The 57,671-nt window shown below is 49.3% G+C and carries 56 protein-coding genes (2 of these 56 cut by a window edge); 50 read left to right on the forward strand and 6 right to left on the reverse strand.

Features of this window, described 5'->3' with window-relative positions:
- A protein-coding gene (locus FZ040_RS05715) for an ISLre2 family transposase (RefSeq protein ID WP_149171127.1) crosses the window boundary here: on the reverse strand, window positions 1–54 show its start. The gene continues 1,008 nt to the left of window position 1, outside the view; the window shows 54 of its 1,062 coding nt (coding positions 1–54); it begins with the start codon at window positions 52–54; the stop codon falls past the left edge of the window.
- A gap of 15 nt (window positions 55–69) precedes the next feature.
- Between FZ040_RS05715 and FZ040_RS05720 the strand changes: the two genes are divergently transcribed.
- From FZ040_RS05720 to FZ040_RS05760, 9 genes are all read left to right on the forward strand, one after another.
- On the forward strand, window positions 70–558 hold the full coding sequence (locus FZ040_RS05720) for a transposase (RefSeq protein WP_149171128.1): 489 nt from the start codon (window positions 70–72) through the stop codon (window positions 556–558).
- A 13-nt stretch (window positions 559–571) separates the two neighbouring features.
- Window positions 572–820, forward strand: coding sequence for a transposase (locus FZ040_RS05725; protein WP_149171129.1), 249 nt, complete (start codon window positions 572–574; stop codon window positions 818–820).
- 313 nt (window positions 821–1,133) lie between these two features.
- Complete coding sequence (locus tag FZ040_RS05730; RefSeq protein WP_149171130.1) at window positions 1,134–1,991, forward strand: hypothetical protein; 858 nt, start codon at window positions 1,134–1,136, stop codon at window positions 1,989–1,991.
- A 44-nt stretch (window positions 1,992–2,035) separates the two neighbouring features.
- Window positions 2,036–2,812 carry a hypothetical protein gene (locus FZ040_RS05735; RefSeq protein WP_149171131.1) on the forward strand — a complete coding sequence of 259 codons (777 nt, stop codon included), beginning with the start codon at window positions 2,036–2,038 and terminating at the stop codon, window positions 2,810–2,812.
- A 19-nt stretch (window positions 2,813–2,831) separates the two neighbouring features.
- Window positions 2,832–3,536, forward strand: a complete 705-nt coding sequence (locus FZ040_RS05740; protein WP_149171132.1) for a hypothetical protein — start codon at window positions 2,832–2,834, stop codon at window positions 3,534–3,536.
- A gap of 58 nt (window positions 3,537–3,594) precedes the next feature.
- A complete protein-coding gene (locus FZ040_RS05745) occupies window positions 3,595–3,933 on the forward strand; it encodes a hypothetical protein (protein WP_149171133.1) in 339 nt (112 codons plus the stop codon).
- Window positions 3,934–3,979: 46 nt separating this feature from the next.
- Window positions 3,980–4,363: a hypothetical protein gene (locus FZ040_RS05750; RefSeq protein WP_149171134.1), complete on the forward strand. Its 384-nt coding sequence runs from the start codon at window positions 3,980–3,982 to the stop codon at window positions 4,361–4,363.
- Between the two features lie 141 nt (window positions 4,364–4,504).
- On the forward strand, window positions 4,505–5,053 hold the full coding sequence (locus tag FZ040_RS05755) for a hypothetical protein (RefSeq protein WP_149171135.1): 549 nt from the start codon (window positions 4,505–4,507) through the stop codon (window positions 5,051–5,053).
- An 87-nt stretch (window positions 5,054–5,140) separates the two neighbouring features.
- Complete coding sequence (locus tag FZ040_RS05760) at window positions 5,141–6,064, forward strand: clostripain-related cysteine peptidase (RefSeq protein WP_149171136.1); 924 nt, start codon at window positions 5,141–5,143, stop codon at window positions 6,062–6,064.
- 46 nt (window positions 6,065–6,110) lie between these two features.
- On the opposite strand, the gene FZ040_RS05765 is transcribed toward FZ040_RS05760, so the two are convergent.
- A protein-coding gene (locus tag FZ040_RS05765) for an IS3 family transposase (RefSeq protein ID WP_149171137.1) occupies window positions 6,111–7,510 on the reverse strand; the annotation gives its coding sequence in 2 pieces (ribosomal slippage) (window positions 6,111–7,042 and window positions 7,042–7,510; 1,401 coding nt in all).
- Between the two features lie 134 nt (window positions 7,511–7,644).
- Window positions 7,645–8,289, reverse strand: coding sequence for a YigZ family protein (locus FZ040_RS05770; protein WP_149171138.1), 645 nt, complete (start codon window positions 8,287–8,289; stop codon window positions 7,645–7,647).
- 204 nt (window positions 8,290–8,493) lie between these two features.
- On the opposite strand from FZ040_RS05770, the gene FZ040_RS05775 reads away from it, so the two are divergent.
- Complete coding sequence (locus FZ040_RS05775; RefSeq protein WP_149171139.1) at window positions 8,494–9,873, forward strand: amino acid permease; 1,380 nt, start codon at window positions 8,494–8,496, stop codon at window positions 9,871–9,873.
- Between the two features lie 76 nt (window positions 9,874–9,949).
- Here FZ040_RS05775 and FZ040_RS05780 read toward each other — a convergent pair whose 3' ends face one another.
- Window positions 9,950–10,624, reverse strand: coding sequence for a hypothetical protein (locus FZ040_RS05780; protein ID WP_033170120.1), 675 nt, complete (start codon window positions 10,622–10,624; stop codon window positions 9,950–9,952).
- 130 nt (window positions 10,625–10,754) lie between these two features.
- Here FZ040_RS05780 and FZ040_RS05785 point away from each other — a divergent pair, with 130 nt between their 5' ends.
- From FZ040_RS05785 to malQ, 9 genes are all read left to right on the forward strand, one after another.
- A complete protein-coding gene (locus FZ040_RS05785) occupies window positions 10,755–12,470 on the forward strand; it encodes an ABC transporter ATP-binding protein/permease (protein WP_149171140.1) in 1,716 nt (571 codons plus the stop codon).
- Window positions 12,471–12,672: 202 nt separating this feature from the next.
- Entirely contained in the window at window positions 12,673–13,209 is a 537-nt protein-coding gene (locus FZ040_RS05790; RefSeq protein ID WP_255448772.1) for a peptidoglycan recognition protein family protein, read from the forward strand.
- Between the two features lie 21 nt (window positions 13,210–13,230).
- Window positions 13,231–13,563 (forward strand): hypothetical protein, encoded by a 333-nt coding sequence (locus tag FZ040_RS05795; RefSeq protein ID WP_149171142.1) that lies wholly within the window; start codon window positions 13,231–13,233, stop codon window positions 13,561–13,563.
- Between the two features lie 359 nt (window positions 13,564–13,922).
- Entirely contained in the window at window positions 13,923–15,077 is a 1,155-nt protein-coding gene (locus FZ040_RS05800; protein ID WP_149171143.1) for a glucose-1-phosphate adenylyltransferase, read from the forward strand.
- A 52-nt stretch (window positions 15,078–15,129) separates the two neighbouring features.
- Window positions 15,130–16,236 carry a glucose-1-phosphate adenylyltransferase subunit GlgD gene (gene glgD / locus FZ040_RS05805; RefSeq protein ID WP_149171144.1) on the forward strand — a complete coding sequence of 369 codons (1,107 nt, stop codon included), beginning with the start codon at window positions 15,130–15,132 and terminating at the stop codon, window positions 16,234–16,236.
- Window positions 16,237–16,361: 125 nt separating this feature from the next.
- Window positions 16,362–18,839, forward strand: a complete 2,478-nt coding sequence (locus tag FZ040_RS05810; protein WP_255448773.1) for a glycogen/starch/alpha-glucan phosphorylase — start codon at window positions 16,362–16,364, stop codon at window positions 18,837–18,839.
- A 72-nt stretch (window positions 18,840–18,911) separates the two neighbouring features.
- A complete protein-coding gene (glgB, locus tag FZ040_RS05815; protein WP_149171146.1) occupies window positions 18,912–21,371 on the forward strand; it encodes a 1,4-alpha-glucan branching protein GlgB in 2,460 nt (819 codons plus the stop codon).
- A 13-nt stretch (window positions 21,372–21,384) separates the two neighbouring features.
- Window positions 21,385–22,821: a glycogen synthase GlgA gene (gene glgA, locus FZ040_RS05820; protein ID WP_149171147.1), complete on the forward strand. Its 1,437-nt coding sequence runs from the start codon at window positions 21,385–21,387 to the stop codon at window positions 22,819–22,821.
- A gap of 69 nt (window positions 22,822–22,890) precedes the next feature.
- Complete coding sequence (malQ, locus tag FZ040_RS05825) at window positions 22,891–26,349, forward strand: 4-alpha-glucanotransferase (protein ID WP_149171148.1); 3,459 nt, start codon at window positions 22,891–22,893, stop codon at window positions 26,347–26,349.
- Between the two features lie 75 nt (window positions 26,350–26,424).
- Here the strand turns inward: malQ and FZ040_RS05830 are convergent, their stop codons facing one another.
- Window positions 26,425–27,489: an HD-GYP domain-containing protein gene (locus tag FZ040_RS05830; protein ID WP_255448776.1), complete on the reverse strand. Its 1,065-nt coding sequence runs from the start codon at window positions 27,487–27,489 to the stop codon at window positions 26,425–26,427.
- Between the two features lie 197 nt (window positions 27,490–27,686).
- Here FZ040_RS05830 and FZ040_RS05835 point away from each other — a divergent pair, with 197 nt between their 5' ends.
- The 8 genes from FZ040_RS05835 to FZ040_RS05870 all read left to right on the forward strand — a co-directional run bounded on the left by FZ040_RS05835 (window position 27,687) and on the right by FZ040_RS05870 (window position 36,360).
- Window positions 27,687–28,490 (forward strand): amino acid ABC transporter substrate-binding protein, encoded by an 804-nt coding sequence (locus FZ040_RS05835; protein WP_149171149.1) that lies wholly within the window; start codon window positions 27,687–27,689, stop codon window positions 28,488–28,490.
- Between the two features lie 113 nt (window positions 28,491–28,603).
- Window positions 28,604–29,248 carry an amino acid ABC transporter permease gene (locus tag FZ040_RS05840; protein ID WP_149171150.1) on the forward strand — a complete coding sequence of 215 codons (645 nt, stop codon included), beginning with the start codon at window positions 28,604–28,606 and terminating at the stop codon, window positions 29,246–29,248.
- Window positions 29,229–30,011 carry an amino acid ABC transporter ATP-binding protein gene (locus FZ040_RS05845; protein ID WP_149171151.1) on the forward strand — a complete coding sequence of 261 codons (783 nt, stop codon included), beginning with the start codon at window positions 29,229–29,231 and terminating at the stop codon, window positions 30,009–30,011. The genes FZ040_RS05840 and FZ040_RS05845 overlap by 20 nt, the downstream gene beginning before the upstream one ends.
- Before the next feature lie 126 nt (window positions 30,012–30,137).
- The gene (locus FZ040_RS05850) at window positions 30,138–31,328 is read left to right on the forward strand and encodes an N-acetylmuramoyl-L-alanine amidase (RefSeq protein ID WP_149171152.1); all 1,191 of its coding nucleotides are present in this window, start codon (window positions 30,138–30,140) and stop codon (window positions 31,326–31,328) included.
- A gap of 34 nt (window positions 31,329–31,362) precedes the next feature.
- Window positions 31,363–32,565 carry a YecA family protein gene (locus FZ040_RS05855; RefSeq protein WP_149171153.1) on the forward strand — a complete coding sequence of 401 codons (1,203 nt, stop codon included), beginning with the start codon at window positions 31,363–31,365 and terminating at the stop codon, window positions 32,563–32,565.
- Window positions 32,565–33,920, forward strand: coding sequence for an MATE family efflux transporter (locus FZ040_RS05860; RefSeq protein ID WP_149171154.1), 1,356 nt, complete (start codon window positions 32,565–32,567; stop codon window positions 33,918–33,920). The genes FZ040_RS05855 and FZ040_RS05860 overlap by 1 nt, the downstream gene beginning before the upstream one ends.
- A gap of 6 nt (window positions 33,921–33,926) precedes the next feature.
- Complete coding sequence (locus FZ040_RS05865; protein WP_149171155.1) at window positions 33,927–34,853, forward strand: tetratricopeptide repeat protein; 927 nt, start codon at window positions 33,927–33,929, stop codon at window positions 34,851–34,853.
- 1 nt (window position 34,854) lies between these two features.
- Window positions 34,855–36,360, forward strand: a complete 1,506-nt coding sequence (locus tag FZ040_RS05870) for a C1 family peptidase (RefSeq protein ID WP_187620262.1) — start codon at window positions 34,855–34,857, stop codon at window positions 36,358–36,360.
- A gap of 56 nt (window positions 36,361–36,416) precedes the next feature.
- On the opposite strand, the gene rpsT is transcribed toward FZ040_RS05870, so the two are convergent.
- A complete protein-coding gene (rpsT, locus tag FZ040_RS05875) occupies window positions 36,417–36,683 on the reverse strand; it encodes a 30S ribosomal protein S20 (RefSeq protein WP_033170139.1) in 267 nt (88 codons plus the stop codon).
- A gap of 163 nt (window positions 36,684–36,846) precedes the next feature.
- On the opposite strand from rpsT, the gene lepA reads away from it, so the two are divergent.
- The 23 genes from lepA to FZ040_RS05990 all read left to right on the forward strand — a co-directional run.
- Window positions 36,847–38,643, forward strand: coding sequence for a translation elongation factor 4 (gene lepA, locus FZ040_RS05880; protein WP_074514277.1), 1,797 nt, complete (start codon window positions 36,847–36,849; stop codon window positions 38,641–38,643).
- Window positions 38,644–38,655: 12 nt separating this feature from the next.
- Window positions 38,656–39,822, forward strand: coding sequence for a radical SAM family heme chaperone HemW (gene hemW / locus FZ040_RS05885; protein ID WP_149171157.1), 1,167 nt, complete (start codon window positions 38,656–38,658; stop codon window positions 39,820–39,822).
- 77 nt (window positions 39,823–39,899) lie between these two features.
- Window positions 39,900–40,817 carry a polysaccharide deacetylase family protein gene (locus FZ040_RS05890; RefSeq protein ID WP_255448777.1) on the forward strand — a complete coding sequence of 306 codons (918 nt, stop codon included), beginning with the start codon at window positions 39,900–39,902 and terminating at the stop codon, window positions 40,815–40,817.
- Window positions 40,818–40,838: 21 nt separating this feature from the next.
- Complete coding sequence (locus FZ040_RS05895) at window positions 40,839–41,792, forward strand: serine hydrolase (RefSeq protein WP_149171158.1); 954 nt, start codon at window positions 40,839–40,841, stop codon at window positions 41,790–41,792.
- Between the two features lie 204 nt (window positions 41,793–41,996).
- Window positions 41,997–43,031 carry a heat-inducible transcriptional repressor HrcA gene (gene hrcA / locus FZ040_RS05900; RefSeq protein WP_149171159.1) on the forward strand — a complete coding sequence of 345 codons (1,035 nt, stop codon included), beginning with the start codon at window positions 41,997–41,999 and terminating at the stop codon, window positions 43,029–43,031.
- A gap of 63 nt (window positions 43,032–43,094) precedes the next feature.
- The gene (gene grpE / locus FZ040_RS05905) at window positions 43,095–43,694 is read left to right on the forward strand and encodes a nucleotide exchange factor GrpE (RefSeq protein ID WP_149171160.1); all 600 of its coding nucleotides are present in this window, start codon (window positions 43,095–43,097) and stop codon (window positions 43,692–43,694) included.
- 61 nt (window positions 43,695–43,755) lie between these two features.
- A complete protein-coding gene (gene dnaK, locus FZ040_RS05910; RefSeq protein ID WP_149171161.1) occupies window positions 43,756–45,603 on the forward strand; it encodes a molecular chaperone DnaK in 1,848 nt (615 codons plus the stop codon).
- Between the two features lie 71 nt (window positions 45,604–45,674).
- Window positions 45,675–46,829, forward strand: coding sequence for a molecular chaperone DnaJ (gene dnaJ, locus FZ040_RS05915; RefSeq protein ID WP_149171162.1), 1,155 nt, complete (start codon window positions 45,675–45,677; stop codon window positions 46,827–46,829).
- Window positions 46,830–46,941: 112 nt separating this feature from the next.
- On the forward strand, window positions 46,942–47,892 hold the full coding sequence (prmA, locus tag FZ040_RS05920) for a 50S ribosomal protein L11 methyltransferase (RefSeq protein ID WP_074514288.1): 951 nt from the start codon (window positions 46,942–46,944) through the stop codon (window positions 47,890–47,892).
- Window positions 47,889–48,626, forward strand: coding sequence for a 16S rRNA (uracil(1498)-N(3))-methyltransferase (locus FZ040_RS05925; RefSeq protein ID WP_149171163.1), 738 nt, complete (start codon window positions 47,889–47,891; stop codon window positions 48,624–48,626). Before prmA ends, FZ040_RS05925 begins: the two co-directional genes overlap by 4 nt.
- 14 nt (window positions 48,627–48,640) lie before the next feature.
- Complete coding sequence (gene mtaB, locus FZ040_RS05930) at window positions 48,641–49,942, forward strand: tRNA (N(6)-L-threonylcarbamoyladenosine(37)-C(2))-methylthiotransferase MtaB (RefSeq protein ID WP_149171164.1); 1,302 nt, start codon at window positions 48,641–48,643, stop codon at window positions 49,940–49,942.
- Between the two features lie 118 nt (window positions 49,943–50,060).
- Window positions 50,061–50,408: a histidine triad nucleotide-binding protein gene (locus FZ040_RS05935; protein ID WP_149171165.1), complete on the forward strand. Its 348-nt coding sequence runs from the start codon at window positions 50,061–50,063 to the stop codon at window positions 50,406–50,408.
- Window positions 50,409–50,507: 99 nt separating this feature from the next.
- Window positions 50,508–50,690 carry a 30S ribosomal protein S21 gene (rpsU, locus tag FZ040_RS05940; RefSeq protein ID WP_033170151.1) on the forward strand — a complete coding sequence of 61 codons (183 nt, stop codon included), beginning with the start codon at window positions 50,508–50,510 and terminating at the stop codon, window positions 50,688–50,690.
- A gap of 75 nt (window positions 50,691–50,765) precedes the next feature.
- Complete coding sequence (locus FZ040_RS05945) at window positions 50,766–51,212, forward strand: GatB/YqeY domain-containing protein (protein WP_149171166.1); 447 nt, start codon at window positions 50,766–50,768, stop codon at window positions 51,210–51,212.
- A 155-nt stretch (window positions 51,213–51,367) separates the two neighbouring features.
- Complete coding sequence (locus FZ040_RS05950; RefSeq protein ID WP_149171167.1) at window positions 51,368–51,964, forward strand: porin family protein; 597 nt, start codon at window positions 51,368–51,370, stop codon at window positions 51,962–51,964.
- 111 nt (window positions 51,965–52,075) lie between these two features.
- Window positions 52,076–52,705: an NfeD family protein gene (locus tag FZ040_RS05955; RefSeq protein ID WP_149171168.1), complete on the forward strand. Its 630-nt coding sequence runs from the start codon at window positions 52,076–52,078 to the stop codon at window positions 52,703–52,705.
- Window positions 52,706–52,723: 18 nt separating this feature from the next.
- Entirely contained in the window at window positions 52,724–53,728 is a 1,005-nt protein-coding gene (gene floA, locus FZ040_RS05960) for a flotillin-like protein FloA (RefSeq protein WP_149171169.1), read from the forward strand.
- Window positions 53,729–53,738: 10 nt separating this feature from the next.
- Window positions 53,739–54,185, forward strand: a complete 447-nt coding sequence (locus FZ040_RS05965; RefSeq protein ID WP_149171170.1) for a hypothetical protein — start codon at window positions 53,739–53,741, stop codon at window positions 54,183–54,185.
- Window positions 54,186–54,300: 115 nt separating this feature from the next.
- Entirely contained in the window at window positions 54,301–55,260 is a 960-nt protein-coding gene (locus FZ040_RS05970; protein WP_187620263.1) for a polyprenyl synthetase family protein, read from the forward strand.
- A gap of 30 nt (window positions 55,261–55,290) precedes the next feature.
- The gene (locus tag FZ040_RS05975; protein WP_439653909.1) at window positions 55,291–55,653 is read left to right on the forward strand and encodes a Sec-independent protein translocase subunit TatA/TatB; all 363 of its coding nucleotides are present in this window, start codon (window positions 55,291–55,293) and stop codon (window positions 55,651–55,653) included.
- A gap of 177 nt (window positions 55,654–55,830) precedes the next feature.
- Window positions 55,831–56,049, forward strand: coding sequence for a Sec-independent protein translocase subunit TatA/TatB (locus tag FZ040_RS05980; protein ID WP_149171173.1), 219 nt, complete (start codon window positions 55,831–55,833; stop codon window positions 56,047–56,049).
- 15 nt (window positions 56,050–56,064) lie between these two features.
- Window positions 56,065–56,847, forward strand: a complete 783-nt coding sequence (tatC, locus tag FZ040_RS05985; RefSeq protein ID WP_149171174.1) for a twin-arginine translocase subunit TatC — start codon at window positions 56,065–56,067, stop codon at window positions 56,845–56,847.
- A gap of 23 nt (window positions 56,848–56,870) precedes the next feature.
- Window positions 56,871–57,671, forward strand: the 5' portion of a protein-coding gene (locus tag FZ040_RS05990) for a menaquinone biosynthesis decarboxylase (protein ID WP_149171175.1). It continues 660 nt past the right edge of the window; only the first 801 of its 1,461 coding nucleotides appear in the window; it begins with the start codon at window positions 56,871–56,873; its stop codon lies off the right edge, out of view.

Here is a 57,671-nt window from a genome sequence, read left to right on the forward strand (position 1 = left end):
ATTATTGGTTGTGGTCTTTACTATATTAATTATTTCTGCTAAAGTATTGTTCATGGGAATCCTGTTTCTTTGGTTATTTTTTGTGCATACACCATGATACAGGGTTCTCTTTTTTATTGCAAACAATCGACCGAGAAATATTTTACACTAAGTTTAACTGATGAGGCATACGAGAAAATACGGGAATATTTGCCAAAGGAAAAAACAACTGGCAGACCAGGCATGGATGAACGCCTTTTTCTGGATGCATTGATTTTTATCGTGCGTGAGGGATGCAGCTGGCGAAGTATCCCCGCAGCATATGGAAAATGGAATTCCATTTACAAGAAATTCAGGTCGTGGGAATCTCAAAATATTTTCCCACGAATTTATTTTTGTTTAATGGGATTATGTGACCCAAACGCAGATGGTCTTGTCCTTGTCGAGCAGATTTACTATGCCATTTCCATAGACAGTACCTCGAACAAAGTCCATCAACATGCCGCTGGAGCTAGGAAAGACGCACCTGAATCAGAAGTAAAGCAACATATAGGTATATCTCGTGGCGGCCCCAATTAATGATAAATTGGAAATGGTAGCATTTGAGATTACGGGTGGACAGGTTCATGATTCAAAAATGGCAATTTCTTTGTTAGAAGCAGCGAATATAGCATTTGTATACTTCAATGCAGATATGGCATATGGAACCAAGAATATACGTGAATACATCCAATCGCTCGATGCAGATATGGCCTGTCCAAACAAGTCAAATGCCAAAATCATTTACAAATTTGATAAAGGACAATATAAAGGGCGAAATGTTGTGGAAAGATACTTCTAAAAGTTAAAATGCTATCGCCGAATCGCAACACGTTACGATAAATTGGCTTGCGTTTACCGAGCGTTTATATACATTGCATCGATTTTGATAAAAATAGGCAATAAGGCAAGAGAAAACACTTTAAAGAGGATGTGCTGTGTAAACGCACAAATATCTGCGCAATCAGGCTTTTTCAACACGCCCTAAATATTTGTCTTGCGGGGGGGGACATTCATAGTATAATTCTTTATAGAATTGTAGTGTGTTTAGCGTGGAAAAAATAAATTCTAAATTATTAATATAATCAAAAGACATACACAAAGGGGGCATAGAAGTGCGAATCAAAAAATTAGGGATTATTGTGTTGGTCGTTGCAGTTTCTTTTTCGATGACAGGATGTTCCAGTAGTGAGCAGGAAGATAGTCCTAAAGTACAGGTGTCAAGTTCCCAGGTAGTAAAAAACGAGAAACTTGATGAAGCTAATATAAGGAAACTTTGTGAAGCGATGTCTCCGGAAAGTGATATAGATACAAGGAGAAGAGCATATCCTGTGAAAAATCTGCCAGGGGGAGCTCTCCTTACTACAGCTTTGTATGACGGTGCTGCGGAATTCCAAAATAACGTGGACCGTGGCATAAAAGCCGAGAATATAAAAATTAGCAACATACAGCAGGACGGTAATCATGCTACCGCAGATATTAGCTATACAGTTAATGGGCAACAGGTTAATGAACATACTTACTTCCTGAAAATTAACGGAGAATGGCATTTTGACCTTGATGATGTAAAAGCTGCATATCGTACAAAGATATCAGGATATGATGGTGCTATGGTTAAAATGGAGGCAAATCTTGGATATACCTATAATAATGATCCAATAGTTGTCCTTGATATGCAGAGTAAAGCGAGCAAGAATTACATGGCGGGCTGGGTTGAGCCTATGAAAGTCATGCTGGTTACGGATAAAGGCGAATTCCCTGTAAAAAATACTGCCAAATGTTATGCAACGACCAGTCCTGTAAAGGTCACCTCAGTGCAGCCCACAAGAGTTTTTCTTCCTTTTGCCGGAGCATCAGGAACGCCTAAAGCACTTCGAGTGATTGGCTTTAATGAGTTAAACAACAGAGGTCTGCCACTTAATGGTGATAACGCACAGACGATTACACTTAATATCGATTCCATAGGCAATTAAGTATTTTTTTATCTGTCCCTATTTACGTGGAATGGAGTGAAAACATGGACAAGGAACAAATCATCATGAAGATGAAGGAAAACAAGGGAAAGACAACGTTTATCGTTATCCTGTTGCTGTTATTGCTCTATAGTATGACATCAGATAGCAGCAAAAGTGCTTCAGCAGATGAAAAGGATATGCCCTATGGCTATCGGACTATGAATGATTTGGGGAGTGAGCCCCGTGGCAAAGAAGACAACGCAGCGATAAAGCCACCCGCTTACTCTGCGCTGGAGAGAAAGGTGAAAGCCTGTATCGGATTTGATATGTCAAATCCGTCGGGGAAGCTTTATGCAACGGCGGATGTCAAAGATAAGCTAGAACTGAGCATCAGGAAACCTGCAACTTATGCTTCCAAAGTGGTAATCAGAAACATACGCCCCAACAGTGCTATTCTGGGAAGTGCAGAAGGATATATATGGATTGAGGTCCTAAGACCCTTTGGCGAGGGGAGAGGTGATTCGTTCAGTGTAGGGGCAAGTAGTACCACTAATGGCACAAATAATTTTTGGACGACAATTTTTTATGATAGGCTGACAGCCAAATATGATGGAGAAAAACAGCTTGAAATACCAATGAAGGAACGTCACCAATGGGCAAGCATTCCCTATGATGGGCAGGTGATAGGTGAAATCACGCCTGATTCCTTTATCAAGATAAGCTATGTAAACGCGGATGGAAAGGTCGAAAAAAATGTTACCACTAAGCAGAAAGCAATTGCCTTTAGGGTTGAGACGGGGGATGGCCTGATGAGTGGGTTGGTTGATTTTTACCGTTGAGAAAGTGAAGGGATGCATAATGAAAAATTGGCTGTTGGTGCCACTGTTTGTACTGCTGGCCTTCAGTGTGATAGGTTGTGGCTCTGAAAAAAGCATTCTTGATGGCTTTGAAAAGCCGGACAAAATCATAGAGGCCATAAATAAAAACTTCGATAGTGAAGACCAGAAGTTAAGCAAATTTAGCACGGAATATAATCCTGTATGGCGTATGTCAAACGGTTTTCAGCTTAGCATGGAAGAAAACTCTTATAGACAGGGCATAGCCTTGGTCCTCTGCTATGACGCTGAAATCCTGGATGGAGAGACTGCGGGCAGCATACTGAACAAGATCATGAAAAGCATAATGAAAGATGATGCGTCCAAAGCAATTCAGCAGTTGCAGCTGGGTAATGATGAGAGCCAGGAGGTTGAGGCTGGGGAGTACATTCTGCAAAAAGTTTCCATTAAAAATCTCCGCATCGATCCTGATGAACCATCAACCTTTGATTTGCCAGTGACGTTCGTGCGTATCCAGAGAAAGTTTGACGCAGCAGCTTATAAAAAAATGACGGGCTATGATGGCAAGCCTGATGCGTATGCCACGGAAGCTGCTTCCTTGAAGGGCTTGGAAGAAATCATCCGCCAGGATTCCGTATTGAAAGAGGCTGCCGATTATTTCCGAAAGGAAGTAAAACAGGAAGGTGTGGAACCATCACATTTGGATCTGCTAAAAATTGCACAGTAAACTTGATGGCTGATTGATAAGGGGAAAATGTTCGCAATTCATACGAGGAGGTATGAAAATGAGTTTACTCAAAAAGTTTGTTGTTACCACGATGGCAATAGTAACATTATCATTCGTTTGTATCCCTTCAACATCATTTGCATATGAAGTTGAAATTAATGTTCCTAATGAAGGTCAATTTTGGATAGAAAGCAATAGCATAAGATGTGACGATGGCATATATTCTGCAGCAGTTTTCTATTTTGGTCATGATTTGGTAGGTACATGGAAATATTACCAAGAAGGAGAAAAATGGTATGTTCAACATCCAGGTACGGGACCTAATTGGTATTTAATTCCATCAAATGATACTACATCAAATAAGTATATTTTGAATGTAATTTTGAGCTTTATCTAAAAATGTATGTTTGACCGTGCTGTAACCTATAGAGGAGGTTAATAAAATGAAGAAAATCGTTTTTTTTATGATGATGGTGTTAGCTTGCTTTGTGGGATTTAGCGGAGATACAAAATGCGATGCAAGTGCAAATATTAAATTCCAGGCTACGAATGTTTATTTATATAATGGGCAGTCTGTTATTGAAGGAAACTTTTACAATGAAGGGGATAGCGGAGCTACTGTTACAACTGTAAAGCTAAGTTTTACAGCCTCTGATAAGGCCGGAAATTATGTTTTTTCTGATTCAGGTTTGTTCTCTGGTGTAAATGCCTGGGTTCCTGCTTATGGCACAACAGCCTGGAGTTTTACTATTAATAATTCAAACACCCCTGGTTATGCTGGCACAATAAAATGGCATATTGATGCTGATGTACGTTTTAGTTACTAAATTTTGGTTGAGAGCCCTCAAAAAAAGAATCAATTTTGCAACGTCTATCTATAGTGGAGTATATATGAAAGTGACTTCATTCATAATGGTGCCGTTAGGGTATGTGCATCATTCAATATAATGTTATACGGGGGAAATGTTATGTGGTGTAAAAAAAGTTTTTTTGTGGTGTCTTTTATTATTTCAATGTTAGTGATGTCTGTATGTTCAGCTCAGACGTTTTATAGTGCTGACAAAAGGGCTTCTTTAGTTGCTCCAGATGAGTATGTACTTGCTACAGAAAACGATGGCATGACCATTATAAAAATACAAAATAATCAAAAAGATATAGTCATTACGTTTTATGTGAATACTACAAGGTTTGATTATAGTACATTAAAAGATGTTCCCACTGAGGGGCGAAAAGAAATATCAGAAGCTTTGTTGGATAATATAGTTTATAATTTCACACAAAAAGGTTATATCGTGTCTTTGCATAAACCTGAAATTGATGACCATTTTATTATGATAGCCCTAGACTGTGCTAAGAATAATAAAGATTATATTTTATCTGCAAATAGTTTTATAAAGGACAATTATTTATTCGGTTTATCCATCTGGGCTCCAGCAAGAGAAAATCTTGACGAGGCTTTTGCTATCATGGGAACATTAACGATTGATGGAGTACCACTTGAAAATTGGATTCCTTGAGTTGAATGACCAGACAAAATGGTGCAGCATTCATTCAAACTCTGATAACATCAACAACTGTCTCAGTTTGAATAGGTGAGAGGAAAGATGTACTGGTGGACAAGAAATATATTGAGGAAATATTGTCTGACAATAACGATTATTGTTGCTGCTTTTGTATGGAGTGGTAAGCTTAGTGTTTATTCTTATGCAGAGGCATTTGGTCAGGTGGAGGATAACTGGCTGATTTATTGGTATATTTGTGGCTCTGACCTGGAAACGGAAAATGGATGGGCTACTGATGATTTGATTGAGCTTACGAAAGTAAAGCTTCCACCTAATGTCAGGGTGGTTATACTTACTGGTGGAGCCAGAAATTGGCAGAATGACATGGTGAAGCCGGGGGAGCTTGGCGTATATCTATATGATAGTAATGGAATTAAAGAATTAAGTCGATGTGCAGAAGAAGATATGGGGGCCGCCGAAACATTGGAGAGCTTTTTATCTTTAGGTAAAGCGGCTTTTCCTGAGGAGAATTTACGTCGGGTCTTTGTTTTTTGGAATCATGGCGGCGGCAGTGCTGGAGGAGTTTGTCTGGATGAGCGTACCGGCAACGTCCTCAGCCTTAATGAAATCACTGACACATTTGCTAAGGTCTATGGCACTTCGGAGGCTAAACCGCCATTTGAAATGGTTGGTTTTGATGCATGTCTTATGGCTACTTATGATACGGCAAATGCCTTAAAAGGAATCTCCCGCTATATGACGGCCTCCGAAGAAACAGAACCGGGCAATGGCTGGGATTATACCAAATGGGTTGGTACTTTAGCCAATAATCCTTCCATGGATGGTGCTGAATTAGGAAGGGTTATCTGCGATAGCTATATGAAGGGGTGTAGAGAATATGGGACGGCTGATAAGGCCACTTTGTCGGTAATTGACATAAGTAAGATTCCTGCCTTGGGAAAGGCTTATGAAAACTATGGAATAGAAGCCTTAAAGCTAGCTTCGAATAATGTAGTGACCCCATAAAGTTAGACCTTACCGGTAGTAGCAATTATTTGCTGCTACCGTTTTTTTATGCTGCGGCATGACGTAAACGGTAATCTACTGGGCTGAGCCACCCCAGCTTAGCTTTGATTCTGTGCTTATTGTAGTATGTGATGTAATGCCGTATAGCTCGTTCAAGTTCTTCGAAGCTGTGATAGGTATGCCCATAATAGATTTCCTGTTTTAGCAGGCCAAAGAAATTTTCCATCACGCTATTATCTAGACAGGTGCCTTTGCGAGACATACTTTGAAAAAGTCGTTCTTCCTTTAATCGGCCTACATAGCTGCCCATTTGGTAAGCCCATCCCTGGTCGGAATGGAACGTTCGACGATAAGGGCAGTCGCTGGTAATGGCAATTGCCTTATCCAAAGCAGACATAATGCCTTGTGACGATGGCCGTTTGGTGATACTAAAGCTAATGATTTCACGATTATAAAGGTCAAGGAACGGGTCTAGATATGCCTTGCGTGTAAGAATATTCCCGTTGGTGTCCATTTCATAATACTTAAATTCAGTGGTATCTGTGGTGATTTTTTGATGTGGAATACATGTATCGAAGCGGCGACGTAGCCGATTGGAGGCAATACGCCCAACAGTACCTTTGTAGGAACTGTACTTGCGACTCTTGTGGGAGAAAGCTTTTACCTGTAGCCTTAATTTCTGGACAAGGCGCTGAACCTTCTTGCGATTGACTAAAAGGCCCTCTTTGCGGAGCTTACCCCAGATTCGACGATAACCAAAGTCCTTGTCACTCTGCCGAATGGCTTTGATTTTTGCTTCTAACTCAGCATCCGGATTTTTGCGGTCGAATCGCTGTTGCCAATACATGTAAGTGGCTTTAGGGAGTTTTATAACTGCAAGGATGTCTTTTAATTTGAATGATCCTCGGAGACTGTGGGCGATCCTTGCTTTCGCTTCTGTGCCGCTTGCTCCAGGCGCAATCTCCTCAGTCCTTTTAAATAAGCCACCTCAATACGTAGCTTGAGATTCTCTTCTTCTAACTGCTTAAGTTTCTCATCTTGATTTATATTGCATTCTGATGTAATACTGGCTTTATCTGGCACCTTTGGCCGCCTGCCTTTCCGTTGCGGTTTGAGACCTTCTATACCAACAGCACGATAGCGTTGAACCCAGTTAGCTAAAAGGCCCGCAGATTTCAAATTAAGTCGAAGTGCCAATTCTTGGTAAGAAATCTCTGTACTTAAATATAACTCTACAGCATTTACCTTGAATTGGAAAGAATAGGTTTCATTTTTTCTTGACCGTTGAAGCCCATCTTTCCCCATTCTACGATATTTTCCGACCCACTCTTGAATGCATTTTGGGGAAGGGATGTCATATTTTTTTGTTAAGGCAGTATATCCTATATGTCCATTCAAATACTCTTGGACTACCTTACATTTAAATTCTGCACTATATTTTGCCATAAAAAGCCCCCATAAGTTAGATTCCTTGGTCTAACTTATGGGGGCTCTACATTTTTAGAAATACATGTATATTGGATTATTGAGTTTTTCAACACGCCCCAGTCAAATCTTTGGCGATTTGACTGGTCATTTTTTTACGAATCGGCAGGGATGGCGATAAGGCTTTCGTCTCCGGTGGTAAGAGCAGCGCGGCCCGCTGTAAGGTCGGTTAGGGCTGCTTTTACGGCTTCGAGGTTGGCCGGTTCAATTAAAAGGTGCAGGATGACGTTTTCGGCATAGTCTGCTTCAAGACTGCGAATTTCCTTTTGGCGCATCCAGTGCTCAACGGTGGCCAGCAGGTCGTAGCTGACCACTTCGTTAAGCTGGATGAATGGGGTCATGGCGAGGACTGTGGCCGCTTCGATGCCGAGAACGGCTGCATGGCTGTAAGCGCGGATGAGTCCGCCGGCGCCGAGCTTGATGCCGCCAAAGTATCGGGTAACCACTACGACGACATTGGTCAGGTCGTTTTTCCGGATGACCTCGAGGATGGGATTGCCAGCAGTGCCGCCCGGTTCGCCGTCATCGTTGGATTTCTGCTTATCGGCACTTTCGCCGAGGACGTAGGCGGAACAGTTGTGGCGGGCGTCAAAGTATTTTTTTTTCATGGATTGAATGAAAGCGCGGGCATCCTCTTCGCTGTCAACATGGCGAAGATGGGTGATGAATTTTGATTTTTGTATTTCGTAAAGCGTTTCGATGGAATCATCGGTTTCTTCAATCGTGCGGTATGGGATCATGAAAACACCTCTCTTGCTGGATTTATCTCTACTATTATACCGTATTGGTGCCGCGGGCGGTATGAGAAATTTATTTTATAAAACTATAGTATTATGCTGCGATTTGTAGTATTCTTAGGGATATAAAATGAAGTGCCGCGGATGGCAGACGCTATACAAATCACAAACAGGCAGCGGCACTGGGAAGGTTGTGTTAGTAAGGTCATGAACGAATCGAAAATGAACAGAGGGTTGAAGAATAGGCATTTGCAGCTGATTTCTCTTGGCGGAGTAATTGGCAGTGGCTATTTCCTCGGTACGGGGTATGTCCTCGAAAAAGCGGGCCCAGCAGCGATACTGGCCTATTTACTGGGTGGTCTTATCGTGCTGTGTGTCATGCTGTGTCTAGCAGAGCTGGCGGTAGATAAACCAGTCTCGGGTTCTTTTGTCACGTATGCACAAGAACATATTTCTTCAACTTGGGCGTGTGGTGTAGGTTGGGCCTATTGGATTACCTGGGTCGCCTATGTTCCCTCGGAAATGATAGCCGCGGGAATCATTATGAATAATTTTTTGCCGATGGTCAGTCAGCTTTGGTGGGCGGTGTTCTTCAGTCTGATTGTGACCTGTATTAATCTGTTTCATGTCGATAAGTTCGGCGAGAGTGAATCCTGGCTTTCCCTTATCAAGATTCTCGCTCTCGTGGCCTTCACGGTGGTGGCAGGGCTCATCTGCCTCGGTTTGATTGGTGACCAGGGCTTTATTGGTACCAGCGTGCTTTTGGGCAGCGGTGGTTTTGCCCCCAATGGCTATTGGTCGATTGTGCTCACGATGGTCATCATTCTGGTTAACTTTCAGGGGACGGAGATTATCGGGCTGGCAGCTGGGGAATGCAAGGAGCCGGCCAAGAGTATTCCCATCGCCGTTCGCAATGTTACTTGGCGTATCATCGCGCTCTACATCATTCCGATTTCGCTGTTGATTTCCATTCTTCCTTGGGATAAAGCGTCCTTGGAGGAAAGTGTTTTTGCAGCAGCCGTCAATCAGTATGGATTTACGGAATTCGGTGCGTTCTTTGCTTTTGTCATCTTGACGGCAGCAATTTCCTGTTCCAACTCGGGACTTTACGGTGCGGCGCGGGCAATGCACGCACTGGCTAAGATGGATATGGCACCGAAGTCGTTGGGGAAACTCAACAACAATGGTATGCCGTCCCGGTCGGTTATGGTTTCGCTTTGGGCTTGTTGGGCAGTAATCCTGATTTATGCCTTTAATCCGGATTCGGTAATCTATACGTATCTGTTGGCGGTGTCTGGTTTTACTGGTGCTATTGCCTGGATTTCCATCTGCTGGAGCCAGTATCGCTTCCGTAAGCAGAAGATAGCAGAAGGAACGGTGGAGGAGCTTCGTTACAAGACGCCGCTTTTCCCGTACGTCACGTTGTTTGGCATTTGGTCGCAGGTATTCTGCCTGGTGGTCATGGTCTTTACACCGGACTTGCAGGAGGCATTGTTTGCCGGAATCCCTATGCTGATTCTGCCAATGGTATGGTATCATTTTCGGGAAAAACATCGGGCACAAGTAGCAGCAAGAGCTATGCGTTGATAGAAATAAAGCAAGAGAAACACTAAGTTTCGAATAAATAAAAGGCCTGCTGGCAGTAAATATGCCAGCGGGCCTCTTATTTTGTTTCTTTATTTTCGGCTGGTGTATCCTGCTGAATGTCGAGGTAATCTCGGATGGCTGCGATTTCCTTGGCGGTATAAAGGCCGACAGGTTGTTCACGAATCATGATGGCCTGGAGCATGCGGCTCTGTTCGGCTTGGTCGGTGGTGCGCAGATTCGCTGGGTCAGCAGCCGCTTTGGTCAGCGCGATAGTACGGTACTGTGCCTCAGCGTAGGCGTTGGTTTTCTTCATGACTTCAATCAATAAATCGTAGCAGCCATCGTTGAGTGCCAGCGGTGGTGCGTGATGATTGATGCGGTCACGCAGAAGTTGGCTGTCCTGCTCGAGCTGCTTAAGGCGTACATAAGTGGTTTGAATGCTGATGTTATCCTCTTTGAAATTTTCCAGGATATTGTGATACCATTGCCAGTTCCGATCGAGCTCGCTAAGGTCTTTTTGGTAACTGGCGTACCAGGTGGCAAAGATTTGCTGCTGCTCGGTTTGATAGTTGAGTTCTTCTTCGGTCATGGCGGCTGGTTCTGGTGCTTTGACGGGCCAGAAGAAAAAGGCGATGCTGCCGGCGGCCAAAAGCGTCAGGCAGAAAAAGAAAAAGATTCGTTTGCTGGGCAGATAGTGATAGAGCAGTCCCAGCAGGATAAGCCCGATTATCAGTAAAAGATATAAAAACATTGCGGTTGAAACCTCCCCGATGAAACGGATAAAACTTCTTTTATTCTACCATAATCAAGCCTTGCGGGAAACAAGCGAAAAAGCTATACTGAAATTATCTCTGACACAGCAAGTAAAAGGATGTGGTTTTATGAAGGGGAAGTTTCTGCATGGTTTTTGGCAGCTTTTCCGCGGCTATTGGAATTCGGAACATAAATGGCGGGCAAGGGGCCTGCTGACTTTTGTGATTGGACTTAACTTCTTTGATGTATATCTGCTGGTTTGTATCAACAGCTGGTATAACGAATTCTATAATGCCCTACAGGGCTATCAGGCGGATCAGTTCTGGCCGCTGGTAGGTGAGTTCACCGGGCTGGCAATGCTTCATATTCTCATTGCGGTTTATGCGATTTACCTGCGGCAGGCCGTTCAGATAAAATGGCGTACCTGGCTGACCAATCAATATCTTGGCAAGTGGATGAAGCAGCAGGTTTACTATCGCCTGCAGGTTTTAAAGAGCGATACGGATAACCCGGACCAGCGAATCAGTGAGGATATCAATCAGTTCGTTACGCTGACTTTGCAGCTTTTGATTGGTTTTTTGAAGCAGCTGACAACGCTGGCGGCCTTTGGCGTCGTGCTCTGGAATTTGTCCGGGGCGTTTACGGTGCCGCTCGGCAGTCATGAATTTGTCATCTATGGCTATATGTTCTGGTTCTCGCTGATTTATTCAGCGGCCGGTACCATCTGTGCGCATCTCGTCGGACGGAAGCTCATCGGCCTCAACTTTGACCAGCAGCGGTTTGAAGCGGATTTCCGTTTTAATATGATGCGCGTTCGCGAAAACAGTGAAAGCGTTGCGTTTTATCGCGGGGAGCAGCCTGAGTCCGTCGGTTTTAAGGAGCGGTTTGCCAGGGTCATCGAAAACTATTGGCAGCTCATGCGCCAGACGAAGCTGCTCAATTTTTACGTCAATGGCTATGCGCAGCTGGCCATCATCGTTCCGCTGGTGCTGGCGGCTCCGCGGTATTTTGCCGGGGCGATGGCATTGGGCGGCCTCATGCAGACGGTATCGGCTTTCGGCCGCGTACAGGATGCGCTGTCCTATTTCGTTGAGTCCTACGATACTATCGCGCAGCTGGCTGCGGTTATCCGCCGACTCACGACCTTTACCGGCCATATGGCAGATGTTAGTGAAATTCAAAATGGTGTCTGCCGCTTGGAAAAAGAGACCGATAATTTATGCCTGGAAAACTTGCAGGTTCAGCTGCCGGATGCGCGGACTTTGCTGGATACTTGCACGCTGCAGATTCCGCAGGGATGTTATGCACTGGTTACAGGTTCTTCGGGCTGTGGCAAGAGCACGCTCTTGCGTACTTTAGCTGGCATCTGGCCCTATGGCAAAGGCGAAGTAGTCCTGCCAAAGGGGAGCCGGACGCTTTTTCTGCCGCAGCGGCCGTATCTGCCGCTGGGCAGCCTGCGCCGCGCGCTGTATTATCCGCTTTCGGCTTCGGGCAGTGACGAGCGGCTGCAGGAAGTCCTGCGGCTCGTGGGCTTGGAGAAATTTGTGGCTAAGCTCGATGAAGTGGACGACTGGAGCCGCATCCTTTCGCTGGGCGAGCAGCAGCGGCTGGCTTTTGCCCGAGTCCTGCTCGTGAAACCGGACTGGATATTCCTGGACGAGGCGACTTCGGCCCTCGATGAACCGCGTGAACAGGAAATGTATGAGCTTTTGAAACGCGAACTTCCCACTGCCAGCATCGTGAGCGTCGGGCATCGTTCCACGCTGTTTGCACAGCACGATACCGAACTTCATCTGGATGGCGATGGCTCCTGGCAGCTGCGCCCGATTCAGGCAGTGAATTAAGCAAAGCAAAACGCAAAATTGACGGGTCAATTGACAAGTCAATTTTGCGTTTTTTGTTTCCAGAGGGTAGGAATTAGGTCTTACTGATGATTTTCAGAAAGAAGGGATACAATATAATTCGTCATTGTAGAGAAGTAAGGTTGATAATATGAATCGCAGAGATTTTTTGAAAAATACTATATGTATGGGAGCAGGGCTAGCTTTGGCACCAGGACTAATGCACCATAAAGCCGTTGAGGCAGCCTGGGGGGCGGGCAATGACCTTCCGGGCGTTTCCATCCGTGAGACGTATCTGCAGTTCAGTTCGCTGCAGACCCGCACGACGACTGATGGGGTGGTCATTCATCATATCGGTGGTACGAACCGCGATGTCTCGGCCGAAGAAGTTCATGAGTGGCATAAGAACAACGGCTGGGCAGGCATTGGTTATCATTTCCTGATCCGGAAAGATGGAACCATTGAGCGCGGCCGTCCGATGAATATGCTCGGCGCGCACTGCTATCAGCAGAATTGGCACACCGTTGGCGTCAATATAGTAGGAAACTTTATGGAAGCGCATCCTACTTCGGCCCAGATGGAATCGGCGGCCAAGCTTCTGCGGGCGTTGAGCCGCTACTATGGGTTCCCGATAAACCGCAGCCATATTAAGGGGCATCGCGAGTACAACTCGACGGACTGCCCAGGGGATATTTTGTACCGCATGCTGGATAATCTGGTTTATAATGCGGCATGCCTGTAAAATACGCGGGGAGGTATAATTATGCGATATCGCTGGTTCGCCAAGGAAGAAGAACGGGTCGATGCATTTGGTGTACCTGTCAGCCGGGCCGAGTACGATGAAGCGCTGCACCCGAAACCGCGCAGCTATGCGCGCGGCGAGGTACTAGCAATTGTGCTGGCGATAGTCATTCTGTGTTATGAGTGGGTCAACGACGATGCGCCGCTGATTTTTGTTTGTGTTTCGTTTCTGGTTTATGAACTGCAGCCGATTGTCCTGAAGGTTTATGGGCCGCGCGGGCAGGTAATATGTAATGTGATTAAGGGGTTTAGCCTGGCAACATTTATCGGTGCGCTGGCCTGGACGTTTTTATGAAGAGGATTTCATAAAAACGTCTTTTTTTTTATATTTATAATAAGCTATCTTTATAAAAAAATATATAAAAAATATTATTTTTTTTAATTGCTAAGCAGGAGATTTTCAAATCTTATCGAATTTCCTATGTATAAGAAATTTTTCAGGAGGATAGACGGTGGTCCGGAAGGACCGTTGATGCGGATATCAGCCGCTGTCCGACGGGAGATAACGGTGCAAGAAATAAGATGCGTGGGAGCCTTGTTTTGCATACGGATTGTGTATATTAACAGACTGGGTCTGTTTTTATAGATATATATTCGAAAAGCAGTCAAATTAGGGGAAACTGACTTTTCCACAACATCCAAGGGGGATTTTTTATGAGAAAGACAGAATGCTTAGCAATGATCCTGGCTGGTGGCCAGGGCAGCCGTTTGGGGGCGTTGACGAAGAAAATCGCCAAGCCGGCCGTACCGTTTGGAGGCAAATATCGTATTATTGATTTCCCGCTGAGCAACTGTGCGAATTCGGGCATTGAGAAAGTCGGTGTGCTGACGCAGTACCGTCCGCTGGAACTGCATAATTACTTAGCATCGGGAAGTGCCTGGGACCTCGACAAGAAAGACGGAGGCGTATTCATCCTGCCGCCGTATGCGAGGGAGAAAGGGGCAGAATGGTATCGCGGAACGGCAGATGCCATCTATCAGAACCTCAATTTCATCGACCTTGCTGACCCGGACTATGTCCTGATTCTTTCGGGTGACCACATTTATACGATGGACTACTCTTGGATGCTCGATGCTCATAAGATGAACAAAGCCGAGGCAACAATCGGCGTAATCGAAGTCCCTTGGGATGAGGCTCCGCGCTTTGGTATCATGAACACGGATAAAGACGGCCGTATCGAAGATTTCGAAGAGAAACCGGCTAAACCGAAGAGCAACCTGGCATCGATGGGTATCTATATCTTCAACAAAAACTTCCTCAAGAAGTATCTTGAAGATGACGCCAAAGATGAGACCAGCAGCCACGACTTCGGCAAAAACATCATTCCGAAGATGCTGGCTGACAAAGCACGTCTTTATTCCTACGCATTCGATGGCTATTGGAAAGACGTCGGGACGATTGAAAGCCTCTGGCAGGCAAATATGGACCTGTTGCAGGATGTTCCGCCGTTCGAGCTCAATGGCGATTGGAAGATCTTTTCCTCCAATCCGTCCATGCCGCCGCATTTCGTTGGCCCGGATGCCAAAATCAAGAATTCCATGGTAAGTGAAGGCTCCATGGTCTTAGGCGAAGTCGAAAACTCCGTCATCTTCCCGGGCGTACGCATCGGCAAGGGCGCGAAAGTTACGAATTCGGTCGTTATGCCTTCAACGGTTATCCGCGAAAATGCCGTTGTCGACTATGCAATTATCGCTCAGAACTGTGAAATCGCAGAAGGTGCGAAGGTAGCTGGTGAGAAAGGTGCCATTACTGTCGTAGCAGAAGGCGAGACAGTAGAGAGTGAGGCAGGCAGCAAACAGGCTGGCTGAGTCGCAGCATATAAACAGCAACCTAGTCATAGTTGGATCGGAGTGAATAAAATTGAAAACAGTAATGGGGATTATCAATCTTCAGGAAGATAATAGCTTGATTCGTGATCTGACGGCCCGCCGTGCCGTAGAGTCGATTCCATTTGCCGGCCGTTACCGGCTGATTGACTTTACCTTGTCCAGTATGGTCAATTCCGGCATTTCCTGTGTCGGAGTCATGCTACCGGATAAACCGCGTTCGGTACTTGACCATCTGCGTTCCGGTAAAGACTGGGATTTAGCTCGCCGTCATGATGGTTTATTCTATCTTCCGGCACCACAGCAGGAAGATATGAACCGCAAGGGCGATTTGAAGAATTTCTATCACAATCTGGATTTCTTCGAGCACAGTTCCCAGCGCTATGTCCTGTTGACCAGTGGCAGTTTTGTTTACAACGTGGATTTCAGCCAGTTGCTGCGCTTTCATCAGAACACCAATGCCGACATCACCATGGTGTACAATACGGCAACGGAAGAAGCCCATGGCAAGAACGTGGTAATCGAGACCGCAGAAAATGGCCTTGTCACCGATATCGCCGAGAAACCGGCGGTATATGATGGGACGCAGGTTTCTACGAATGTCTATCTCATGGAGAAGCGTATCTTCGTAGAAATGATTCGCTATACCTATGAACATGGTGGCCAGGACTTCCTGATTGATGGTATCATCCGCCGTGCCGCTGAATACAATATTTACGGTTTCGAGCATGATGGCTATGTGGCGCATGTCGATTCGACGGCAGCCTACTACAAGGCCAATATGGATATCCTGCAGCCGGAAGTATGGGAAGAGCTCTTTATGGGGCAGCATCCCATTTACACGAAGGTCAAGGATGAGGTGCCGGTTCAGTACAAAGAAACGGCCGACGTCAAGAATTCGCTGATTGCCAATGGCTGCATTGTCCGCGGCGAAGTGGAGAACAGCATCCTGTTCCGCGGGGTAAATGTAGCGGAGGGCGTTAAAATCAAGAATTCCATCATCATGCAGAAATGCGACATTCAAGAGGGTTCTCTGATTGAAAATGTCATTTGCGATAAGAATGTCATCATTACCAAGGAGAAGTGGCTCAAGGGAGCAGCTAACTATCCGCTGATTGTTACCAAAAATGTCGTAATTTGATAGGCAAAGTCAGCCGTTGTAACGAGGTACCATTGCTTATAACGGGCAGTGGAATCGGGCAACGGCTGTTCTTGTTATAAAAGCTCATGGTTTTCATGGCTTAGGGCCAAAGGGGAGTGTTTTATTTGGCAAAAGAAAAGAAAGAAAAAAAACAGAAGGGACCAAAGAGCAAGGAATTTGAAAAGCTTAAAGAAGGCCTTCGGGTTCGCTTCCTAAACACAGCTCATATCATGTGGGGCAGAGACCTCCATGAGTTGACCGAAAATGAAATCTACCAGACCGTAGCGGCAACTGCTAAGCAGTACATATCGGATAACTGGATCAAGACAAACCGCACGTATGGAGAACGTGAGGAAAAGCAGGTCTATTATTTCTCCATTGAATTTTTGATGGGGCGGCTGTTGAAGTCCAATTTAATCAATCTCGGCATTGAAGAGGCCGTTAAGGAAGTCCTCGAAGGATTTGACTTGAATCTTTCGGAGGTGTTCGAGGAAGAACCCGATGCCGGCCTTGGCAACGGCGGCCTCGGACGCCTGGCTGCCTGCTTCATCGATTCGATGGCAGCCCATCGCCTGCCGGGACATGGCTGCAGCATCCGTTACCAGTACGGTCTGTTTGAACAGAAAATCATCAATGGCAACCAGGTTGAGATTCCGGATAACTGGCTCAAAAATGGCTTCGCCTGGGAATACCGCAAGCCGGATAAAGCCGTTGACGTCAAATTCGGCGGCAATGCTTATATGAAGGAAATGCCGGATGGCAGCCTCAAACTGGTTCATGAAAATGCGCGGACGGTCATGGCCGTACCGTATGATGTGCCAATTGTCGGGTATCACAACAACACGGTTAACACGCTGCGCCTTTGGAATGCCGAAGTCAACCGTGACTTTTCCGATTATGGCATGCTGACGCAGGAACAGATGCGCCAGAAAAATGAATACCGCATGTTTGTAGAGAGCATTACGCGCTATCTCTATCCGGATGACAGTACTTACGATGGACGGCGCATGCGCCTGATTCAGGAGTACTTCATGACTTCTGCTGGTGTGCAGAGTATTGTCCGCCATTACAAGAAAACCGGGATGGATATGCACGACTTTGCCCAGAAGATTGCCATCCATATCAACGATACGCATCCGGCTGTTGCTGTGGCAGAGCTTATGCGCATCCTGGTGGATGAGGAAGGCTTTGAATGGAATGAGGCCTGGGCTATCACCCGAAATACCATTGCCTATACCAACCACACCATCATGCCGGAGGCGCTGGAGAAGTGGCCGGTGGATATGTTCCGCGAACTTTTGCCGCGCATCTACATGATTATCGATGAAATCAACCGCCGTCACCTCCTGGAGGTCCGGGCACGCTACCCGAAAAACGAGGGCAAAGTCCATGCGTTGTCCATCATTCAGGATGGCATGGTCCACATGGCAAGACTTTCCATCGTGGGCGGCCATAGCGTCAATGGCGTTGCCAAAATCCATTCGGATATCCTCAAGGATACGACGCTGCGCGATTTCTACGAGTATAATCCGAAGATGTTTAACAACAAGACGAATGGCATTACGCATCGCCGTTGGCTCATGGGAGCCAACCCGGAGCTGGCTGACCTCATCGATGCGACGATTGGCAGCCGCCGCTGGCACCGTCATCCGGAACAGCTGGATTTGCTCAACGATTACGTGGAAGACAAACCGTTCCTGGCAGAGCTTGGCAAAATCAAGCACCTGCGCAAGGAAGCCTTGGCAAAATACATCAAGGAACACAATGGAATTGAGGTAAATCCGGATTCCATTTTCGATATTCAGGTAAAACGCATCCATTCGTACAAACGCCAGCTTATGAATATCCTGCATATCATGTACCAGTATCATAAGCTCAAGACGGATAAGAATTTCGATATGCTGCCGACGACGTATATTTTCGGCGGCAAAGCTGCTCCGGGCTACTACATTGCCAAAGAGACGATTCGCCTGATTCTTGCCGTAGCCGATAAAGTCAACAATGACAAGTCAATCAAGGGGAAAATCAAGATTGTCTTCATTGAAAACTTTGGCGTATCGATTGGTGAGATTGTCTATCCGGCAGCCGATGTCAGCGAGCAGATTTCCACCGCCTCGAAGGAAGCTTCGGGTACTGGCAACATGAAATTCATGATGAATGGTGCCATTACGCTCGGAACGCTTGATGGTGCAAACGTGGAAATCCGCGAGGCCGTAGGCGGCGATGCGCATTGTGTCATCTTTGGCCTGCGGGCCGAGGAGGTATTGAACTATTACGCAACGGGAACTTATTCCGCTTGGGATGAGTACAACACCAACGAAAATGTCCGCACTGTCGTAAATCAGCTGACGGATGGAACCTATGGCGATTTCCGTTCGCTCTATGAATACCTTGTTCATGCCAACGATGAGTTCTTCATCATGAAGGATTTCAACGCGTATGCTGCGGCTCATGTGGAAATCATGAAACGGTATCAGGACCGTTTCCATTGGCTTAAGTCATCGGCAATGAATATTGCCAATTCCGGCTGCTTCTCGTCTGACCGTACAATCGATGAGTATGCAAATGAAATCTGGCAGGTAAAACCTGTCATGATTCCGTAAATGCCGGACAATTGATTGCAGGCGGGTGGGGATTCGCCTGCATATCAATGAAGATAACAGAGGGGGATTATTTTGAAAACATCAGAGCTTAGTGAATTTGACCGATATTTATTTCATCAGGGAACGAACTATCATGCGTATGAGATGCTCGGTGCTCATTTCGTGGAGGAAAATGGCAAAAAGGGCGTACGGTTTGCGGTCTGGGCACCGCATGCAAAATCCATCACGGTCGTTGGCGATTTCAACGATTGGGATGACCGGGTTAATCCGATGACCCGCCTCGATGATGGGGAGATTTGGTCGGTATTTTTGGAAGGTATTGCTGAAGGTACCTTGTATAAATACGCGATTGAACCCCAGTGGGGCGGCCCGCGCATCCTGAAGGCCGACCCGTATGGATTCTATGCGGAAAAGAAACCGAATACGGCATCACGCGTCTACGATATGAGTCATTATGAATGGAAGGATGGGGCCTGGGCTGAACAGAAACGCCGGGAATCTTCCTACGAGCGTCCGATGCTTACCTATGAAGTTCATGCGGGCTCCTGGCGCCGCAATGCCGATGGCGAGTATCTGTCCTACCGCGAGCTGGCGGACCAGCTGATTGACTACGTTCGGGACATGAACTATACTCATATTGAGTTTATGCCGCTTTGCGAACATCCTTTTGACGGTTCCTGGGGCTATCAGGCAACGGGCTATTACGCTGTGACCAGCCGTTATGGCACGCCGGATGATTTCCGTTATCTGGTTGACCGCGCGCATGCCAATGGCATCGGGGTTATCATGGATTGGGTACCGGGGCATTTCTGCAAGGATGAACAGGGCCTTCGCCATTTTGATGGCCAGACGCTCTATGAATCGGATAACGAGACGCGGGCAGAGAACTGGGAGTGGGGAACTACAAACTTCGATTACGGCCGTACCGAGGTTCAGAGTTTCCTGATTTCCAATGCCATGTTCTGGTTCGAGGAATTCCATATTGACGGACTGCGCATTGATGCGGTAGCGAACATGCTCTACCTCAATTATGGACGCAAAGACGGTGAGTGGCAGCCAAATAAATATGGTGACACGGGCAACCTGGAAGCAATGGACTTCCTCAAGAAGCTCAACGAGGCCATCTTCCAGTATCATCCGCAGGCATTGATGATAGCTGAGGAGTCTACGGCCTGGCCGTTGATTTCCAAGCCGGTCTATATGGGCGGCATGGGCTTCAACTACAAATGGAATATGGGCTGGATGAACGATATGCTCAAGTATATGAGCCTGGATCCAATCTATCGTAAGTGGAATCACGATAAGGTTACGTTCTCGTTCATGTATGCGTTCTCAGAAAACTTTGTACTGCCGTTGTCCCATGATGAGGTCGTTCATGGCAAATGCTCGCTAATCAGCAAGATGCCGGGCGATTATTGGCAGAAATTTGCCGGCTTGCGCACGTTCTTTGGCTATTGGATGGCGCATCCGGGCAAGAAACTGCTGTTCATGGGCGGCGAGTTCGGTCAGTTTATCGAGTGGAATTACGATGACAGCCTGGATTGGCATCTGGTTGAGCAGTATGATATGCATACTAAGATGAAGGAATATTCCAAGGCGCTCAATAAATTCTATTGTGACCACAAGGCCTTCTGGCAGGTCGATTTTGACTGGAATGGCTTCCAGTGGATTGACTGCAACGACAATGAAAACAGCATTGTATCGTTTATCCGCAAGGCAGACGACAGCAACGACTTTATCATTGCGGTTTGCAACTTCACGCCGGAGGTTCGTCATAATTACCGGATTGGCGTTCCGTCCAAGGGCAATTATGTGGAAGTGTTCAATTCGGATGATGAGGCCTTTGGCGGCAGCGGCGTAAAGAATGCCAATGAGATTGCTTCGGTGGATATCCCATGGCATAACCGGGAACAGTCCATTACGCTTACGGTTCCGCCGCTTGCTACGATCTATTTGCGGTTAAATGGCCAGACTGGTGCAGGAACGTCTTTTTCTGAGGCTTCGGCGGAAGTAGATGCCAGAGGCCATGAGGAAAAAGAATCTGCCGATAAGGCAGAAGCCGCTGAAGTGAAGGCTCCGGCAAAACGCCGCGGCCGTCCGAAAAAGACGGAAGCAGAAAAGAAAGAAGCAGAAAAGAAGGAACCAGCTAAGAAGGCGACGGCTAAAAAGGCAACTGCCAAGAAGGCAACAGCCGCGAAGCGGACAGCTTCGGTAACGGCAAAAACGGAACCAGCCGAAGCCAAGAAAACTGTGGCGAAGAAAACGACCCGTAAGGCTGCCGTAAAGACGGCCGATGAGGAGACGCCGAAGAAGGAACCGGTCAAGAAAGCAGTTTCAAAAAAGACTGCTGCCACCAAACTTGCCACCAAGAAAACGGCCACGAAAAAAACGGCAGCAGCCAAAGCTGAGTCTGAGCCTGCTGCTAAGAAAGCAACTACCCCTAAGAAGGCAACAAAGAAATCTGCTGCGGTTACGACTGCAGCCCGTAAGAAAACGGTGAAGAAAAAAGCTGTTGCCGCCGGCGACGAATAAGGAGGATATGGGTATGAAAGTTCTTTATGTAGCATCGGAAGTAGTGCCTTTTGCCAAAACGGGAGGCTTGGCTGATGTAGCAGGTTCTCTTCCTCAGGCATTGAAAGAGGAGAATGTAGATATCCGTGTCATTATGCCAAAATTTGGCAAGATTGACCCGAAATATACCAATGCTATGGAACATGTTTATGATGGCGAATTGGATGTAGCTTGGCGCAAAAAATATGTGGGTCTGGATAAATACGAAAAGGACGGGATTACTTATTATTTCGTCGATAACCAGGAATACTTCGGCCGAGAAGGCTTCTACGGTTATGATGACGATGCAGAACGCTTTTCCTTCTTCTGCCGTGCTGTCTTGAATTTGCTGCCGGTCATGGACTTCTGGCCCGATGTCATTCATACGAACGATTGGCATGCCGGTCTCGTCAATGTCCTGCTGAAACTCGAGCACATGGATGATGAGCGCTATCGCGATATCCGCACGCTCTACACGATTCATAACCTCAAATATCAGGGCGTGTTCCCGAAAGAGGTCATGAGTGATGTTTTGGGGCTGGATTGGAAGTATTTCAACAATGGCGACCTGGAATTTTATGATGCGGTGAACTTCATGAAGGGTGGCATCATTTATGCCGACTACATCTCCACGGTCAGCAAGACGTATGCGCAGGAAATCCAGTACGAATACTTTGGTGAGAATCTGGATGGACTGCTTCGCAGCCGTCAGGATACGCTGTTCGGCATCGTGAATGGCCTAGATTACAATGTCTACAATCCGGCTACCGACAATAATTTGTTTGAGACATACGATATCGACAGCCGTGACCGCAAGGCCGACAATAAGACGGAATTGCAGAATCTGCTGGGACTTCCGAACAACCGCCGCACGCCGATGGTAGCACTGGTTTCGCGTCTGGTGGCTGCCAAGGGACTTGACCTTATCGTTCGCATGATGGATGAAATCCTGCAGCATGAGGACATCCAGTTTGTCATGCTCGGAACGGGCGACCGGGAGTATGAAGAGTGGTTCAAGGGCCTTGAGTGGCGCTTCCCCAATAAGGTTTCGGCCAATATCAAGTTCTCCAATGAACTGGCACAGCGCATTTATGCAGCAGCCGATATTTTCCTGATGCCGTCGGATTATGAGCCTTGCGGTATCGGTCAGCTGATTGCCCTGCGCTATGGTGCAATTCCAGTAGTCCGTGAGACTGGCGGACTCAAGGACACGGTTCAGCAGTATGATAAATACACCAATGAAGGCAATGGCTTTGTCTTCGGCGATTACAATGCCCATGAAATGATGTATGCGTTGAAGCGTGCGCTGAGCGCTTACGAGAATTTCGAAGAGTGGCAGCATATTGTAGCAAATGCAATGAATACGGATTACAGCTGGAAAAATTCTGCCAAGGAATACAAGGAGCTGTATCAGCAACTGTTAGAGGAATAAAAAGCAGGATAGGGCGGCAAGGTAATTGCCGCCTTTTATGCAAGAAAAACGCGAAAAGGAGGGGATGTTATGCTGGGAAGAAATGAGGTTGAGCATAATTCCCGGAATGTCTATTTTCGTTCCCAGATTGGAGCAGCAGAAGCTGGTTCTAAAATAAAACTTGGTCTTCGTTTGCGGACGCATCAGTCCATCATGAATGTGCTCATGCGGGGTTGGCATGACCGGTTCGGGGAAAAACTCTTCACGCTGACTACCAAAGATGATTATACCAGCGAGGAAAAGTTCTACTCGATTACGCTGGATCTTCCCGAAAAAGGCTGTCTGCTCTGGTATTATTTCATCATCACCACTGCGGATGGTACCTGCTATTATGGCAATAATCCGGAACAGCTCGGCGGCTTGGGGGAAGTCTATGACCATGTGCCGCCCTCGTTTCAGATTACGGTGTACAATAAGGGCGCCAAAACGCCGGACTGGTTCAAGCACAGCGTAATGTATCAAATATTCCCCGACCGTTTTTACCGGAAAGGCGAGCGGATTATCCCGAAAAAGGGAGCCGTATATCATGCCGATTGGTCCGATGACCCGTGCTATTATAAAGATCCGGATACCAAGGAGATTGTGGCGTATGATTTCTTTGGCGGCAATTTGCAGGGCATCAAGGAAAAACTCAGTTATCTGAAGAATTTGGGGATTTCGGTCATTTATCTCAATCCGGTATTTGAATCGGAAAGCAATCATCATTACGATACAGGCGACTATCATAAAATCGACCCGATTCTTGGAACGAAAGAGGATTTCCGTGAATTAATCAAAGCCGCCAGGGAGCAGGGAATACGCATTATTATTGACGGCGTATTCAGTCACACGGGCAGTAACAGCCGCTATTTCAACCGGACTGGTGCCTATGATACCGTGGGGGCTTTCCAGTCCAAGGAGTCACCTTATTACGAATGGTATAGTTTCCGCAATTTTCCCTATGAATATGACAGCTGGTGGAATTTCAATACGCTGCCGAATGTAAACGAAACGACGCCTTCCTATATGGATTTTATCATCAACGATAAGGATAGCGTGCTTCATCATTGGATGAAGGAGGGCATAGCCGGCTGGCGCCTCGATGTCATCGATGAACTGCCGGAGCCCTTTTCGCAGGCTTTTTACGGGGAATTGAAAAAGACGGATCCGGAAGCCGTTATGATTGGTGAGGTTTGGGAGGATGCTTCGCACAAGATTGCCTATGGCACGCCGCGCGAATACCTCTGCGGACAGGAAATGGATTCGGCAATGAATTATCCGTTCCGTGACATCCTGTTTGATTTCCTGTTGTACCGGAATGATGGACGGCAGGCAATGCGGCGTTTTGAGAGCCTGCGGGAAAACTATCCGAAGGAAAATTTCTATGCCATGATGAATCTCATTGGCAGTCATGACGTTCAGCGGGCGGTGACAATTCTGGGCGAGGCCGCTTACTATGATGGCATGCCGGCTGTCGAGCAGTCGCGCTCCCGGCTTGATAAGGACCAGTACAATCTTGGGGTGGAACGGCTGATGATGGCATCCCTTTGGCAGATGACTTATCCGGGCGTTCCCTGCATCTACTATGGTGATGAGATTGGTATGCAGGGCTTTAAAGACCCGTATAACCGCCGTCCGTATCCCTGGGGCAAGGGCGACTCGTATCTAAAAAAATGGTACGAGCAAATCATTGCTTTGCGCAACCAGCATCCGGCCTTGCAGACTGGTGCGCTGCTGCCGCTGCTGGCTGAAGGGGACTGCATTGCCTATGCGCGCGTAATCCGTGGTGGCAGGGATGTGTTTGGCCAGGAAGAAAAGGATGAATCCTTCGTGGCTGCTTTTAACCGCAGCCGTACCGAAACACACACCCTGGATTTGGATGTCAGTGATTTTGCGGAAGGCCATTTTGTCGACGTGGTGGGCAGCGGCAATGTGTACGAGGTCACTCGGGGCAAAGTGCATATAAGGCTGGCTCCGTTAAAAGGGATTCTGCTTCAGCACAAACGGGCGCCGCGCAGCTATAAGCGGCAGGCAGGCATTCTGCTTCATCCGACCTCGCTGCCGTCCAAATACGGTATTGGCGATTTGGGCAAAGAAGCGTATAAATTCGTTGACTTCCTCAAGGCGGCCGGACAGAAGGTCTGGCAGATTCTGCCGCTGGGACCAGTGGATAATGTCGGGTATTCCCCGTATCAGTCTTCGTCGGCTTTTGCAGGCAACCCTATGCTGATTGACTTGAATGAACTGATTGAGGAGAATTTGCTGACGGCGGCTGAGGCCCGGGTGCCTTATGTAAGCAATTCTTCCTTTATCGATTTTGAATGGGTTCTGCACTTTAAACGCAAATGCTTCAAAAAAGCCTGGGCAAAATTCCAGCATACGATGGATAAGAACGAAGAATATCAGGAATTTTGCCAGCAGGAAGCCGATTGGCTGGAAGACTTTGCCATGTTCCAGGCAGCCAAGCGGGAATTTAAGGGCAAGGAGTGGAGCAAGTGGCCGGAACCCATCCGGACGCGTGAGCCCAAAGCGTTGGCTGATCTTAAGAAACGTCTCTCGGATTCGATTGGCATGGTGAAATTTGAGCAGTATCTTTTCGCCAGACAGTGGCAGCGTCTCCATGCGTATGCCAAATCGCAGGGCATCGAAATTATGGGCGATATGCCGATATTCCTGGCTGGTGACAGCGCCGATGTCTGGGCCAACCAGAAGCTGTTTGACCTCAGAGAAGACGGTACTGCCAATACGGTGGCTGGTGTTCCGCCTGATTATTTCAGTGCCACGGGACAGCTTTGGGGCAATCCGCAGTACGATTGGCAGGCGATGAAGGCCGAAGGCTACAAGTGGTGGAAGAAGCGGTTCCACAAGTTGTTCGAGCTGGTGGATATTGTGCGCATCGACCATTTCCGCGGATTCGAGTCGTTCTGGGAAGTAGATGGCAAGGCCACCACGGCAATCAATGGGCGTTGGGTCAAGGGACCGGGCAAGCCGTTTTTCGATGAGCTGCGCCGCGAATTTGGTGACAAGTTCCGCATTGTAGCCGAGGACTTGGGCATCATCACCGATGAAGTGGAACAGCTTCGCGATGCCTGTGGTTTCCCAGGGATGAAGGTACTTCATTTCTGCCTGCATTTCAACGAACAGGGGCGGCTTGGCTGTGTGGTCCCCGAGAACAGCGTGGTATACACGGGAACGCATGATAACAATACGACGGTTGGCTGGTACAATCAAGATATTGATGAATCCGTGCGGGCCGCAGTGGCAGGCTTGCTGCATGCCAAGGCTGACCGGCCGCAGGATGTGGCGGCAGGGCTTATTGCTTTTGCCTATGCCTCCAATGCACGCCTGGCAGTTGTTCCGATGCAGGATATTTTGCATCTCGATGAACGAAGCCGGATGAATACGCCCGGAACAGTTGGGCTTAATTGGAAATGGCGCTTGAAAGCAGATTACTCGCTGATGATAGAGGCGAAAGATTTAAAACGCCTTTGTGAAAAATATGAGCGCTAAATTTTGTTGGCGGGCATGAAAAAGCCGCTCATAAGCGGAATGCTTATGAGCGGCTTTGTTATGTCCAATGATTGGTTATTTGGGGTTGTATTCGGTAATCGTAAGTTCCGGATGCTCGTTGAGATTGATGATTTCATCCGGCGAAATGCTTACGACAGGATGAGCGGCAAAGTCATTGGGGTAAGCGGCAATCGTACCCTTCTCGCCGTTGTTCAGCGTGACCCGCGAACCAAGGAAAGCGTCCTTGATATGGGTGAGTACCGGAACGCAGACCGTCGGGTCTAAGGACGTGAACATGTTTTCCGTAATCTGGGCGATGGCCGAGAACGGAGTCTGTTTAACGTACCCTTCGCGCTCGGTGGTGATATTGTCGTAGATGTCGGCAATCATGATGATGCGCGCGTATTCGTGGATATCGGCTCCCATGCAGTTGAAGGGGAAGCCGGTTCCGTCCATGCGTTCATGATGCTGCATGGCGGCAAGCTTAACGCCTTCGGAAAGTCCCGGCTGGGCGTTAAGGATATGATGGCCGTCTACCGTATGCTGAATATAGGCTTCGTAATCCTCGCCCTGCAGGTTGTTGACATTTTTGTCTAGCAGGCGCTGCGGGAATTTCGTTTTGCCGATGTCATGCAGGAACCCGGCCAGCATGATATCTCTGCGCTTGGCCCGATCAAAATGCATCCATTTGGCGATGACGCCGGAGAGAATGGAAACGCGCAGCGAATGGTTGTAGATGTCGCTGGCTAAATGATTCAGCTCGTAAAGATAATCGATGGTACCACTGTTGGAGGCCATCGGGGCAATATCGGTCTTCATCAGGTTTTCGGTTTTCTCGACCGGAATCGTACCGGTTGAACCGGTCTCGGCAAAGATGGAGCGGGCTTCTTGTACGACGCCCTCGTATTCCTTGACGAAGGCATTGCCACGGTTAAAGATAGTAGATACGGTCTGGTAATTCTGGCTGAGTTCATACTCATCCTTAACATAAACGACCGGGATATTCAAAAATGTTAAACGGGTAATATGGGCTTTGGTCAATAATGTATCTTCAGATAAAACCACGACCATGTCGGGATTGACGATGGTGCGGGCGAGAATCATTCCAGGTTTTAAATCCTCTACGGAAACAGCTCGCAAATTAATCCCCTCCTTGTACGGAAATCCGTATTGTATAATAATACTATTCGCCTTGCGAAAAAAAAAACCTGCCATTTGTGTAAAATAATGTGGTTCGGGCAAAAAAATAGTGCTTGACATTGTTTACAGAGTTACAGTATAATACCATCATGTTAATTCTTTAATACGATAAAGAAATGAAAAGGAGCGGTTTCATTATGAAATGGAGAAAACTTTTAGCACTTGGCATGGCCGCGGTAATGACGGCTGCTTTTGTCAGCGGCTGCGGCAGCGATAAGGCAAAAGACGGCAGTTCTTCTGCTGGCAAGAAAATCGTCGTGGGGCTTGATGACAATTTCCCGCCGATGGGCTTCAAGGATGAGAATAATGAAATCGTTGGTTTTGATATTGACCTGGCTAAAGAAGCTTCGAAGCGTTTGGGACGCGAGGTGGAGTTCAAGGCAATCGACTGGTCGAGCAAAGAGGCTGAGCTCAAGAGCGGCCGCGTTGACATTTTGTGGAATGGTCTTGACATTACCGAAAAACGTAAGGAAAACATGCTGTTCTCTGACCCGTATATGGATAACCGCCAGATCATCTTCGTGAAGAAGGGCACGACAGGTATCACGGATGAGAAGAGCCTGGCTGGCAAAGTCGTTGGTACGCAGAGTGCTGGTACTGCCGAAGAGTATATGGATAAATCGGAATTCTTTAAGAAAGATGTCAAAGAGGTCAAGAAGTATTCCGATTATGTCTCGGCGTTTATGGACCTGGAAAACGGCCGCATTGATGCGGTTGTCGGCGATGAGATTACCGGCCGCTACTACATGAGCAAGCATGCTGATTCGATTGAGGCCGTTGATTCGGTAGTCGGTGAGGTCAGCGAATTCGGCATTGCTTTTAGCAAGGACAATCAGCAGCTCCGCGACGAAGTGCAGAAGGTTCTCAATGAGATGAAAGCCGACGGCACGATTGCCAAGATTTCCGAGAAGTGGTTTGGCAAGGATATCACGAAAAAATAATGGATTGAAATGTTTGGGGCAGGCCGTCAGGCCTGCCTCTTTGCTTTACAGCGGCGGTGGTTTCGTGTATAATTAGCGTATTAACGCTTTGCTACACTAAAGGAGATTGTTGGATGGATAAGCTGCTGGATACTTTCCTGCTGATGCTGGAAGGGTCAGAAATCACGCTGGAAATTTTCTTTGTCACTTTGATTATCGCTTTGCCGCTGGGCATGTTGGCGGCTTTGGGGCGCCTGTCATCGCTGAAACCGCTGTCACGGCTGGTGGAGTTTTACATTTGGCTCATGCGCGGTACGCCGCTGATGCTGCAGCTGTTGTTCGTTTATTTTGCCCTGCCGATGGTTGGCGTCCGTCTGCCGGATATCGCTGCGGCGCTGTTGGCCTTTACGCTTAACTATGCGGCGTACTTTGCGGAAATTTTCCGTGCCGGAATCCAATCGGTACCGAAGGGGCAGTATGAGGCTGCCAAGACATTGGGCATGAGTTATCCGCAGACGATGCGCCGCATCATTCTGCCGCAGGTATTCCGCATGGTTTTGCCGCCGGTCAGCAATGAGACCATCAACCTCGTAAAGGATACGTCGCTCGTATACATTCTGGCGATGAATGATTTGCTGCGCGTGGCCCGCACCATCGTTCAGCGGGAATTTGACATGACGCCGTTTTTGATTGCAGCGGTGTTCTATCTGGCAATGACGTTTGTATTGACGTGGGGCTTCAAGAAACTGGAGGCATATTATGGCAAATACGATAACTAAAGATGAAGTCATGCTGCGCATGCATGACATCCATAAGTCCTTCGGTGCACTGGAAGTCCTGAAGGGAATTGACCTTGAGGTACGCCGGGGCGAGGTGCTGGCCATTATCGGCCCATCGGGGTCTGGCAAGAGTACGCTGCTGCGCTGCATCAACAAGCTTGAGACGATTAACAGCGGCTCGATTGAGATTGAAGGCGAATTTTTGGCTGTGACCAAGGAGAATGGTCAGGCCGAATATGCTGAGAGCAAGAAAGAGCGGCAGCTGCTTGGCTGCATGGGCATGGTATTCCAGCAGTTCAATCTGTTTCCGCATATGACCGTTATGGAGAACCTGCTTGAGGCACCGATGCATGTAAAGGGGCTTAAGCGCGAAGAGATTGAGCCTTATGCAAAGGAGCTGTTGGCAAAAGTCGGGCTTTCCGACCGTGCCGATTACTATCCGTCGCAGCTTTCCGGCGGCCAGCAGCAGCGCGTGGCCATTGCGCGGGCGCTTTGTATGAAGCCGGATATCATGCTGTTTGATGAACCGACGTCGGCCCTTGACCCCGAGCTTACGGGCGAAGTGCTCAAAACGATGCGGGAGCTCGCCGAGGAGCACATGACCATGGTGGTGGTCACACATGAGATGGCCTTTGCCCGGGAGGCAGCCAGTCAGGTTATTTTCATGGCGGGCGGCAACATTGTCGAGCAGGGCGAACCGGAGGCCTTTTTCGCTAATCCCAAGGAAGAGCGGACCAAGGCGTTTCTTAAGAATATGCTCTAATATATTGGATTCTCTTTACAGGATTGTTAGGCCTTCCCTAGGAAGGCCTTTTTCGTACATAAGTTTCTTGATTTTTTGGAGGAGACATATGATAATAAGGTATATGTGCCTGTAGGGAGGGATTTGATGAGACAGAGAATAGTTCGCTTGATTCTTGTCACATTATATATGATGCTTTTTACCCTGCCGGCTTTCGCAGCTGACACGAATTTTGGACAGCGGGTAAGCGGCATGGCTGAGGTAACTGGCGTTCGGGTCAGTACGGAAGCAAATAAGACGCGTATCGTAATTGATGCCAATAAAGAAGTAACGTATAAGGCGATGTCTCTTGGCGAGCCGGACCGCCTGGTGGTGGATATTCCGAATGCTTGGATTTCGCCGAAGCTCAAGAAGGAGTTCCCGGTGAACAGCCGCTTTGTTGGTAAGGCCAGAGTGGCGCAGTTCAATCCGCAGACGGTTCGCATTGTAGTTGAGAGCAAGGTTGGCAAACAGAACCACAAGGTATTTTCCCTAAAGGGTGGCCCTGTGGCTGGACGCGTCGTTCTCGATATCGGCGATTTGAGCGGGGATTCTTCTGGGACAAAGATTGATTTGCCAAAGACGAAACCGACGCCAGCTCCTTCGACGAAGCCGACGACAAAACCGACCAAGCCTTCGACGAAGCCGTCGCAGAAACCGGAATCCAAACCGGAGACTAAGCCCCAGGACGATGTAGATGGGGAACTGGCCGGCATTACGGGCCTGCGGGGCCGGAAGATTACCATTGACCCTGGTCATGGCGGAAGCGATTCTGGAGCCATTGGGCCAACGGGGGTAATGGAAAAGAGCGTTACGCTGCGGGTGGCTCAGGAATTGAAGCGGCTGCTGGTAGCAGAAGGCGCAACGGTTTATATGACCCGTGATACAGATACCGAGGTTTCGCCCAAGGGGGCTGATGCCAGCGACATAGAGGAGCTGCAGGCCCGCTGCGATATCCCCAACCAGAATGGTTCGGATATATTCGTTTCGATTCACATGGATTCGTTTACCAATGGAGCGGCCAAGGGAACAACCGGCTATTATTATTCGCTGGGGTCAAAGCGTTCGCGGGATTTAGCCGATAAAATCCGCGCGGGGGTTATTGACCAGCTTGGAACCCAGAGCCGTGGAACGCAAAGCAGTAATTTTTATGTCGTGAAGCATACCGATATGCCGGCAACACTCGTGGAGGTTGCGTTTATTTCCAATCCGTCAGAGGAACGTCTGATGAATAGTGAAGCCGGAATCAAGAAAGCCGCTCAGGGGATTGCCGATGGTATCGCGGATTTCTTTGGTTGAGTGAGACAGGAAAGTGAGGATTAAGCCTTTTATAATGGAAGAGAATAAGACGGAAATCGAACAGAACAACGAGACGTTAGAGCAGATGGTACAGGCAGATATGGAGGCGCGCAAGAAGGCGCTTTACCGCCACAAGCTGCCGAAAAAATTGGAACTGTTGGATATGCTCGAGGCAATGACGAAAGCCGAGCTCGATGATATCCGCTATAACCTCAATATCTCGGGGGTTAGTTCGCTCAAGAAGGCGGAACTTGCCGAGCGCTTGTCGGTGGAAATCGTTAAATTTGCTCAGCGCTGGTTTCCTTCGATTCTTGAGGAGGAGTACGAGTGCTTCCAGCATTTGCTCAAGCACGATGGCCTGACCACGGAGTTCCGTGACGATGATGTCCGTCTCGATTATTTGCGCGGGCTGGGGCTCGTGTCCTGTGGCGTGAAGGAAGACAAGCTGGCCTGGTATATGCCGAAAGAAATTCAGGCGGAGTTTACGAAGCTGGATTCGGGAACGTTCCGCAGTTTGGCGGAGCTCAATACGGAGGTTACCCGTCTGGCATCCGGCTGCCTGTTCTTTTACGGCTATATGAATTACGAACAGCTTTACGAAAAGGTAACGGGCTATTTGGATGCGGCGCAGGCCGAGCAGGTTTCGTTCATGGATTTTGTCGGCGTTCTGCTCAATGCCTCCTGCTGGCAGAATACGCTGGTTGCTCTGCCGCAGGGTGCGAAGTACTATACGCTTATCGATGAGAATAAGCTGGAGGATGAGCAGCGCGAGCATGCCAACCTCGGCTTTGCGCCGCTGTCGTACAACCGGGTTTATGAAGCGGGTACGGAAGGTTACATCGATGCTACGGATGCTTATAAGGCCTTGGCACAGTTCTTCATGCGAGAGCATGGCTGCGATGTACTGAAGGCCGCTGACATTGTCGGCGAAATCCTCATTCTGCTGCAGAATGGAGGAAATATGCAGGAAGCTGTCGAATACTTGGACGAGCTTGGATTGATGAAAGATGACCGCAAGGCAGAGGCAATTGTACCGCTGCTCATCGCGTTCAATAATTCGACGCATCTTTGGCCGCTCAAGGGCTATACGCCGGCAAAGCTCATGGCTAAGTCGGGCCGTGGCAAGGTGATTCCCTTCGAGGAAGTGCGCCGTCATAAAGTGGGCCGCAATGATCCCTGTCCCTGCGGCAGTGGCAAAAAATATAAAAATTGTTGCTTGCATAAGGATGAAAACTGATGAAGCAGACTTATGGTTATCAGCAGAAAGCACGGCAGTTTTTTGCCGTGCTGCTGCCTATCTTTATTACCCAGCTGTCACTTATGGCAACTGGGTTTTTCAATACGATTATGGCGGGGCATATCAGCCAGCAGGATTTGGCTGGAGTGGCCGTTGGTGTCAATTTGTTCCTGCCATTCTTTGGCAGTGTGCTCGGAATAATATCCGGCCTTACGCCGACGATTTCCCAGCTCTATGGCGGCGGGCGGCAGGATAAGATTGGCTTCATTGTCAAACAAGGCTTTTACTGGGCAATGGCCCTGGCTTTTTTGTTTATTGCCGTGGGTTGGCTGGCGGTGCCGCGGGTTTTGCCGCTTTTAAATCTGGAGCCAAAAGTGCACTATATCACGGCGCATTATTTGCTGGCGGTGTCCTTTGGCATCGTGCCGATTTTTCTGGCCGGCGTGCTGCGGAATTTCATCGATGCGCATGGCCATACGCGGCTCACGATGTGCATCACGATGACCTCGGTGCCGGTGAATATTGCCCTCAATTACGTGTTCATGTACGGTCTCTTTGGTGTTCCGGCGTTTGGCGGAATTGGCGCCGGCATTGGCTCGGCGATTGCCTTTTCGCTGAACTTGCTCTTAAATGTCTGGGTGGTCACCCATATCGAACCTTTCAAAAGCTATCGTATTTTCCATCACTTCCCGCGCCCGCAGTTCTCCGAGTGGAAAAAGCAGCTGGGGGTCGGGATACCGATTGGCAGTACGATGTTTTGTGAACAGAGCATCTTTGGCGCCGTGGGGCTTTTTATGACGGTTTACGGCACGGTGGTGGTGGCGGCCCATCAGGCGGCTATGAATTTCACGACAATCGTCTATATGGTGCCGCTGGCCGTCAGCATGACGCTGACCATTTTAGTCGGGTACGAAGTTGGCGCCAAGCGCTTTGCTGATGCCGAGCAGTATATCCGCCTGAGCCGTGTGCTGACGATGGTTTTCGTGGGCGTGCTGGCGCTGCTGCTGACGCAGTTCAAAACGGAAATCGCCGCCTTGTATACTTCGAGCCGTGAAGTTCAGCCGATACTTACGGGATTCCTGGTCTATGCGGTATTCATGCAGGTATCAGACAGCATCAATGCGCCGCTGCAGGGAGCACTTCGCGGGTATAAAGATGTCCATGTGACATTTTTGCTGGCGGTGCTGTCCTTCTGGGTTATCGGTCTTCCCGGCGGCTGGATGCTGGCCAACTGGACGGCAGTTGGCCCCTATGGCTATTGGATTGGTCTCGTTGCTGGGGTGCTGGTCGGCGCAGTATGTTTGCAGATCCGTATGGGGCAGGTGCAGCGGAAATTTTCAGGTCAGGAGGGGTGATGCCTTATGACAGAGTGCCTGGGGAAATGGAGTGCGGGAGCACTGGTTTTGCTGGCTTGTTACGGCAGTGCGGCGGCAGTGGTGCAGGCAGCACCGCTGCGGACTGTGGCCGAGTGGCAGCAGCAGGTGGAAAAACTCCGGGGGGAAAAGCAGTTAAGTGCCTATGATGAAGCAATCCGCCAGTATCCTGCCTATGCTGATTTTTATATCAAGCGCGGCAGGGTGCAATTGCAGCGGGGCGAAAGCCAGCGAGCAAAGCTCGATTTCGATAAGGCCATCCTGCTCGATGATAAAAATGCCTTGGCCTATACCGGGCGGGCAGAAGAACGGGCTTGTGCCGGTGACAGCAAGGCGGCCTGGCAGGCTTATGAAACGGCTTTGTCCCTCGATCCGAAGAATTCATTGATTTTGCAGAGCCGGGCCCATTTTTACTATGAGGGGCTGGCCGATTACCGGAAGGCTTTTGCCGATTATGACCAGGCGGCAAAATTCGTCACGGCGGAAGATGACCCGAGGCGTATAAATATTGCCCTGCAGAAGCTTGGGGCACAGCTTAAATATGCGTCGTTTCAACCTGGGTATTATGCAACAGTGGTCAATTCCATCGACAATATCCTGAGCATGAAAAAACAAAAGCGAAGCTCCCAGCAGCTCGAATACCTTTATACTTCGCGTTGTGCGGCCAATTATCATTTGGAGCAATACGCTGAGGCTTTGCGCGACAGCCAGCAGGTCCTTCGCTATATGGGACGCGATAAGTTAAAGCAGGCCAATATCCTCCGGCAGCAGAGCCGCATCCTGACGAAGCTGGGGCTTGACCAGGCGGCGAAAGCGGCCTTGAAGGCGGCGCTTTTGCGTAATCCGAAACTCATGGTGGACCGGCAGTATGAACTCGATAAAGATTTGGCGGCCAGCTGGCAGGAGGCATGGTAAGATGATGGGCAAAACGGCAAAAAAAATCCGGGCAGCGCTTGCCTTTTTCCTGCTGCTGCCGCTGTTTGCTGAGACAGTGGCAAGGGCAGCGGTGTTGCCGGAGTTTTATGATATGCGGCTTGCCGAGCCCTTTGACCGGTCAAGTTATATTGACGGACGGAAAACACTGCTCAATGAAGTGGGAAACCAGGGAAGTGCCAATATTTGCTGGGCGTTTACTGCAGCGGCCGCCTTGGAATCCAATGTGTATAAAAATTGGCAGCGGCAGGGCATTGCCTATTCGGTGGATGCCCGCGGATTCCGCTTGTCGCCCTGGAAAATGGCCTGGTTTTCCTATGCCCGGCCAGTGGGAGAAGCTGATGATTTGACCGGCGCGATGGGAAAGCCGTTGAAGAAAGGCAGCTATTCAGTTCCGCTGGCCAGCCGCGTTTACGGACACGGCAGCTGGCCGCTCTTTGCCCCTGAATTTTTGGCGGGCAGCGGCATTGGCTTTCGCAAAGCGGCGGCCAGCGTAACGGAGGATATGAAAGCCCCGGTCGGTTGGGGCGAGGATGCCGGGCTTCGCCTGCGCAATATCTTCACGAGTACGAGTACGAAGCTCTATCAGCCAGCGGAAATCGCGCGGATGAAATCCATGATGCTGGCGTACGGAGCTTTGGCGGCGGGCATTAACAGTCTGCCGCTCCAGCAGAAGGGCGCAGTCAGTTATTACCGGAACAAAACGCTGCCGGTGAATCATGGTGTCAATATCATCGGCTGGGATGATGCCTATGATTTTTCGGAATCAGGGCTCAAGGTAAAGCCAAGGCATAAAGGGGCCTGGATTATTCGCAACAGTTGGGGCAAAGACTGGGGTGAGGGCGGTTATGCTTACCTTTCGTATGAGGATAAGACTTTGCATAACTATGTGGCCTATGATACTTCCCTTGACAGGGCTGCTTACGATTGGATTGATACCCATGAGCGGTCAAATTGTCTCGTGCCGCCACGGCAAAATTGGGAAAATGGCAGCGGACCGCGGTACCGTCAAATGGAATCCGGCAGCGGCTTTGCAGCAGGGTATCAGGCTGGAAAAGCTGGACGGATTACGGCTGTGGGGTTCTACGCAATGGCCGATGGGATGGAATACACCATTACAATCCGCAAGGGCAGTCTCGACCCGGCGCAGGGAACGCTGGCCTTGGAACAAAGCGGACGATTCGGTGCCGATAATACGCCGGAGTGGGCGGGCTATCGCACCGTGAAGGTATCGCCGGACGTAGTGCTCGCCTCAGGCGAGGCGTATACGGTGGCGGTGTCGCTTCGCAATCCCAAGGGAAAAGTACGGCTGGTTTTGTCGCCGCAACTCGTGGAATCACGCAAGGCGGATTCCGTTTACAGCTATATCCGGCGCGGAGGGCACGGCCATTGGCAGAAAACCATCCGCCCAAATGACGGGGATCAGCCCGTATGGTATCGGAACAGTTCCGTCATTGAGCGCGTCTATCTGAAGTCGGCCGAAAAATGAACAACAAAAAAGACCTGCTAAAAAAGCAGGCCTTTTTTCTATCTCATCTGAGAAAATTACTTAGCGAGTGCGTTGACTTTGCGAGCCAGACGGGATTTTTTGCGGGATGCAGCGTTTTTATGATAAACATGGTTAGCAGCAGCCTGATCGATCGTCTTGCAAGCAACCGTAAGGAGGGATTTCGCTTCATCAGCGTTTCCAGCCTCAACAGCGTCAAGAACACGACGGGAAGCAGTGCGTACACGGGACTTCTCAGCAGCGTTCTTTGCATGGCGCTTAGCGTCAGATTTAACACTAAGAATAGATGCTTTGATATTTGGCAAGTAATTCACCCCCCTTAACAAATTCGTTACCTTGTTATCATAGCATGTGAAAATATAAAAAGCAATAGTTTTCTTTAGTTCCTCTGTCTATTTCTTGCAGGTGAGCCGCGTTCAATGCTATAATACGATAGATATGGATTGTTATTTTGAAAGGAAAATGACTATGCAGAACAAAAATATCCGCAATTTCTCGATTATTGCTCATATCGACCATGGCAAATCGACGATTGCGGATCGTTTGATTGAATATACTGGCACGCTTACGAAGCGCGAGATGGAAGCACAGGTCCTCGATAATATGGACTTGGAGCGCGAGCGCGGCATCACGATCAAGGCGCAGACGGTACGCCTCGATTACAAAGGCAAAGATGGCCAGCTGTATCAGCTGAATCTCATCGACACGCCGGGTCATGTCGATTTTACCTATGAGGTATCGAGAAGTTTGGCCGCCTGCGAGGGGGCACTGCTCGTTGTCGATGCGGCACAGGGCGTTGAGGCCCAGACGCTGGCGAATGTCTACATGGCGCTGGAAAATGACCTGGAGATTGTGCCGGTCATCAACAAGATTGACCTCCCAAGTGCTGACCCGGACCGGGTAAAGGAAGAAATTGAAAATACCATTGGCCTGGACACATCCAATGCGGTATTGGCATCGGCCAAATCCGGCATCGGTATCGAAGAGATTCTCGACTCGATTGTCGACTATATCCCGGCACCGGAAGGGGATGAGAACGCGCCGCTGCAGGCCTTGATTTTCGACTCGTTCTTTGATTCCTACAAGGGGGTTATCGCCCATGTCCGCGTCAAGCAGGGCCATATCAAAAAGGGCATGAAGCTCAAGATGATGGCAACGGGCAAGACGTTTGAGGTTACCGATGTGGGCTGCTTCAAACCGCAGCCGGTCGACGTCGGTCATCTCGATGTCGGTGAGGTAGGCTTTGTGGCCGGTTCCTTAAAGGATGTGCGCGATGTTCAGGTTGGTGACACCATTACCTTCGCTGACAATCCGGCAGCTGAACCATTGCCAGGCTATCGCGGCGTTACGCCGATGGTCTACTGCGGCCTCTACCCGGTCGACAGTTCGGACTATGACAACCTCAAAGATGCACTGGAAAAAATGCAGATTAACGATGCGGCGCTGGTATTCGAGCCGGAAACCTCGGTGGCCTTGGGCTTTGGCTTCCGCTGCGGCTTCTTGGGGCTGCTGCACATGGACGTCATTCAGGAGCGTCTCGAGCGCGAGTACAACCTCAAACTCATCACGACGGCGCCGTCGGTTATCTATCATGTGTTTAAGACCGATGGAACGAAAGTCGATGTCAGCAATCCGTCCGACTTGCCGCCGCAGACGGAAATCGAGCATATCGAAGAACCGTACGTCAAGGCAACCGTTATCGTACCGAATGATTTTGTCGGTGCCGTTATGGAGATTTCTCAGGATAAGCGCGGAGAATTCAAGACGATGGATTATCTCGACGAGAACCGCGTCATGATTACTTATCACATTCCGCTCAATGAAATCATCTTTGACTATTTCGACCGTTTGAAATCGGCAACGCGCGGCTACGCATCCCTTGACTATGAGTTGGCTGATTATCAGGAATCGAAACTGGTCAAGGTGGATATCCTTTTGAATGGCGACCCGGTGGATGCCCTGTCGACCATCGTCCACAAGGACCGTGCTGCTGGCCGTGGCCGCCAGCTGGCGTCGAAACTCAAGGAAATCATTCCGCAGCAGATGTTTGAAATCCCGATCCAGGCAGCTATCGGCAGCAAGGTCATTGCCCGCGAGAACGTCAGAGCCCGCCGCAAGGACGTCCTGGCCAAGTGCTATGGCGGTGATATTTCGCGTAAACGCAAACTGCTGGAAAAGCAGAAGGAAGGCAAAAAGCGCATGAAGGCAGTCGGCAGTGTTGAAGTGCCGCAGGAAGCGTTTATGGCCATCCTGAAGATTGATTGATGGAGAAAATAAATGGATGCAAAACAATGGGGCGTATACGTCCACATTCCCTTTTGCCGCCAGAAATGCTTCTATTGTGATTTTCCTTCCTTTGCCGGGCGGGAGCGTTATATGGAAGACTATACAGGAGCCCTGTGCCGGGAAATTGCGGTGCGGGGCTCTTATTATCGGCAGCTTTGGGGAAGGCCCGCGACAATTTATCTGGGCGGCGGCACGCCGTCGATTCTGCCGGCAAATCTCATGGGAAAGCTGCTAAAAAAAATCCGGCAGGTATTTCTAGAAGATGGCGAAGCCGAAGAGTTTACCGTGGAATGCAATCCCGGAACCGTGGACGAAGAATATCTTTTATTGCTGCGGGAATACGGGGTGAACCGGCTTTCCTTTGGGGTACAGAGTTTTGATGATGAACTCTTGCGGCGGATCGGCCGTATTCATAATGGCCAGCAGGCAATCGATGCGGTGAACATGGCCAAGAGGGCAGGCTTTACGAATCTGAGCCTGGACTTGATGTACGGACTTCCAGGGCAGAAGCTTGAACAGTTGAAGGCAAGTGTGAAGCAGGCGTTGGCGCTTGAGCCAAAACACATATCGATATACGGCCTTCAGCTGGAGGAAGGAACCGTTTTTTCCCGGATGCAGGCGATGGGAAAACTGGAACTGCCCGATGATGAGGCGACGGAAGCCATGTACGATTACATGACGGAATTTTTGCCCCAACAGGGATACGAACGGTATGAAATTTCCAATTTTGCCCGGCCGGGATTTGCGAGCCGTCATAACAGGAGCTATTGGCAGGATGTGCCATATCTCGGGCTGGGGGCGGCAGCGCATTCGTATCTCAATGGGCAGCGATGGGCGGCCTATGCCGAGCTCGGCCGCTATATGGAGGCGATACAAGAGAAAAAGTCTCCCGTAGAACCCGAGGAATCGGCAACGGCTGCCATCGCAATCGAAGAATTTTGTTTTTTGGCTTTGCGTACGGCTGAGGGAATAAGCCGGGAAAAGTTCCAGCGGAAGTTTGGCAGGAATCTGGACGACTTATATGGAACAATCATAAGGGACTTTTGTCAAAAAAAACTGCTGGCCGATGATGGTGTGCAAGTCTATTTGACAAGTCAAGGGATGAAGTATGGAAATTTGGTATTTGAAAAATTTTTGCTGGATGAGCAAGATTTTTGAGGCTGGTTAGTGGTTATTCGTTAAAAGTCTGCTATAATAGCCTTGTATGTTTAAAATTGGATGAGAATCGGGGAGATATGATGGACAGAAAAATTATTCAGAAGTTTGTTTTGTCCGCTTTGATTATCATGGGCTGCAGCGCCATCGGCGGCCTGCTTTGGGCAAACAGCCAGAACAGGCTGGCGCAGCAGGATGCTATAGCAGAGGAAGCGGAGAAAGAGCCTGGCGTAGAATCGGATGCCTATATTCTGGCAAAGGGCGATTATTCGAATCTGGAGGAACTTCTTACTGATGTGGATAAGCCGGTCTATGACCGCTATACGTTGAAGCAGCGGCAGGAAAAGGGATTGCCGACGATGCTTCCGCCGCTGGCAGTATATAATAAGGAAAAAGTTGCTTATCTGACCTTTGACGATGGCCCAGACAATAAGAATACCCTGGCTATCCTGGATATTCTCAAAGCCAATGGGATTCATGGCACGTTCTATGTAACGGGCAAGATGTGTGAGGAAAATCCGGAAGTGCTCAAGCGCATCTTCAACGAAGGCCATGCCATCGGCAATCACAGTTATGACCATGACTACAAGCGTCTCTATCAGTCAAAGGATAGTTTTTTGGCAGAAATGCAGCAGACGGATGATATCATCTTTAACATCCTGGGTGTGCGTCCGTTCATTATCCGCGCTCCGGGCGGAACGGTAGGCATGTTTTCGGCCGACTTTTATCCGGCGCTCACCGAAGCCGGCTATGTCGAGCATGACTGGAATGTCAGTTCCGAGGATGCCACGCCGAAGCGGCCCAACGCTGCCCGTCAGATTAAATTCGTGGATGGCATGACGAAGGGAGACCTCAAGGACAATATGGCATTGGTGCTCATGCATTGCTGCGGTGGCAAGGAAGAGACGGTCAAGGCGTTGCAGGGGATTATTGACGTACTGAAGGCAAAGGGGTATCGTTTCGGTGTCGTGACACCGATTACGCCGCAGCCGTGGTAAAGGGAAAGACAGGAGCAGTCCGTGACTTTTAAGCGAATCATTTGTTTTTTTTGTATAATGGTTGTCCTGGAAATCGGCAGTATGCTGTCGATAGCCGTTTGGATGCATCATGATGAAGGGGGGGCCGTGCAGGCAGAATCGGCTCATGAAGACCGCTCTGGCGCCATGGAGGAAAAACGCGCACCCTCGGCCAGGGATGCCGCGGACTTAAGCCGTAATATCGAGCGCATATTAGGCGCTGATTCGAGCCGCTACGCCATTTATTTTTGGCGGCCGGCTGAGGAAGAGGAACCGTTTATCTATCAGAACCGTCCAATGTCGCCGGCAAGCATGGTTAAGGTCTTTGTCATGGCTGCAGCGATGCAGGAGGTTCATGATGGGCGCCTGTCGCTGGATGAAAAGCTCGTCATCCGTGAGGCGGATGTCGTGGGCGGAGCCGGTGTAATCACCTGGTACAATATCGGGGAAGCGCGCTCCGTACGGGAGCTGGTTTCCGGGATGATTACGAACAGCGATAATACGGCCACGAACATGCTGATCGACCGCTTGGGCATGGATAAAATCAACCGGTATATCGCGGCGCATGGCTATGGCGATACCAAGCTGGTGCACAAGATGATGATTGGCAATGGCGGGCGGAAGAACTTTTCGTCGGTGCGTGATTTAGGCAAGCTGTTCAGCCGCCTTTATTATCATCAGCTGGTCGGCGAGAACGAAGACCGTTTTATGGAACTCGTGCTTTCCGGGCAGAAGGATAAAGAATGTTTCAATGCGGCGCTGCCGGATTTCAACATTGCCCATAAGACGGGAGAAGTTACCGGACTTTACGACGATGGTGGAATCTTCTTTGGCAAACAGGGCGACTTTGTGCTGGTCATCATGGATGAAGGCATCACCAGCCGTGGTGACACGATTGAAGCGATGAAAAATCTGACGCGTTATTTTGCCTCGACTCTTAAAAAGAAAAAGAAATAGGCGTGGGACGGTAACGGAACCACGATTCATACGGAGGAAACCGCTGGCTTAGGTAAGCTGGCGGTTTTTTATATAAATGTTTGACTTTTTGTCTTTTAGTGTTGACTTTTTGCCTTATTCGCGGTATTATCTTAATAGATTCGAAGTTAGCACTCACCATATAAGAGTGCTAACAGGAAAATAAATACCGAAGGAGGGATGCTGATGGCCGAACCGATAGATGAGCGCAAACAACGGGTATTAAAGGCTGTTATCGATGATTACATCGAAACCGCCGAGCCAGTGGGCTCAAGAACGTTGGCTCGGAAGTATGACCTGGGCGTCAGTCCGGCTACCATCCGCAATGAGATGGCAGATTTGGAGATGCTGGGGTATCTTGAGCATCTGCACACTTCTTCGGGCAGGGTACCGTCTTCCAAGGGATACCGTTTTTATGTGGATGGATTAATTCCGCCGAAGCCGGTCAGCGATGAAGAAAAAGTGCTGATTGACCGTTGGTATAACGCCAGAGTCAAGCGGATTGATGAGGTTTTCCAGGAAACCGCGCACATCATTTCCCAGGTGACAAAAAACGTGTCACTGGTGTTGGCACCGCAGCTCAATCAGGCAAAGTTCCGCTGCCTTCAGTTTTTGCCCCTTGATGATTATCGCGTCATCACGGTGCTGATGACCGATGCGGGCTTTATCGAGAACAAGATCATCGAAATGCCAAGTGGTGCGACCTTCGAGGATTTCCAGCGGATGGCAAAGGTCATCAATGCCAATCTCGCCGGGCATACCCTCGACACGATTCAGCATCATGCCCTTGCCGAGATTCGCGATGAAATCTCCGATGAGCCGCTTTACGAATCCGCGCTCGAGATTATTCACCGGGCCTTGGATACCGGGAAAAAGGAAAGGCTTTATCTTGGGGGAACTACCCAGATGCTGGACCAGCCGGAATTCCACGATGTGGAAAAGGTCAAGGAAACCCTGATGATGCTCGAAGAGGAAGAGCTTATCAAAGACATTCTCTATGCGCACATGGGCGATGGCCTCGAGGTCACGATCGGGCAGGAAAATGAGGATAAGCACTTCAAGGACAGCAGTATCATTACGGCGACCTACCACCTCGATGGGGAACTTTTGGGAACCATTGCGGTATTGGGGCCGACCCGTATGGAATACGCCAAGGCGATGAGCCTGCTCGAGTACATGAATTCGAATCTTACCAATGTCATCAAACGCTTTCACTGGTAGAACCTGCTGGTGCTTAGCAATAATTTATCCCCTTTGAAAGAGGTGAAGGAATTGCCATCATTTATGAAAGATGAATTAAAGAAAAAAGATGAGCAGAAACTTGACGAGATGCAGCAGGAAATCAATGAGGCCAGTGCTGAAGCTGAGGCCGAGGAAGCTGAAGGTCAGGAGGATGCCGAGGCAGACGAGGCGCCGGAGACCGAAGCCTCTGATGAGGCGCAGCAGCTTGAAAAGCTGACGGCAGACCTGAAGGAAAAAGAAGAACGTGTTCTTCGCCTGCAGGCTGATTTTGAGAATTTCCGCCGTCGTACGGCTAAAGAGAAAGAAGAACTTTCCGCAGTCGTTACCCAGGGCATCCTCAAAGACATGCTGCCGCTTTTGGATAACTTCGAGCGCGCTATGGCTGCTGAGGCCAAAGACGGAGAAGCTTTCCAGAAGGGCGTTGAGATGATTTTCACGCAGTTTGGCGAAGTGCTTAAAAAGAATGGCCTGGAAAAAATCGAAACAGAGGGCCAGAAATTTGACCCGAATTTCCACCAGGCGGTCATGCGTGTCCAGAATGAAGAGCTTGAAGATGATGATATCGCTCAGGAACTTCAGAAGGGCTACATGGTCAAGGGCCGGGTAATCCGCCCGAGCATGGTTCAGGTTGTAGCCAACTAAAGCTGTTTATAAAGTTTTTCTCTATATATTTTGGAAAAGATATTTTTAGGAGGATTTTAAAATGTCTAAAGTAATTGGTATTGACTTAGGTACGACCAACTCCGTTGTATCTGTTATGGAAGGCGGCGAGCCGACTGTCATCACGAACCCGGAAGGCAGCCGTATCACTCCGTCCGTTGTCGGTTTCACGAAAGACGGCCAGCGTCTCGTTGGCCAGCTGGCTAAACGTCAGGCTGTATCCAACCCGGATCGCACGATTGCATCCATCAAACGTCACATGGGTGATTCGAGCTATAAGGTAACGGTTGATGGCAAGAGCTACACGCCGCAGGAAATTTCCGCTATGGTTCTGCAGAAGCTCAAAGCAGATGCCGAAGCATATCTCGGTGAGACAGTCAGCCAGGCTGTTATTACGGTTCCGGCTTACTTCAACGACAGCCAGCGCCAGGCAACCAAAGACGCTGGTAAGATTGCCGGCCTCGAGGTTCTGCGTATCGTCAACGAGCCGACGGCAGCAGCTCTGGCTTATGGCCTCGATAAAGACGATGATGAGACGGTCCTCGTATTCGACCTCGGCGGCGGTACGTTCGATGTCTCGATTCTCGAACTTTCCGGCGGCACGTTCGAAGTTCTGGCAACCAATGGTGATACGCACCTCGGCGGCGATGACTTCGACCAGGCTATCATGGACTGGATGGTTGAAGAGTTCAAAAAAGAGAACAACATTGACCTCTCTCAGGATAAAATGGCTGCTCAGCGCCTCAAAGAAGCCGCTGAGAAAGCTAAGATTGAGCTTTCCAGCATGACGCAGACGAACATCAATCTGCCGTTTATCACGGCTGATGCTACGGGCCCGAAACATCTCGACCTCACGCTGTCGCGTGCTAAGTTCGATGAACTCACGAGCAGCCTCGTTGAGCGCACGATGGAGCCGACCCGCAAAGCTATGGCTGATGCTGACCTTTCCGGCAGCGACATCAACAAGATCATCCTCGTCGGTGGTTCTTCCCGTATCCCGGCTGTTCAGGAAGCTATCCGCAAGTTCTTGGCTAAGGAGCCGTCCAAAGGCGTTAACCCGGATGAGTGCGTATCCGTTGGCGCTGCTATCCAGGGTGGTATCCTTGTCGGTGAAGTCAAAGATGTACTGCTTCTCGATGTAACGCCGCTTTCCCTCGGTATCGAGACTCTCGGTGGTGTTTGCACGAAGATTATCGAGCGCAACACGACGATTCCGACGCATAAGAGCCAGGTATTTTCCACGGCTGCCGACAACCAGCCGTCTGTTGATATCCATGTCCTGCAGGGCGAGCGTGAAATGGCTGCCGGCAACAAGACGCTGGGCCGCTTCGAGCTCTCCGATATCCCGCCAGCTCCGCGTGGGGTTCCTAAAATCGAAGTTTCCTTCGATATCGATGCGAACGGTATCGTTCATGTATCGGCCAAAGATCTCGGCACGGGCAAAGAGCAGAAAATCACGATTCAGTCCGATGGCGGCATGAGCAAGGAAGATATCGACCGTATGGTCAAAGAGGCTGAAGCTCATGCAGCTGAGGATAAGAAGCAGAAAGAAGCCATTGACGTCAAGAATCAGGCTGACAGCTTCGTATATCAGGCAGAAAAGACCATCAAGGACCTTGGCGACAAAGCTGATAAGGCGCAGATTGCCAAAGTTCAGGAAGGTGTCGACAAAGTAAAAGAGGCCCTCAAGAGCAACGACACGGAAACGATTAAGAAGGCTATGGAAGAAGCCCAGAAGCCGCTTTATGAGATGAGTGCAGCTGCTTATCAGCAGGCTCAGGCTGCTGGCCAGGGTGCTCCGGGTGCAGACCAGGCAGGTCAGGCAGAAGCTAAGAATGACGATGATGTTGTCGATGCAGAGTATACGGAAGTCAAAGACGATAAGAAATAATTCACGGTTTTGATGGAAGGATTGTTGGGAGCCTGCGGGCTCCCAACAATTATATTTAAGGATGGTGCAACGTGAGCGAGAAACGCGATTACTATGAGGTGCTGGGCGTTGATAAGAGCGCATCGGCAGCTGATATAAAAAAGGCCTACAAAAAAATGGCCCGTAAATATCATCCAGACCTCAACCGCGATAATCCGAAAGAAGCTGAGGAGAAATTCAAGGAAGTCAACGAAGCTTATGATGTCCTGAAGGATCCGCAGAAGAAAGCACAGTACGACCAGTTTGGTCATGCGGCCTTTGAAGGCGGCATGGGCGGCGGAGGCGGCTTTGGTGGTTTCGGCGGAGGCGGCTTCGGCGGTTTCGGTGGCGGCGGAATGGATGACATCTTCGATATGTTCTTTGGCGGCGGTGGGCGTCAGCGTTCCCGCGGCCCGCAGCCGGAACGGGGCAGTGATCTGCGCTATGATTTGGAGATTACCTTTGAAGAAGCAGCCTTTGGCAAAGAGGTGGAACTAAGTATTCCGCGCATGGAAACGTGTGAAGCCTGCCATGGCTCTGGTGCAGCCGCCGGAACCAGCCCGGAAACCTGTCCGGACTGTCATGGTACGGGTGTGCGCCAGCAGGTACAGAATACGCCGTTTGGCCGCATGGTCAATCAGACCACCTGCAGCCGTTGTCATGGTACCGGCAAGATTGTTAAGAATCCTTGCGGTGAGTGCCATGGTACTGGCAAAAAGAAAGTCCGCAGCAAGATTAAGGTCAACATCCCGAAGGGAATTGACAATGGCCAGCGGGTTCGCGTCCGCGGCGGCGGTGAAGCCGGCAAACTCGGCGGTGAGCATGGTGATCTTTACGTATATATCTTTATCAAGCCGCATAAGATTTACCAGCGCCAGGGTACAGATGTTGTGGTGGAAGTGCCGATTTCCTTTGTCCAGGCAGCTCTGGGCGACAAAATCCAGGTGCCGACTATCGATGGTACGGTCGAGGTTAAAGTACCGGCTGGAACGCAGTCGGGCAAAATCCTGCGCCTGCGCGAACGCGGCATTCCGCATCTGCGTGGTACGGGCCGTGGCGACGAACATGTCGTCATCAAGGTGCTCACACCGCAGAACCTCAACCAGCGCCAGAAAGAACTCCTTAAAGAGTTTGGCGAAATCAGTGGCGATAAAGTCAATCCGGAACAGAAGAGCTTCCTCGATAACATCAAGAATCTCTTTAAATGATTTTCAACTTTCGAAACAAGTGAGAGTGTGACGCTCTCACTTGTTTTTTTCAGCTGATAAACGTATAATAGATTGTCAACGTATAAAGAGTACGGAAAAGGAGCGATGTATTTTGAAATGGGCAGAAGTAAGTATCCTGACCACCCATGAAGCCACGGACGTAGTGGCTGAAATCTATCATGACATTGGTGCGCAGGGTGTCGTCATCGAGGACCCGGAACTCCTGAACAGTTATATTGATTCGGGAATGTGGGATTTTTCGGATATCCAGCGCGCTGAGGATACAGAGATTGTTACGGTCAAGGCATACCTGCCCATGGATGAAGACCTCGATGGCAGGTTGCGGGACTTTGAACAGCGGATCAAAAAGTTCCGTGAAGTTGAAGGCGACGGCATCACGAAGGGCTCATGCGAGATTTCCTGGAAATCGGTTCAGGATGAAGACTGGTCGGATAACTGGAAGAAATATTTCCATCCCGAGAAAGTCGGCGGCATGATTGTCATCAAACCGACTTGGGAGGATTATACGGCAAGTCCGGACGATATCGTCATTGAACTCGACCCGGGGGCTGCCTTTGGTACGGGAACGCACCCTACGACAGCAATGTGCATCCGCGAACTCGAAAAACTCGTGCGCGGCGGCATGCGGGTATTTGATGTCGGAACGGGGTCCGGTGTGCTCTCGATTGCGGCAGCTAAGCTCGGTGCCAGCGATGTGACAGCTATGGACTATGACCGCACGGCCGTTAATGTGGCGGCGGAAAATATCCGTGAAAATCACGTAGAGGATATTGTAAAGACTGGTATCAGTGATATTTTGAAGTCCTTCGACGGCAAGGCTGACCTCGTCGTGGCCAATATCATTGCCGATATTATCATCCGCCTGTTTGAGGAGCTCGATGCGCATCTGGCCCCAGGCGGCAAACTGCTGGCGTCGGGAATTATCACTGAGCGGGTGGCTGATGTTACGGAAGCCTGCATTGCCAATGGCTTTGTCGTCGATAAAGTCATCGAAGAGAAAGGCTGGGCGGCAATGGTCATCAGCCGCGGAGAAGACAAATGAGGCGGTTGTTTTATAAGGGGATGCTGGCCGATACCGTTGAGATTACGGGCAGCGATGCCCATCATCTGATGCACGTCATGCGGGCAAAAGCCGGCCAGCAAATCATTCTGGTAGACGATGCCAATCAGGTAGCCCGCATGGAGATGACGGCTTTTCGCGAAGACGCGGTGACGCTTACGCTTTTGGAACGGCTGGAAGCCGATACCGAATCACCCATTGACCTGATACTAGCCCAGTGCCTGTTAAAGTCCGACAAGATGGATATGGTCGTGCAGAAAGCCGTAGAGCTGGGAGCAGTAGGTGTCATTCCGGTCCGCAGCCAGAATTGTGTCGTGCGCTATGATGCCAAAAAAGCAGCTGCCCGCCAGCAGCGCTGGCAAAAGATTGCCGATGAAGCGGCAAAGCAATGTGGCCGGACGGCACTCTTGGAAGTGGCTCCGGTAACCGACATCAAGTCGTTGCTGGAATCGGAAAATGGGCAGCAGGACAGCGTGCTGGTTTTCTTTTATGAAAATGAAGACCAGCAAACGGTTAAGGATTATTTGCAAAAGATTACCGTCAGACGCATTGTGCTGCTGGTAGGTCCTGAAGGCGGATTCTCATTGGAAGAAGCCAAGGCCGTAGAAGAGGCTGGCGGCAAAAGCGTAACGCTGGGACCGCGGATATTGCGCGCGGAAACAGCAGCACTGACGGCGATGTCCGTCGTTCAATACGAATGTGGAGATTTAGGATAAGGAGGATTTTTACCTTGCCAAAGGTGGCGTTAACAACACTGGGCTGCAAAGTCAACCAGTTTGAAACCGAAACGATGGAAGGCCTGTTCAAGCAGAAGGGATATGAGATTGTTCCGTTTGAAGAAAAGGCAGATTTCTACGTTATCAATACTTGTTCGGTCACAAGCCTTGGTGACCGGAAATCCCGTCAGATTATCCGCCGGGCAAAGCGGCAGAATGAACAGGCAATTATTGCTGTCTGTGGCTGCTACGCACAGGTTCATCCTGAAGAAATCAAGGCGATTGAAGGCGTTCGGGTGGTCCTGGGAACAAAGGAGCGCAGCCGCATTGTCGAATATGTGGAGCAGGCGGCCCGGGAAGACGGTATTCTCGATGAAGTGGGCAATATCATGGAAGCGCGTGATTTTGAGGATATTCCGCTCTACGATATGCCGCAGCGCACGCGGGCGTTCCTGAAGATTGAGGATGGCTGCCAGAATTTCTGTTCCTACTGCATCATTCCCTATGCGCGCGGCCCGGTAAAATCCCGTCATTTGGATAAGATTTATGCGGAAGCCAAGAAGCTGGTTGAGGCTGGCTTTAAGGAAATCGTACTGACAGGAATTCATCTCGGCGCTTATGGGCGCGATTTGCCAGAGGACGTCAATCTGGCGGACGCCTGCCGGGAAGTGCTTAAAGTTGAGGGCTTGAAGCGGCTTCGCCTGGGTTCGCTTGAATCCATCGAACTGTCACCGGAGCTTTTTGAACTCATCCGCCAGGATGAACGCTTCTGTGCACATTTGCATTTGCCGCTGCAGGCGGGGTCGGATGCCGTGCTCAAGGATATGAACCGTCATTATGATACGGCAGAGTTTGCCCGCCTTATTGAGCATGTGGAGCGTGAGGTCCCGGGAGTGGCCGTATCGACGGATATCATTGTCGGCTTCCCAGGGGAGACCGAAGAACAATTCCAGCAGGGCCTTGACTTTGTGGCGAAGATGAATTTTTCCCGCATGCATGTATTTCCCTATTCCCGCCGCAGCGGGACACCGGCAGCCGAGCGCAAGGACCAGATTCCTGAGCCCGTAAAAAAAGAACGCGTTCACCGCATGCAGGCTTTAGCTGCCAGCAAGTCCGAAGAATTCCATAAAATGTTTATTGGCAAGACGATGCGCGTATTGTTTGAAACCAATACCGAGGGAATAACGGATGGACTCACGGATAACTATATCCGCGTATATACCGATGACGAAGTCGTCTGCGGTGAACTTTATGAGGTGCGTTTGGCGCGGCTTTATAAAGATGGAGCCTTTGCGAAAGTAGTAGAAAAGGTGTAATAAATTTTTCAGGCAGGCAGGTAATTCGTTTTTTGTGGCGAATTATTATAGATGTATCCGGTTTATGCCCGATGTGGGGCATATTGGACGGATAAATCCAACAAGGGAGGTGTTATAGATGGCAGATTGTATTTTTTGCAAGATTGCTCAGAAGGAGATTCCTTCAAATCTTGTCTATGAAGATGATCAGGTGGTAGCATTTAAGGACTTGGAACCACAGGCTCCGGTTCATGTGCTGGTCATTCCCAAGAAACATGTGGAAAGCGTCCTGGCTTTTACGCAAGAAGACAAGGATTTGGCGGCACATATCCTGGTGGATGTAATCCCGCAGCTGGCTCGTGAACTGGGTGTAGATGAGAAGGGCTTCCGCGTTGTCACCAATACGGGTGAAGAAGGCGGGCAGAGCGTCAAACATCTGCATTTCCACCTCCTGGGCGGCCGTTCCCTGCAGTGGCCTCCAGGCTAATCAGTTTGTGGTTGACATGGCTGCTCCTGCTGATGTATAATTGTGTGGTGTAGTTATGAAACACAAACTCCCAAGTTAAGTGGAGGGGGGGAAAAATAGATGGCAAACGAAATCAAAGTTGGTAAAAATGAATCAATCGATAGTGCTCTCCGCCGCTTCAAGCGTATGTCCCAGAAAGCTGGTACGCTTGCTGAAGTGAGAAAACGTGAACATTACGAGAAACCGAGCGTTCGCCGCAAGAAGAAATCTGAGGCAGCTCGTAAACGCAAGTTCCGCGGCTAATCCTAGGTTTTTGCGTGAGGCGCCTGTCTTATGGACAGGCGCCTCATTTTATTTTGATAGAAAGAGGGAAATAAGATGTCTCTGAAAGAACAGTTGACGAATGATATGAAAGAAGCCATGAAAAACCATGATAAGGACCGCCTGGCTGTTATCCGCATGGTACGTGGTGCAATCCGCCAGCAGGAAATCGATGGACAGAAAGAACTGGGTGATGAAGATGTCATTGCCGTGCTGAGCAAAGAAGTCAAAATGCGTAAGGATTCCATGGAAGAATTCAAGAAGGGCGGCCGCGAGGATTTGGTCGAGAAAACGCAGGCGGAAATTGATGTACTGATGCCTTACCTGCCCGCACAGCTGTCGGAGGAAGAAGTGCGTGAAATCGTAAAAGCTGCCGTCGAGCAGACTGGTGCTGCTACGCCGAAAGATATGGGCAAAGTTATGGGCGCTTTGATGCCGAAGGTAAAAGGGCGTGCTGATGGCAAGCTGGTCAATACGATTGTGCGCAGTTTTTTACAGGGCTGAGCCTCGGAAGATATATCATCTTAATGAAAATCCAATAAAAGCTTAATCAAGATAATATCTCCTATTCATGATGGGTTAACAATCCGATGCTAAATTAAAAGCGTTGAGAAAAATGTGTTACTAAATGTGTTCATGAAGTTTGGAGGACTAATTCAATGAAGAAGAAGGCTTTATTCGCTGCGGTTATGGGGATTACGATGTGTGCTGGTACAGGTTTTGCTGCACCGGCAACCAACTACGATGCTGGTGCTGTTACGGTTGAGGCAGGCATGAGCGTAGCTCCGGATATGCAGCTCAACGGTTTTTCCGGCGATGATAAGACGCGCCCGTATGCAGGTGCTACGGTTGGTCTTGGCAGCGATTTTGCTCTTTCGTATAAATATGCTGATAATAAGGCAAGCGATGTTGGCATGAGAATGCAGGAGTACAACCTGAACTATAAGGCTGGCAAGAATACTTATATCTATGCCGGCAACCTGAATGTCAAGGGTACCTCGGCTGCATCGGGGATTTCTGACAACCGTTTGCAGGTTGGTGTGAAGTATGTCGCTCCGGCTGGCGATAAGACGAACTGGTGGGTTGGCGGCGCTATTGGTGATGACCTCTGGCGTGCAGAAATCGGCGGTTCCTATGCACTGGCTCCGAATGTAGATTGGGACCTTTCCTATCAGTATACGGATGCTAAAAACGTCGATGATAGGGTTGACGTCAAGACGAGAGGTCTTTACACGGGTCTTACGTTCAAACTTTAATTGAATTGAATCGTGCAGTGATGAAGGCAGCAGGCAGTACCTGTTGCCTTTTCTGTATTTTTGCAGGTGATTTGGCTTGGGCGGGGAATATAGTATTAGGAGGTGATAGTAATGGATGTTGTAACTATTCCTGCGTTGCAGGTTTTGCTGCTGGCTATCATGTTTCTGGCGGTTTTGGTGGAAATAAAAACCGGCGGGATGGGAGCTGGTGTGTTGCTGGGACTGGTCGCTGCAGCAGTATTTTGGGGCAGCCAGTACGTAAGAGGATTGGTAGACCTCTATCAGATTGCCATGTTTCTGGCGGGAATCCTCTGCATTGTATTTGAGATGCTCATGCCGACGATAGGGCTTTTAGCTGGCGTTGGTGTGGCGGCGATGCTTTATAGCGTCGTGCTGGCTCTTGGCGGAGATATCCAGGCGATATACGCTATGTTGATTGCCTTTTTGGTGTCGATAGCGGGCTTTGCGCTGATTGTAAAGCGGCTGCCGTCAAGCCGGCTTTGGAACAAAGTGGTATTGAAGGACCAGTCGGAAGCGGCCCGCGGGTATGTCAGTACAACACCCAAACATGAGTTGTTGGGCAAAGAAGGAGAAGTATTGAGTGAACTGCGGCCTTCGGGTGCCGTACTTCTCGATGGCGTTCCTGTCGATGTGATTTCTGAAGGCGCTTTTATCCCGAAAGGCGAGAAAGTGCGGGTAGTAGCCGTTGAAGGAGTCCGGGTAGTAGTTCGTAAAGTTTAAGTTTCAGGAGGTATTGCTATGGTTGGAATAATTGGTTCAGGTTTTTTCTTGGTGTTACTTATTGCCTTTGTCATGATTTTTTTGCATTTTGTGCCGTTGGGGCTCTGGATTTCAGCGCTGGCTGCTGATGTCCGTGTAGGGATTGTTACGCTGGTCGGCATGCGCATGCGCCGCGTTCCGCCAGCTAAGATAATCCTGCCGCTTATCAAGGCCAATAAGGCTGGTCTTGATGTGGCCGTCAATCAGCTGGAAGCACATTATCTGGCTGGCGGTAACGTCGATAAGGTGGTAGATGCGTTGATTGCGGCACATCGCGCGCAGATTCCGCTTCCGTTTGAGCGTTCAGCTGCCATTGACCTCGCTGGCCGCGATGTTCTCGAAGCCGTCCAGATGAGCGTCAATCCGAAGGTAATTGAAACACCAGTGGTTTCGGCTGTTGCCAAGAATGGTATCGAACTTAAAATCAAGGCGCGGGTAACTGTCCGTGCCAACATTGACCGGCTGGTCGGTGGTGCTGGTGAGCCCACGATTATTGCCCGCGTTGGCGAAGGTATCGTCACGACGGTTGGTTCTTCGGAAAGTCACAATGATGTGCTGGCAAATCCGGATGATATTTCTAAGACTGTTCTGGGCAAAGGGCTCGATGCTGGTACTGCGTTTGAAATTCTCTCGATTGATATTGCCGATGTCGATGTCGGGCGTAATATCGGTGCAGAACTTCAGACGGATCAGGCAGAGGCAGACAAGCGCATTGCTCAGGCAAAGGCCGAGGAACGCCGTGCAATGGCTGTGGCTAAAGAGCAGGAAATGAAGGCTTATACGCAGGAAATGGAAGCGAAAGTCGTCGAGGCTCAGGCCGAGGTCCCGCATGCTATGGCACAGGCTCTGCGCGAAGGCAAACTAGGAGTTATGGATTATTACAATTTGAACAACGTTCAGGCAGATACGGATATGCGTAATGCCATTAGTGCCTCTGGCGAAGGACAAGGGAAGCTCCAGGCACCAACGGCGCCAGTAAAGTAAGGAGGTCATCATGGAATCTATCCTGATGATTATTGCATTTGTCTTGTTTGCAGTACTGTCGGATAAAAAGGGCAGCAAGAAAAAAGTACCTGTGCCAAGACAAGAAATGCCATCGCCGAAAAACGGTGGCAATCTGGGTTTCAAGATTCCGGAATTGCGCAATGCGCCGGCTGCGGATAAGCGGAATTCTGAGTGGATACTCCAGCAGGAACAGGCTTACCGGCAGGAGCAGGAGGCAAAGAAGCGCGAGGCAGAACACAAGCGGCAGCGCATGCTGGAGGAAGAACAAATTCGGGCGGCAGAGCAGGCTGCTTACGAAATACAGGCCAAATTGGCAAGTACTCCTGTGCGGCGGCCCGGGCTTCGGATTCCTGCGCTTACCCCCGAATCGGCACAGCAGGCAGTGGTGCTGGCGGAAATCCTTGGCCGGCCTAAGGCTTATCGTAGACGCCGCTAACGATAAATTTTATGCGTTTTATCGATGACAAAAAGGAGTATTTGTAGTAAAATAAAGCAATATGCGATGAAGAAAGAAATACGAATTTTTGTAGGTGATAAGCGTGTCAAACTCCATGTTTGATGTAATACAAGAGGATATAGATAAGCTCAATGAGGGCTTGATTGAAGCGGTGTCCTCGCCGGTTGACCTGGTGACGGAAATTGGTACGCATTTGGTGACGGCTGGCGGCAAGCGCATTCGTCCGGCGCTCTGTCTGCTCGCAGCGCATGGCGGACCGGATTACAGCCTATCGCGGCTGCTGCCGCTGGCTGAGGCATTGGAACTCATCCATACGGCTTCACTGGTTCACGATGATGTTATCGATGAAGCGGATACGCGCCGCGGGAGCATCACGGCAAATGCCAAATGGGACAATCAGGTAGCCATCCTGAGCGGTGATTATATTTTTGCCCGGGCATTTGGTTTGATTGCGGATGGCGATTATGGAAACTATGTGTCGAAGCGGCTGGCCGATTTGGTCTGCAATCTCAGTGTTGGTGAGATTATCCAGAACCATACGGTTTATCATGCCGTGAAGGATTTGGACAACTATTACAATCGCATCCAGAAGAAAACGGCAGACTTTTTGGAGATTTGCTGTGAACTCGGTGCTTATGTAGGCGGGTTTGGTAAAGAGGATGTTCGCCGTATGGCGGAATATGGCCATTGCATTGGCATGGCGTTCCAGATTACTGATGATTTGCTTGATATCCTGCAAACGTCGGAGAAAATCGGCAAACCAGCAGGAAATGATATCCGCCAGGGAATTGTCACGTTGCCGGTCATTCATGCGCTTAATGTGAGTGAGGAGGCCGGAGAGCTTGAGAAAATCGTTACCGACCCTGCCATGACCGATGAAATGGTTGCGCGGGCGCTGTCGATTGTCAAGGCAACTGATGGCGTTGAGATTGCCAAGGCCAAGGTAGAAGAATATCTGGACCGTGCCCGTGAGGTACTGCCCGGTAACCTGGCTCCGGAAATCCGTGAGGCCTTTGTCATGGTGGCCGATTTTATTGGTGACCGCGATTTTTGATGTATTAGATTTGGGAATGTATGGAGGAAGATAATTATGTTGAGTGCTCCTGAACTTATCATGATTCTGGTAGTAGGTTTGGTGGTTTTTGGTCCGGGCAAACTCCCCGAAGTGGCTCGTTCGTTAGGCAAGGGGGTCCGGGAATTCAAGAAGGCGACCAATGCGCTGTCCCAGGCGCTTAATGCACCAGAGCAGGCACCGGTGCAGCAGCAGGCCACAGTTCAGCCACAGGCTCCTCAGCCAGCACCGACTGCTCCGGAAACTCCGGCGGCTAAGGCGCAGCCAGCAACAGCCGAGCAGCCGGCACAGCCTGCCAAACCTGCTTATCAGGCTCCAACCCAGGAATCCGTGCGCCAGCAGATTCAGGAGCAGTCTGAGAAAAAGGCTGAATAATCTGCTCGCGGTTAAAAAAACCATCATTGCCTTTGGCAGTGATGGTTTTTTTTATATCTATCATAAGGATTTCTTATGATGGGCGGAATATGTTTCGTTGAGATTTTTATGTTTTTTCGTTATAATAAAAAAGAATAAATGTAATCGCAGATGAATTGTTTTTTAGGAGGATTTTATATGTTTAGTCCATGGCAAGCCGGAATTGTAGTATTGATTGCGCTCGTTATTTTTGGACCGAGCCGCCTGCCGGAAATTGGCAAGGCACTTGGCAAGGGCATTCGTGAATTCAAGTCGAGTGCGACGGGCGAAGAGGCAAAACAGACAGAACAGACGATGACTAATGTAACGGAGCAGCCAAAGGAACTGCCGTCGAAGTCTGATACGACAAAGCAGTAAGCCAGGTGGAGTTACATGGCAGAAGAGAAACAATATGAAGAAATAGCGGCACCACAGCCGCGTGGAGTCATTGAGCCCGGTTCTGTGGAGTATGTTCGTGATGACGACGGCACGATGTCGTTGGTCGCGCATTTGACAGAGCTTCGCAGCCGGCTTATCAAATGCCTGGTTGCGGTTGCATTGGGCAGTTGTGTGGGGTACTTCTTTATCGATAAAATCATGCACTACATTACCCTGCCCGCTGGTAAACTGTACTATATGCAGCCGTCCGAGGCTTTTTTCACGTATTTGAAAGTCGCCTGTGTGACTGGATTCCTGTTGGCGCTGCCTATCGTATTTTGGCACGTTTGGCGCTTTTTCCTGCCGGCGCTTACACATAAGGAACGCGCAGTTCTCGGCATTATTGTGCCGACTTCGGTCATCTTGTTTTTTGCAGGACTGGCCTTTTCGTTTTTCTTAGTGTTGCCGGCTGGTATTCGCTTCTTTATGGGCTTCAACAGCGCAGAACTTGAAGCGATGTTTTCGGTTGACAAGTATTTTGATTTTGTCATTATGTTCGTAATGCCGTTTGGCTTCATTTTTGAATTGCCGCTTATTATTACGATTATGGGCAAAATGGGAATCATAACCTCAGCGTTTTTGAAGAAGTATCAGCGCATTGTTATTTTCCTGTCCTTTGTGGTGGGAGCGCTGATTACGCCGACACCGGATATCTTCACGCAGTCGATGATTGCACTGCCGATTATTGTTCTTTATGAAGTCGGCTATTTTATCGTTCGCTATGTCCTGCGCAATTGAGGTAGTTTTAGGGAGGAAATGTTTTGGCTTTTAAGGATTTACGGGAATTTATCGCGGAGCTTGAAAAGCGCGGCCTGCTCAAGCGCATCCAGACGGAGGTAGACCCGGAGCTGGAAATCACGGAAATCACGGACCGCGTGTCCAAGATGGAAGGCGATAAGAATGTGGCGCTGTTGTTCGAGAACGTCAAAGGCTCGAAGATGCCGGTGCTCATGAATGCGTTTGGCAGCTATGAACGCATGGCTTTGGCATTGGGCGTGGAAAAACTCGACGACGTTGCCGATGAGCTGCGCGAGATGATGAAGCTGCCGTATGTGTCGCTGCAGAATAAGATGAGTGTTGTCACGATGATTCCGATGATCAAGCGCGCCATCAATTTCCCGAAATATGTCAAGAATGCACCATGTCAGGAAGTTGTCGAGACAGAGAATCCGAATCTCGACGAGATTCCTATCCTCAAGTGCTGGCCGGATGATGGCGGTCCGTTTGTTACGCTGCCACTCGTATTTACGAAGAATCCGAAGACGGGCAAGCGCAATGTCGGCATGTACCGCCTGCAGAAGTACGACAGCCGTACGACGGGGATGCATTGGCACATCCATAAGAACGGTGCGGAAAACTTCCGCGACACGAAGGCGCAGGGCGGCGACCGCATCGAGGCGGCTGTCGCTATTGGAACCGATCCGGTCGTGACTTATGCGGCGACGGCTCCGCTGCCGCGCGATATCGACGAGATGGTTTTTGCCGGTTTCCTGCGGCATAAATCCGTCGAGATGGTCAAGTGCAAGACCGTTGATATTGAGGTGCCGGCTAATGCGGAAATC

Source organism: Pseudoselenomonas ruminis, from assembly GCF_008271295.1.
Lineage (GTDB): Bacteria > Bacillota > Negativicutes > Selenomonadales > Selenomonadaceae > Selenomonas_A > Selenomonas_A ruminis.

Excerpts from the sequence above, each read along its gene's own strand:
- FZ040_RS05890 (WP_255448777.1), top strand. The coding sequence starts at position 39,900 with ATGATGGACAGAAAAATTATTCAGAAGTTTGTTTTGTCCGCTTTGATT.
- malQ (WP_149171148.1), top strand. The coding sequence starts at position 22,891 with ATGCTGGGAAGAAATGAGGTTGAGCATAATTCCCGGAATGTCTATTTT.
- FZ040_RS05945 (WP_149171166.1), top strand. The coding sequence starts at position 50,766 with ATGTCTCTGAAAGAACAGTTGACGAATGATATGAAAGAAGCCATGAAA.
- lepA (WP_074514277.1), top strand. The coding sequence starts at position 36,847 with ATGCAGAACAAAAATATCCGCAATTTCTCGATTATTGCTCATATCGAC.
- FZ040_RS05775 (WP_149171139.1), top strand. The coding sequence starts at position 8,494 with ATGAACGAATCGAAAATGAACAGAGGGTTGAAGAATAGGCATTTGCAG.
- FZ040_RS05870 (WP_187620262.1), top strand. The coding sequence starts at position 34,855 with ATGATGGGCAAAACGGCAAAAAAAATCCGGGCAGCGCTTGCCTTTTTC.
- FZ040_RS05800 (WP_149171143.1), top strand. The coding sequence starts at position 13,923 with ATGAGAAAGACAGAATGCTTAGCAATGATCCTGGCTGGTGGCCAGGGC.
- FZ040_RS05845 (WP_149171151.1), top strand. The coding sequence starts at position 29,229 with ATGGCAAATACGATAACTAAAGATGAAGTCATGCTGCGCATGCATGAC.
- FZ040_RS05740 (WP_149171132.1), top strand. The coding sequence starts at position 2,832 with ATGAAAAATTGGCTGTTGGTGCCACTGTTTGTACTGCTGGCCTTCAGT.
- FZ040_RS05755 (WP_149171135.1), top strand. The coding sequence starts at position 4,505 with ATGTGGTGTAAAAAAAGTTTTTTTGTGGTGTCTTTTATTATTTCAATG.
- glgA (WP_149171147.1), top strand. The coding sequence starts at position 21,385 with ATGAAAGTTCTTTATGTAGCATCGGAAGTAGTGCCTTTTGCCAAAACG.
- FZ040_RS05955 (WP_149171168.1), top strand. The coding sequence starts at position 52,076 with ATGGATGTTGTAACTATTCCTGCGTTGCAGGTTTTGCTGCTGGCTATC.
- FZ040_RS05760 (WP_149171136.1), top strand. The coding sequence starts at position 5,141 with ATGTACTGGTGGACAAGAAATATATTGAGGAAATATTGTCTGACAATA.
- FZ040_RS05795 (WP_149171142.1), top strand. The coding sequence starts at position 13,231 with ATGCGATATCGCTGGTTCGCCAAGGAAGAAGAACGGGTCGATGCATTT.
- tatC (WP_149171174.1), top strand. The coding sequence starts at position 56,065 with ATGGCAGAAGAGAAACAATATGAAGAAATAGCGGCACCACAGCCGCGT.
- rpsU (WP_033170151.1), top strand. The coding sequence starts at position 50,508 with ATGGCAAACGAAATCAAAGTTGGTAAAAATGAATCAATCGATAGTGCT.
- FZ040_RS05850 (WP_149171152.1), top strand. The coding sequence starts at position 30,138 with ATGAGACAGAGAATAGTTCGCTTGATTCTTGTCACATTATATATGATG.
- FZ040_RS05770 (WP_149171138.1), bottom strand. The coding sequence starts at position 8,289 with ATGATCCCATACCGCACGATTGAAGAAACCGATGATTCCATCGAAACG.
- FZ040_RS05855 (WP_149171153.1), top strand. The coding sequence starts at position 31,363 with ATGGAAGAGAATAAGACGGAAATCGAACAGAACAACGAGACGTTAGAG.
- FZ040_RS05935 (WP_149171165.1), top strand. The coding sequence starts at position 50,061 with ATGGCAGATTGTATTTTTTGCAAGATTGCTCAGAAGGAGATTCCTTCA.
- FZ040_RS05950 (WP_149171167.1), top strand. The coding sequence starts at position 51,368 with ATGAAGAAGAAGGCTTTATTCGCTGCGGTTATGGGGATTACGATGTGT.
- FZ040_RS05745 (WP_149171133.1), top strand. The coding sequence starts at position 3,595 with ATGAGTTTACTCAAAAAGTTTGTTGTTACCACGATGGCAATAGTAACA.
- hemW (WP_149171157.1), top strand. The coding sequence starts at position 38,656 with ATGGATGCAAAACAATGGGGCGTATACGTCCACATTCCCTTTTGCCGC.
- FZ040_RS05860 (WP_149171154.1), top strand. The coding sequence starts at position 32,565 with ATGAAGCAGACTTATGGTTATCAGCAGAAAGCACGGCAGTTTTTTGCC.
- FZ040_RS05750 (WP_149171134.1), top strand. The coding sequence starts at position 3,980 with ATGAAGAAAATCGTTTTTTTTATGATGATGGTGTTAGCTTGCTTTGTG.
- FZ040_RS05725 (WP_149171129.1), top strand. The coding sequence starts at position 572 with ATGGTAGCATTTGAGATTACGGGTGGACAGGTTCATGATTCAAAAATG.
- FZ040_RS05835 (WP_149171149.1), top strand. The coding sequence starts at position 27,687 with ATGAAATGGAGAAAACTTTTAGCACTTGGCATGGCCGCGGTAATGACG.
- FZ040_RS05865 (WP_149171155.1), top strand. The coding sequence starts at position 33,927 with ATGACAGAGTGCCTGGGGAAATGGAGTGCGGGAGCACTGGTTTTGCTG.
- FZ040_RS05735 (WP_149171131.1), top strand. The coding sequence starts at position 2,036 with ATGGACAAGGAACAAATCATCATGAAGATGAAGGAAAACAAGGGAAAG.
- floA (WP_149171169.1), top strand. The coding sequence starts at position 52,724 with ATGGTTGGAATAATTGGTTCAGGTTTTTTCTTGGTGTTACTTATTGCC.
- FZ040_RS05970 (WP_187620263.1), top strand. The coding sequence starts at position 54,301 with ATGTTTGATGTAATACAAGAGGATATAGATAAGCTCAATGAGGGCTTG.
- FZ040_RS05925 (WP_149171163.1), top strand. The coding sequence starts at position 47,889 with ATGAGGCGGTTGTTTTATAAGGGGATGCTGGCCGATACCGTTGAGATT.
- FZ040_RS05980 (WP_149171173.1), top strand. The coding sequence starts at position 55,831 with ATGTTTAGTCCATGGCAAGCCGGAATTGTAGTATTGATTGCGCTCGTT.
- FZ040_RS05965 (WP_149171170.1), top strand. The coding sequence starts at position 53,739 with ATGGAATCTATCCTGATGATTATTGCATTTGTCTTGTTTGCAGTACTG.
- FZ040_RS05840 (WP_149171150.1), top strand. The coding sequence starts at position 28,604 with ATGGATAAGCTGCTGGATACTTTCCTGCTGATGCTGGAAGGGTCAGAA.
- hrcA (WP_149171159.1), top strand. The coding sequence starts at position 41,997 with ATGGCCGAACCGATAGATGAGCGCAAACAACGGGTATTAAAGGCTGTT.
- FZ040_RS05785 (WP_149171140.1), top strand. The coding sequence starts at position 10,755 with ATGAAGGGGAAGTTTCTGCATGGTTTTTGGCAGCTTTTCCGCGGCTAT.
- grpE (WP_149171160.1), top strand. The coding sequence starts at position 43,095 with ATGAAAGATGAATTAAAGAAAAAAGATGAGCAGAAACTTGACGAGATG.
- FZ040_RS05780 (WP_033170120.1), bottom strand. The coding sequence starts at position 10,624 with ATGTTTTTATATCTTTTACTGATAATCGGGCTTATCCTGCTGGGACTG.
- dnaK (WP_149171161.1), top strand. The coding sequence starts at position 43,756 with ATGTCTAAAGTAATTGGTATTGACTTAGGTACGACCAACTCCGTTGTA.